Source organism: Fulvivirga imtechensis AK7 (assembly GCF_000331535.1).
GTDB lineage: Bacteria > Bacteroidota > Bacteroidia > Cytophagales > Cyclobacteriaceae > Fulvivirga > Fulvivirga imtechensis.
Map to the genome: position 1 here is coordinate 1 of NZ_AMZN01000111.1, position 57671 is coordinate 57671.

The following is a 57671-nucleotide window of genomic DNA, read 5'->3' on the forward strand; positions in this document are numbered from 1 at the left end:
GTAAGGACTAGTAAAGCTTTCCTGGCTATGAAACTAACACAAGCCACAAGCCACAATCAGAAAACAACCAGTACCCAGTAGCCAGCACCAGTAACCAGTACCCAGTAACCAGTACCCAGTACCCAGTAACCAGTACCCAGTACCCAGCACCCAGTAGCCAGCAACCAGTGACCAGTACAAATCACAAGAAACCAGAAATAAAAATGAAAAACTGACAAAAGTCATTGCATGTACTATATTGGTGGATTACTTTTCAGTTTTATCAGCGTTTCGGATGATGTAAATCATTGAATACTTGATGGGCGTCACATTATTTTGCGATATGGTCGTATGTTTTATGGTGATTGGGAATGGCTTCTTTTAAAATTATACTTGGCGTACTTTTCGGTATTTTGGTATCTGCAATTGTCATTTTGGGCTTTATTTCATACCGAACTAACCAGGCAGTATCTGATACTGCCGACATGATAGAAAATACGAATGCAGTCCTTTATATCGCAGAAAATATTTCATCACTTTCAAAAAGCCTTCAATTGGAGAGCAATGGGATCTTCGTTAATATGGATCCTGAATTTATACAGCCCTACAAAACGGCCAGGAATCAATTGCTGCTTGAACTGGAAAAGCTAAGAGATCTTATTGAATACGATACTGATCAGCGGCACAGACTCGACTCCCTTGAAAACATGCTGGAGGACCTGGTAGTGTTTAGCGACTCTGCACTGGCTTTTTATTCAGAATACGAGCAAGACCCGGATGCTGAAGCGCGCGTATCCATGCCAATTTTGGAGAGGGTAAAGCGCACCAATTATTTTCGGTCAAACATTCGAGCTGTTTTAAACGCTATTAAAGCCGAGGAAAAACAGCAACTCAGCATACGGCAGACTGCCAATGATAGAAGTATAGAAGCATTTGACAGGACTTTTAAAGAGTTGCTTTTCGGAATGCTGATCCTTTTGGTAGCGACATTCTTTATCGTCAGGTATCAATTTAACAAGCGCATCAAGGCACAGCAAGAGCTTAAAATGGCCAATGAACTGTTTACCAGGCTTTTCCACGAAAGTCCGATTGGCCTTGTAATTTGTGATTTGGATACCGGCAGAATTAACGACTGCAATAAAGCCTATGCCAGTCTCATTAACTATAACCGAAGGGATGTGCTGGGAAAAACGGCCCTGGAATTAAATATCATCCAGGACGAATCTCATCGTACAGCAATTGTTGAAGCAGTTGTAGAAAATGAAGTGATGAGGGATGTGGAAATGAAGATAATACCAAAGGATAAAGAACCGATATGGGTATCTGTTTCGAGTCAGCTTACCAATGTTCGTGGAAAACAGTGCCTGTTGTCAGCTACTTTAGATATGACAAGCCACAAAAGGGCAGAAGAAGGCATAAAAAAGGCGCTTGCTGCAGAAGTCGAACTCAACAAAATGAAATCGAATTTCGTCTCTATGGCTTCTCATGAATTCAGAACCCCACTGACCACCATACTCTCCTCAGTGTTTTTACTGGAGAACTACTTGTCTGATGAAAGGCAGGAGAAGGTAACGAAACACCTGGCCAGGGTCAAGTCATCGGTAAACATGCTCACTTCAATTTTGGATGATTTTCTATCTGTGACGAAAATAGAAGAAGGTAAAGTAAAAGCAAAGATAGAAAAACTGAATCTGAAAGAGTATTTGGAAGACCTATGCCGTAATATGAAAAATTTTGCCAAATCAGGGCAGAATATCATTTATGACCATAAAGGCATGATTGATGCCTATATCGATCCTCTGCTATTGGGAAGTATTGTCAACAACCTCCTTTCTAACGCCATCAAATATTCGCCAGAAAACTCAGACATCTATGTATCGTCAGTGCTGAACGCATACATGCATCTGGCAATAAAAGATTCCGGAATTGGTATTCCTGAAGAAGACAAGCAGCATTTATTTGATCGTTTCTTCCGTGCCTCAAATGCAGGTAATGTGCAGGGTACAGGGCTGGGATTGCATATTACGAAGCATTATGTAGACATGCTAAAAGGGAAGATAGAGGTAAATAGTGAACTTGGTAGAGGCAGTGAGGTAAATTTAACATTTCAGAATGCCGCCCCTGATACATGATCATCAGTAATCAGTAGGCAACCGGTCATTTTCTTTCATTTAAATATAAATCATTCGAAACCGATGACAAAGGTCATTGTTCTGCGAACTGTGATTCGGTAACTTGGCTATAATAAAGTTGGACAAGAAGGGAAGTAGCATCAAGAAGGGAAGTAGCATCAAGAAGGGAAGTAGCATGGAATGGACAAGAAATATATTAATTCAGGATAGAGAGCATGCGGGGAAATTTCTCAGCAAGCGTTTGATCCACTTCGCAAATGCCACAAATGCTGTGGTGGTGGGGATACCTCATGGGGGTGTATGTGTAGCATCAGCTATAGCTGATGCTTTGAATCTTCCACTGGAAGTAATGCCCTGTCGTAAAATAAAGCATCCGGTAGATAAGTCACGGAATATAGGTTCGGTTAGCGCCAACGAGGCTTGTGTACATGATTGTCCTTATGATGTGCCTCAAGATTACATTTACCACCAGATGGCGCTTATCAGGCATGCAATAGACCACGAAAATAGATTTTACTATCAGGAGATTGAGCCGACAATGCTTACGGGCAAAACAGTAATACTTGTGGACGATATATTGCAGTCAAGTGATACTATGATGGCCTGTCTGCGAAGTATCAAAAAAGAAAACCCGTTGCGGGTAATAGTAGCAGTGCCCATAGTAGGTGTGGAGGCAGGCCGGAGAGTAAAATCGGAAGCCGATGATATTGTATTCCTCCAAATGGAACACTCAATCGGTTCAGGAAAAGAATACTTCTTCAATTTCCCGCGGGTAGACGATATAAAGGTTCGTGAAATACTCAACAAATCCAGAGCGCTAAAGACGGTTTAGATGCGGGTGTCTGGGGACTGGTTTCTGGTTTCTGGTTTCTGGCATGTTGCTTTTACTGGCTTGACCATTGATATTTTGCTTACAGCTTGAACCTCAAAGCTTACAGCTAAATAGGTCGGTAAACATGAATGGTTTCATGTACGCAAACTACTCTCCTCTTGGGAGGAGAAACAGAGGTGGGTAAAACTGATGTTTGATATATTTTGCTTAAATCTCAAAGCTTTGCAGCTACCCATGCTTCCGACTTCGGTCTTCTGACTTCTGACTTCTGACTTCTTTTAGGGTCCTTTGCACGGAAAGCTTTAGTAAAGCAGCATTCGTAACTCACGACTCAAGATTGATATTTTGCTTACAGCTTGAACCTCAAAGCTTACAGCTAAATAGGTCGGTAAACATGAATGGTTTCATATACGCAAACTACTCTTCTCTTGGGAAGAGAAACAGAGGTGGGTAAAAACTGATGTTTGATATATTTTGCTTGAACCTCAAAGCTTGCAGCTACCCATGCTTCCGACTTCGGTCTTCCGACTTCTGACTTCTGACTTCCGTCTTCTTTTAGGGTCCTTTGCACGGAAAGCTTTACTAGTCCTTATAGGCTTAGTAAAGCAGCATTAGCAACTCACGACTCAAGATTGATATTTTGCTTACAGCTTGAAGCTCAAAGCATACAGCTAAATAGGTCGGTTTTCATATACGCAAACTATTCTCCTCTTGGGAGGAGAAACAGAGGTGGGTAAAAACTGATGTTTGATATATTTTGCTTGAACCTCAAAGCTTTGCAGCTACCCGTGCTTCCGACTTCGGTCTTCTGACTTCCGTCTTCTTTTTGGTTACTTCCTTGCAAGGAAAGCTTTACTAGTCCTTATAGGCTTAGTAAAGCAGCGTTCGTAACTCACGACTCAAGATTGATATTTTGCTTAAATCTCAAAGCTTTGCAGCTACCCATGCTTCCGACTTCGGTCTTCTGACTTCTGACTTCTGACTTCCGTCTTCTTTTAGGGTCCTTTGCACGGAAAGCTTTACTAGTCCTTATAGGCTTAGTAAAGCAGCATACTCACGACTCTACTTGTCTACTGCTGCGAACTGTTTTCATTTGCAAGGATAACAAACTGTGTTGGTTTTAGTTTGATCTTTATAAAATGCCTGTCATCAGTTTCGTTTTTCAGCACATGTATTTTCCCTGTATGGCCATAGCGGAACCTGAATGCACTTCCTTCGGGGTTAAGATCTTTGCTCACTGTAATATATTCCTCATCTTCATGAACTAAGGAGCCATTATAGACAATGAGCATTTCTTCATCATACAGTATCCTCGAAAATGCCAGCATACAATTTTGGTGGACCGGCATGTGAAATGTCTCCCCATCTTCAGAGTATTCCCGCATATACATTCTGCCAAATTTTAATGCCGCATTTTTTTTACGGAGGTTGGCAATGATCGATATTTCCCGATAAATAACCCCGTCTTTGTTCAAAGCATTTTTTGAAGGATCATGTAGGTCGAACATAGCTTCTCGTACATTATGATCTTCTATTCCTGCCCCCTGGAAGCCTTGCTCTGTGCCATAGTAAATACATGGCGTACCCAGGGCGCAGAGCAGAAAACCTATCCCCGCAATGACCTGTGCCTCCGTTGCATCATATCCAAATCTCCTTTTCAGGGGCTGGTTAACCTGGTCATGATTATCAATAAAGGTAACGAGGAATTCCCCGAATTCACCGCGTGAAAGTGCGCTTTTGCGAAGGGATTCATATCTTTCGATTAATTTTTCCGGAGTGGATTTTCCTAAAATAACATCAGCCAGTACGTAGTATAGCGGGAAGTCGAGCACTGAGTTCAGTCCATAGTAGATGGCGGTGTCTTCCACTTTTACGGCTGTTTTTGGGCCTATGTAGTTGTTGTAGATCCCCTCCGGGCCAACCAGCTCACCAAAAAGGAAGAAATTACGCTTCCCCAGCTTATAGGCGTACTCTCTAATGTGTGAGCAAAACTGACTTATGCTTTTTTCTCCCATATGCTTGACAGCATCAAGTCGAAAGCCGTCAATATCTGTTTCTCTGATCCAATAGCAGTGTATCCTCGTCAGTAAGTGCTGTACATACAACCCCTCCGGTGAGCTATCATTTTTAAAGGCCTTCAAATCATTAAAATCTCCTTCGCGTGTTTCAGGGTAGCTGTCAAAGTTCCTTATCTGGCCTTTGCGCCAGTACAGGTCGGGATTACGAAGCTCTGCAGGTTGTGGCTTATCTTCACTATGCCATTTCCCGAAAGGAAAAGTCCAGCCGTTGTAATAATAGTATGGGTAGTTCCCTGGGTAACTCCAGTTGTTACCTGAGTGGTGCAAGACGACATCCAGAAATACCCTCATGTCCAACGAGTGTGCCGCGTCTACCAGTGCGGCAAGATCATCCGTAGTGCCGAATCTTTTATCAATGGAAGTGTAATCCTGTATGTCGTATCCATGGTAAGAGGATGCATTATTTTCGAATACCGGGCTAAGCCATATAGCGGTGCATCCGAGTTGCTGAATATAGTCCAGATGATCTTTTATGCCTTTTAAGGTGCCTCCGCATATTTTCTGAAGTTCTTCCCTAGTGCCGAATCCCGTTGTCTTACCTTCTGCCCGTACAGGGCTTCGTACCTGGTCATCATGAAACCGATCAACAAGTAAAAAATAGATGAACTCTTCACGCCACTCCCGATAGCAGTTCCTCCAGTACGTTTTTCCCGGCTTCGGGGAGAGATCAAGATCATTGATGGATAATGGAGGTGAGGTCATAATCTTTTAGCGCAACCATTTTTGTTTTTCGTTGTCCCTGAATAAAGCCTGACAACCACTCTTCAGTTAGGGACTGAATTTAATAACGACAATTGTTATGCCGAGGTACCTAACAACTGATAAATAAATCACTGACTTTCAGTGTATCGAAAAGCTTGATGATGACGCCCCGGAGCCATCTCACCAAGACACTTTATCCATGAGCCAATATATCAAATGCAGATGATCAGAGTGATAATAGAAGTTGTTGAACGCGAAGATATTGGTCATAATTTATCCTGGTATAAAAGATTTCGAAAGCATTAGAGTGAATAACAATCTCCATGGCAGATGATGGGCGTCATAGTAATCTCTTTCAGGTGGGTATAATTTGACATCTGTTAAGCTGAACTCTAAACTTTAGTGCCATGAGTCCCTGATAGCGATCGGTATATGTGCGAAAAGAATAGTAGTCAGTTGGAAAAAGTATTAAAAAGAGAGTCTTGAGTCGGGGTAAAAAATTGCCACGCCAGCTAATTGGAGGCAAGCTTCGTATCAGCACTCCTATAGTAGGCAAAAAGGATGTGAGTAATAATTGAGAGTCTCCGGACTTCCGACTACAAATACTTAACACTAATATCTAAATTACTAAATACTATGCACATGAGTCGAATAATTTTTGCTTTGCTTCTGGTGGTTTGCCTGGTTGGCAGCCATCACCTTCAGGCCCAGATTGTAACACCAGACCTGAGTCCGTTCGCCACTGTTACTCAAAAGATAGGCTTTAATGAGGTGAGGATAGAGTACTCGCGCCCGAGTGTAAGAGGCCGGATTATATTTGGTGAACTTGTGCCGTATGGAGAGGTTTGGCGTATGGGAGCCAATGCTTCAACCAAGCTCTACATCAGGGAGCAACTGACTATCCAGGATCAGTACAAGCTTCCTCCGGGGGTTTATGGTATGTATGCTATACCTGATAAGGAGGAGTGGACAATAATTCTCAGTCGCGAACCCTGGTTGTGGGGGGCCTTTGGTTATTCAGAGTCGTATGATGAAGTGAGATTTAAGGTGAAACCACAAACACTAAAAGAACAGATAGAGACCTTTACCATCCAGTTTGCAAACGTCTGTATGAACTGCGCGGAAATACAGCTTCTCTGGGATTTTACAAAAGTAGCTTTCAGCATCAGTACCAATGCTGATGAAAAGGTGGTGGCATCAATAAAATCTTTTACTAATAACCCTGAAAGCAAGCTGGCGGGAGAGTATTACCTGGCAGCCAAATACTACCTGGATACCAATAAAGACCTGGATCAGGCCCTGATTTGGATCGACAAAGCGCTGCAATACGGTCCTGGCGCCTACTGGGTTACTCACACCAAGGCGGAGATATTGGCCAAAAAAGGTGATTACCCGGAAGCTATTAAAACAGCCAAACTTTCAAAAGAACAAGCGGAAGCCAAAGACGATCAGGATTATGTTAGGATAAATGAGAAAGAAATAGAAAAGTGGGAGAAACTGAAAAAAATGAAAAGGCAATAATTTTCCGAGGTTGGCGGGACGCCAGGTCGTTGTACAGAAACTGCCGGTAAGCAACTGTGACATTAATCATAAAAGTCAGCAGGCGTTGATCATTCTTTCATCATCAAAATAGCGCCACCTTTATAAAAAAGCTAAAACTGTGGCAACGAAAAATCAACAAAAACCGGAAATTCCAGGATCAGCGAAGGGGGCGTGGGTTATTCTGACATTGCTGGTCGTGTTCATTACCATCATATCGTTAGTCAGGTTTTTTCCTTCTCCCAAAGAGATCACGTGGCAAACTTTTGAAAAAGAGATGTTGGAAAGGAATGCCGTTGAAAAAATTGTGGTGATCAATAAGGAGATTGCACGTGTTTATATAAAAGCGGAATTTGCTAACGATTCTGTGTTTAGCGATGATTTGAAATCTCCCTTGGGAGTAAACACCGGGCCTCACTATTCTTTTAACATCGGTTCTGTGGAAGCCTTTGAGCGAAAGTTGGAGGAAGCCCAAAGTGATTTACCTCCATATGAGCGGGTAAGCGTACGATACGAGGAAAAGCGGCATTGGAATGAACTCATTTCATGGTTGATCCCTCTTGCACTTTTGTTTTTTCTTTTTCGCCTGTTTACCCGCGTACAGGGTGGCGGAACAGGCGGTACTTCTATTTTTAGTTTCGGAAGGTCAACAGCCAGGCTGCAGGAAAATGAGAACAAGAGTAATATTACTTTTGATCATGTAGCGGGTTTGGAGGAAGCCAAACAAGAGGTAAAGGAAATTGTGGACTTCTTAAAGAATCCTCAACATTACACTAAACTTGGCGCCAAGATCCCGAAAGGCGTTATGATCGTTGGGCCTCCGGGAACGGGCAAGACCCTCCTTGCAAAAGCGGTGGCCGGAGAGGCTCAGGTGCCATTCTTTTCCTTATCGGGTGCTGAATTCATAGAGATGTTTGTGGGTGTAGGGGCTTCACGTGTACGCGACCTTTTTAAAAGGGCGAAAGAGAAGGCGCCATGTATTGTATTTATTGATGAGATCGATGCCGTGGGAAGAACAAGGGGAAAGAATACATTTTATTCCGGAGCCAATGATGAGCGTGAAAGTACACTCGATCAGTTGCTTACCGAAATGGACGGATTTGGGTCCAATACAGGAGTAATTGTACTTGCAGCTACCAACAGGGCGGATATACTTGATCCGGCCCTGCTACGTCCGGGCAGGTTTGACCGGCATATTTACCTGGAACTGCCCAACCTTTCCGAGCGTAAGGCGATTTTCACGGTACACCTGAAGCCCCTGGTTCTGGAAGAGAATATCGACCTGGATTTTCTCGCCTCGCAGACTCCTGGTTTTTCAGGTGCTGATATAGCCAATATTTGTAACGAAGCGGCCCTGATAGCAGCACGTAAGAAGAAGGACAGGGTTGAAAAACAAGACTTTCTTGATGCTATGGACAGGATCATAGCCGGCTTGGAGAAGAAGAGCAAGATCATTTCTGCTGAAGAGAAGCAGATTATAGCCTATCATGAAGCGGGGCATGCGATCGTTAGCTGGTTATTACCGCAAATCGATCCGCTAATGAAAGTTTCGATCATTCCACGGGGGAAATCATTGGGTGCCGCATGGTATTTACCCGAGGAGCGGCAGATCATGAGGTATTCCCATTTTGCCGAGAGACTTGCCGCAGCCCTTGCCGGCCGTGCCGCTGAAGAACTCGTTTTCGGTGAGGTATCGTCAGGCGCAGTTGACGACCTGGAAAAGGTCACCAAAGAGGCTTATGCTATTGTTGCATACTTTGGTTTTAACAAAAAGATAGGCAACATTAGCTTTTATGATTCCACTGGTCGCTCCGAGAGTAGTTTCCAAAAACCCTATAGCGAAGAAACAGCCAAAATGATAGACGAAGAAGTTCGGAAGTTGGTAGATGAAAGCTATGAACAGGCCAAAACAGTGCTTTCACAACACAAGAAGGAATTGGTGACCATCGCCGAACTGCTGCTAAAGAAAGAGGTGATCTATAAAGAGGAACTGGAGAAAATATTAGGCGTCCGCAACCAGGAACAGGAATTAAAACTAGTCGTAGTATAGCTGGTAGCTGGTAGCTGGTAGCTGGTAGCTGGTAGCTGGTAGCTGGTCACTGGTTGTTGGTCACTGGTCATTGGTCATTGGTTTCTTGTAAGGAAAGCTTTACTAGTCCTTATAGGCTTAGTAAAGCAACATTTGTAACAATACTCAATGCTCAGGGGCTCAGGACTAAATATTCAGGACTCTACTTGCCTACTGCCTACCCAATGTTTCTAGTGTTGAGTTAAGTGTACTGTGCCGTATAAGTTGCAGTTATTTTTGTTCCAGGCAACGCAAAAAATATGAGCATAGCCATAGCTACGTAAGTATTTTTTAAGGCAGCATGGGACAAAAAGAACAAAGCTTGGTATGGCTAAAGTATGCTTAACTTAACACTAGTTACTGGGCTACTTCTGGTGAAAAATCCGAGAACTGAGAATTACGAACTGAGAAACTGAGAACACAAATCCCGGTATATAATGATGTGTATCATCGACTTGTGGCTCATGCTCATGTAACTTACGGATATAACAAAAAAACTAACAACAATGACTACTGGAAAAGCATTATTAGGCGTATTGGCAGGGATTGCCGCAGGCGCTGTGCTGGGACTATTATTTGCTCCCGAAAAAGGATCTGACACGAGGAAAACGCTACTGAAAAAGGGTGAAGGCCTTGCAAGCGACCTGAACCATAAGATCGATGAGAAATTTCAGGAACTTATCGGTGCTGTTACCGGCAAGACCAAAAAACCTGTAGCGGAAAATGAAGTTGTTAAAAAAGAAAAAGTGAGTTAGTAATGTTGAAGCAAGAAACCCCAATCGATTATAAGGTGCTGGAGGTTTCGAGCAGGGCGTTTAGACCACATGGTGCTATTCCTGCAAAATACACATGTGAGGGGGACGATGTTAACCCACCGTTAGATATCAAAGACATACCATCAGCGGCAAAAAGCCTTGTATTGATGGTTGAAGACCCCGATGCTCCGCGCGGAACCTGGCTGCACTGGCTTGTATGGAACATTCCGGTTACGCACCGGATAAGAGAGGATGATGTACCCGGGGATCAGGGATTAAATGATTTTGAGAGGGTTAATTATGGCGGACCATGTCCCCCGAGCGGCACACACCGGTATTTTTTTAAAGTGTATGCACTGGATTGCTTACTTGACCTTCCAAGAGGATCTACCAGGAAGGAAGTTGATGAAGCCATGAGTAGTCATATCATAGCCTACGGAGATATAGTAGGGATATATAAAAAAAGGAATTTATAAAAATAAGTCTCTAAGAAAAAGCCAATGTCCGCGCTTGCCCCAAAAATGCTCTTTCCCGGGCACTCCTCTTTTGGGCTTCATCCCGCTGTTTGGCGGGAACGTTTCTTAAAAAGTCACTACTTATAACTAAGCAATGGAATACCTGGCGTTTGACGGTTCAAAACCGTCAGACGCCTATAGGTGTACTTCCCAAAACATATGACTCCTATCTCCCGCCCACCGCAATTTTATCCACTGCCGGTTGCATGGATCGTACTCATATCCGTACTGACGGTTTTGAACCGTACAGACAGGGTCATCATCTCTGATGAGATCATGTAGGTGCCCGGTGAAGTGCTGAAAAACTGACGATGGGTGCATAATAAGTCTGGCGTCAGACGGATCCAAACCGTCAGACGCCTAAACATTAGCACCGGCTAGTCAATACATTGGTGATGATTTCTCTCATACCACATGAAAGACCCAGGTCATTTATTTCTGTAAGGTACTCCGTTAACTTAGTCCTTCAACTTAACCACTACAACTATGAGAACAATAAAATCCGAGGTGGGATGGGGGCGGTCGCGGGTGCGTGGACCACACATTCGATATCTGGTTGCTGCTATATTAATTGCTTTTATGATGGCGATATTAATAGGATCAGCTATTATGATGTTCATAAGTGTGTTTTTCTATTGATCATCAGTCCGATCTTGTAGAGCGATCCCCCATTTTTGATATCTTCGGCAACTTAGCTTTAAAACTTAGATCATGAAAGTACCCCGTGTGAAGCTACCGGGAGCCAGGGGGCAGGAAGAGATCACTCACGTCAGTTTGTGGATAGATACCTATGACGATATATTTTCAGGCTTTGACCCCAGGTCTTTTTCGGAGCGCGCGCTTTCTGACGATTTTATCATGCAGGTAAGGAAGGTTTCCAAAGAGATCAGAACGAAGATATCAGTGCTGAAGTTGCTGGTCCCGGCAGGCACGCAGCATACGGAACATGAAAGAATGATCAGAAAACGTCTTCAGAATTACTTTTACAATATGTATCAGCAGTTGTATGAAGAATACCGGTCAGTGAAGGTAAGAGGAGTATACTTCACTATTTCCGGTCTTAGTCTGATGATCATCGCCAGCTACCTGTCTTACCTGAATTTGGCCGATTTTTATACCAGTCTGTTGCTTGTATTATCCGAGCCTGGCGGGTGGTTCCTTTTCTGGACAGGCCTCGATCACCTGGTCACTTTCTCAAGAAGCCAGAAGAATGAAATGGACTTTTATACCAGGATGTCTAACGTGCATGTGGAGTTTGGCGCTTACGGAAGTGGTAGCCAGTAAGGTAGGGCTACGATCATCTACAATTGATGACAGGGGTCATGGAACACCTTTTGTTTGTGCTATAACTTCATTACCAAAGCCATAAAGCCATGTTTAGAATTGTACCAGTAGCGGGTTTAATTGTTGTACTAATATGCTCTCCTGCAGAGTCGCAGCATCTGGATGGTGGCTTTGGATACGGTTATTTCGGGGCTGCATGGAATATATCACCTGACATTCAGCAAGATATTGAGAACCGGGCGTTTCTGGGTCCCGGGTTCAGCTTTGATCTGCCGGGCAGACTCCTTGGAGGTGGAGGATACGGCCTGTTCTATAACAGGATGCTGCTTGGCGGCAGTGGTTTTGCTTATCGGATATCAGGCGCCACCAATCGGGGAGAGGCCACACTTTCTCAGGGAGGTGGTTTTGTTAATATAGGGTATATCACCCTGTTAAAAGATAACATATTTGGCTTTCCATATGTTGGGATAGGTGGGTATAGTATAAATTTGAGACTTAAAAATTATACCTCTGATGAATCATTTGAACTGGGAAACCAATTGGTAGAGCCGGGAGGATACATGGATCTAACTACACGAGGGATAAGTATCGAAGCCGGGTATTCTTTGAAATTCCTGACCTTTTCATTGGCGGGTCCGGGCAGTCGTGGAGGTTTTATGATTGGCGTACAGGTAGGAACCTTCATTTCAGCCTTCAACAGCGGCTGGAATGAGGAAAATACTGGCGATGAAATAGCAATGCTTTCGAAACCAGGTACGTTTGCTCCTTACCTGCGGGTCACGATTGGCGGTGGAGGTTTTCACTATGAGGGATCAGATTAATTTTTTTTAACAAAAAGAACCATATCATGGCTGAGCAAAAAGACCTGGATTATACTTACACCACCATTGATGAGATCTTTCGCTTGAGTATCGGAGAAATGGGAGATTTCAGCGGTGCGAAATACGATGGTAACTTCTCTATGTCACTGGAAGCAGCTCAGCAGGCGAAACATCGTTTTATGGCCGAAAGTCTGAAAATCAATGGCGGCAGCCGTATTTTGGATATGGGTTGCGGCTGGGGGCCCTTTATGCACTATGCCATACGGGAATATCGCGCAACCTGTGTTGGGCTCACACTGTCCCGGGGACAGGCCGCAGCCTGCCGGAAAAATGGGCTGGATGTATATGTCAGGGACTGCCGGTATGTTAAACCGGAAGATTTCGGAATGTTTGACGCTATAGCCAGCGTGGGCGCCTTTGAACATTTTTGTTCAGTTGAGGACTGGAAAGCAGGCAGGCAGGAAGAGGTTTATCGCAACTTTTTTGAAACTGTATACCACCTGTTACCAAAGGCGGGAAGGTTGTATCTGCAAACGATGACTTTCGGCAAAAATATGATCGATTATGACGATATCGATATTAATGCCGAAAAGGGATCTGCTGAATATGTCTGTGCACTTATGGTAAAAGAGTTTCCGGGCTCATGGCTGCCGTATGGGCTGGAGATGGTAGAAAGGAATGCTCAACCTTACTTCCGGCTGGTCTCCCAAAGCAACGGCAGGCTTGATTATATTGAAACTATAGGACAGTGGAGAAAGAGGTTCAGGAGGTTTCATCCCAGAAAATACTGGCTGTATTTGTCATTACTCCCAAAATACGCCACAGATGAAGAGTTTCGTCATCGTGTGGCTATATTCAGGACCAGCCCCAACCGGATATGTTTTGAAAGAGAGATCATGGACCATTACCGGCTGGTATTTGAGAAAGTTTAGATATGAGATGTTGCATATACAGAGGTGGCCGTTAAGACATAAAGCAAAGTAGTGTCTGAGACTCACCATTCATCGTCATTGGTAACGAAGTACGGCTCCTCTCCGCAGATGTGCACTTAGAGGAGATTGTTTCGATTCTTTCCCCGAGGCGAGTCCGATACGAGCCCGGGACAGGTGATAACACGAGTTTTCTTTGAGACACTAAGTACCTTTATACTCCCAAAATAATGATAGATCAAGCAATATACAAAATTGGTTTTGCAGCAGGACTGGCTGCTTTCACTGCTACTTTGTCCTATGTAGTTGCACAAATTTTACAGCTAGCTGGCGTACTGAGGTTCCCACTTGATGAAATACTTATCTATGGCACTTCTTTATGCATAGTTATTCCCTTTGTGCTGGAGATGCTGGCGCTCCATTACATCACGCCAGATGAGAAAAAATTCTGGAGCCATGCTGCGGTTATATTTTCAGTTGTATATGCTGTGTTTGTTACAGCGAATTATGTCGTGCAACTGGCAACGGTAATTCCAATGAAACTCAAAGGAGAGCTGGAAGAATTTACAGTTCTTGAACAGACGCCACATTCCATGTTCTGGAACTACGATGCCATAGGTTATATTTTCATGGGTTTGGCCATGCTCATAGCGCTACCTGCATTTGAGAAGCATGGTTTTCAGAGATGGGTGAGGATCTCCTTTTTGGCGAATGCCATTATGACCCCCTTTATTTCCATTGTGTATTTTTATCCTACATTTTCAGAAACACTGTTATTTTTAGGCTTTCCCTGGGGAGTCACGGCTCCATTAGCCATGCTCATGCTGGCACTGATGTTAAGGAAGGAGAAGCAGCGTAGAATCCGATCGAAAATTATTACCACATTGTCTGAATCAATGGCGGAAAAGCTATGATAGTAATTTTCCCAAGGGATACAGGAAGTTTTCTTACAGACACTACTTAACGTGAGTTTGATATAGTAAACCGATTAAATTGTATTTGTATCCAAAAAATAACCTAAAAACCGCTTTTGTGATCATTCTGTCTGTCCCAAACCTGCCTAACTTGCCTCAGGGGGGCACGAAGAATCTTACTAAGTTCAAGGATACTACAACAACTTAGGAAGATCCTTCCTCACGTACCAATGAACAAGTTTTCATTACATGCTGATAGTCAGATGATAGTATCATATTGCTCAGTTTGTAACTTTTGTGTCTATTTTGACTTTCATAGCATATGTCTTACTTTTTTGTTCCCGAAAGCTTTAAAGCTCGGGATAACAAAAAAAGTCAAGGCTGTGAGCAAATAGCTAAATTTCAATGCCTGCGATGACAAATCACCACCTAGTGTTTGTAAGAAAACTCTAAGAGGCTTTAAGAAAACGTTAAGGTCAAGGCTTGTGAAGTGCCAAAAAGCGGAGCGTACTTGGGTACGTGAGCATTTTTGGGAGGAGCATAACGCAGACATTGGCGTTTTCTTAGAGACACTACCTAAAGTCAGGTGGCGATACGGATCTTGTCAAGCAAAGTATTGAGTAATTTTGCTTCGTTGTGATCCAGATTTTCCAGTAAATGACTGAAATCCCGCACTTTTTCATCGGTGTTGGTCAGCAGGTTCAGGCCATTTTTTGAAATAGTCACCTCAACAGCTCTTCTGTCGTGGTCAGAATTTTCACGGTCGACCAAACCCTTGACACTGAGTCTTTGCACTATCCGGGAGGCATCACTCATTTTGTCGAGCATCCTTTCCTTGATCAGGTTAATGGAGCAGGAGTTAGGGTACTGCCCTCGTAAGATCCTGAGTACATTATACTGCTGACGAGTGATATCTATTGATTTAAAAAAGATATTCATCTCGTTGATGACATGATTATGCGTATAAATAAGATTGATTAGCGCTTTGTGGTGCTCGCTCTGAAATTGTTTCTGTTTGATATCCTCTGATATTCCCATATTGCCTTCATAATTGATTTTCGGAGAATGAAGGTAATCACTTTTAGTTAAAATATCATTTGCTATTAATATAATTTAGAAACTCATTTTTCGTCTGGTTTTCTTTGAATTTTCCACTGAAATAAGCCGTTCCTGTCTTGCTGTTAGTGTCGCCCACACCTCTTGAGGCTACACACAGGTGGGTGGCATCTACAACAACTCCCACATCCTCAGTTTTTAATGCCTTTTGCAGGTCTTTGGATATTTGCACCGTAAGGCGCTCCTGTACCTGAGGGCGTTTGGCATAATATTGTACAATTCTATTGATCTTGGACAGTCCAATTACTTTTCCTGATGAAATGTAAGCAACATGTACTTTGCCAAAGATGGGCACAAAGTGGTGTTCACAGTGAGAGTAAAAGGTGATGTCCTTCTCCACCAGCATCTGATCATACTTATACTTATTTTCAAATAGTCTTGCGTGAGGTTTATTGGCAGGGTTTAACCCACTGAATATTTCCTTTACGAACATTTTGGCCACCCGTTTAGGGGTTCCGCTAAGTGAGTCGTCTTTAAGATCAAGCCCCATAATATTCATGATCTCACGAAAATGACCTTCTATTTTCTTCATTTTCTCCTCATCGCTCATGGCGAAAGCATCTGGCCTCAAAGGAGTGTCGTATGAAGAGGCTACATGGTCGTCACCCAAATCGTCAGTAATATCATCTTCATGCCGGGTATTCAACAAAATTTCTTTCGGTTTCATAGAGTCTGATTTTAAGGTCTAAACTACCATCCAGTTTGCCTCTTAGAATGTTGTATATGACTATGGCTATATTCTCAGCGGTAGGATTTAATTCTTTAAAATATTCGGTATCCAGGTTAAGATTTTTATGGTCAAACTTTTTAATGACATGCGCTTTAATAAGGTCACTCAGTTTTTTCATGTCATATACATAGCCGGTTTCGGGATCTACCTCACCGGTGATCTTAACGAATAGCTCATAGTTGTGTCCATGAAAATGAGGGTTGCTGCACTTGCCAAATACCTGGGTATTTTTATCATCATCCCACTCTGAATTATACAATCTGTGTGCTGCGTTAAAATGCTCTTTTCTATATACGGCTACCTTCAAAATTAGATTAATATTTTTTGCAAAAAAAACACCTTTGGCTGACACTAATGTTTAAACATTGGGTTTAAAAAATAGTTCTTTAATGTCAAACAAGCGGCAAAGTTACAAATTTATAAAGCTTAAAAGTACCTTTCGGATAAGAAATGAAAATCAAACACCTCAAGATCGAGCATTAATGTTAATTCGTGGGTGCTGAAACGAGCACCTACGGATTGATTGGTCGGAACTTCAAAGACATAGCCCAACCTGAAATTGTCATTGATGTTTAATTGTGCCAATAGTCCGTAAGTCTGGAAATTCCTGGATATGATGCCGGCAGTATACTTGTCTCTAAGCACTATGCTGGCATTGTAATCTACCGACAGTGGTGCATCTGATACGCCCTTAAGCAATATTGAAGGTTTGAGTGCAAGATCTACACTAATATGGTAAATATACCCTGCTGCCAAATAAAAGTGTCGCCGGTACACCTGTGTTTCTATATTGCCGAATTCTTCTTTGCTGTTTACCAGGCGGGGTATGGATAGCCCCAGGTAATAATCAGAGCCTTTTAATGCTACTCCTGCGCCAAAATTAAACTTGGTAAAATTTTGATTACTGGCAAATGCAGGATCATTGGCATCTCTGATCAACAGTTCGTCATTGTTTTCCTTAAGATTAATGATCCCTGTTTGAAGCCCGAAAGAAAATATATTTTCTCCGAATGCTATTTTGTAACTTCCGGTGATATTGAATTGCATGTTGGTTGTTGATCCCAATTGGTCCCTTACCAACATAAAACCGCCTCCAACCTTATTTTCAAAGAAAGATGAATGAGCGCTTAAAGCAGTAGTAGCAGGGGCTCCTTCCAGGCTGGTCCATTGAGACCTGTGGCCCAGGGAAGCATTGAGAACGTTATTAATACCAGTATATGCCGGATTAATGACCAACGGATTGTTAAGGTACTGTGCGTACAAAGGATCTTGTTGGGCTTGTGATACATTTATTCCACAGACCAAAAGAAAGAAAAGTGGTAGTAGTATTCTCATATTTATTTTTTGATCACTAAATATCCTTCATAATCGCCTTGCGGTGATTTTATTTTGTAGTAATAGGTGCCTGCAGGTAAATCGTTAAGCAAGGTATTGGGTGTATGGCCTGCATAGTCTGTAAGCGTCTTCACCAGGTCACCCCACCGGTTGTACAATGCAATCTTATTCGGACTTGTCAGGTTCACAATTTCCCACCAGTCGTTAAGTCCATCTCCGTTGGGGGAGACGGCATTGTATATGGTCAAAGGCCCTGATGGTTCATCTACCTGAATATTAATAGTATTCTGGTCACAGGCCCCGGAAGGGTCACAGGCTTGCAGTACGAGCTGATCCTGACCTGAGAAACCAGTGGAACCATAGTTAATGGTCAATATGCAGTCTGAGATATCAGTAGCAGCCCCGGAGGTGATGCTGACAACGGTAATGGTCAACTCACTATATGTATTGTCCGGATCTGATATCAGGTCACACAGGTCAATCGTCACAATATTCCCCACCTGGGTAGATTGAGGCGTGGTATCCACGACCGGGGGTTCGTTCGCTATTACGTTCATGTTTCGGATGTACGGACTGCTGTCCGCATTGCCATCGTTTATGATAAATTCGATCTGACGTTGCCCCGAAGCAGCATTATTGTTTTCAAAAGTGATGGATTGAAGCGCTGTTGTATAATTCTCAATAGTGGCTGTTCCCGATAGCGCTAATATACCGGTTTGTGTGTCGTAGCTTCCCGTAATACCATTTTGATCAGTAAAATGAAGTACATCTCCCGCAACAAAATCTGTAATCCTTACCTCACCAGCTTCCAGGTCAGTATCATCTACATCCGAGATCGTGATTAGATTGTCGATGATGACAGGGCTTTCTTCTACATAATAGTCGGTGGCGGTCGTGCCGTTGTTAGAAGAAATGACCGGTGCGTCATTTACAGGCACCACGGCTACAGTGGCTGTACCAGTGTTGCTGGGATCGGTGCCGTCATTCACTTCAAAAGTGACTGTTCTTGTAGCCGGATCAGGGTTTTGAGAAGTATTGCGGTACGCGATACTTCGCAAAGCGGCTTCATATTGTGCCAGGGTAGCCGAGCCGGAAAGTGTCAGCACACCTGTGGCGGCATCATAGTTCCCGGTAATACCGTTCTGATCAGTAAAATCCAACACATCTTCTGTATCAACGAAATTTGCTGTAATGGCTATCGTAGCCCCGCTTAGCGTAGTATTGTCTACATCGGAAATGATAACTCCCGGATCAATGACCACACCCGGGTCGTCATCCTCGGTATAGGTTACATTGCTACCTGTTGCTGTCAGCACCGGAGCGTCATTTACCGGTATTACATTGACCGTCATGGACGTGGCGGATGTCGGATTTGTAGCATCGAAATCAATGGCTGTCAACTCGATGGTACGTGGTGCCGGTGAAGGATTTTCGCTGGTGTTTTCGTAAGTGATGGATTGTAATACTAGTTCATAAACCGCCAGTTTAGCATAACCGCTAAGGCTTAAAACGCCAGTGGAAGCGTTGAATGATCCTGTTACTCCGCCTTGTGGGGTGAAAGTTAGTACATCTTCACCGTTGATATAGTTGGCTGTAATGGCTACTTCTGCACTGATAATATCATCGTCACCATCATCGGATATGGCAAAGCCTGCATCCAGGATCAGGGGGGCATCATTTTCAGTGAAACTTAGTGCTGATCCCACATTGGTGACAATCTCGGGCGGTTGGTTTTGGTTTTCAAAGTAGGTAATCCTTCCACTAAAACTTCCAATAAAGGCATCAAGATCTCCGTCACCATCTATATCTGCAAAGGCCGGTGCTGCATCTGAAGATACATTTACGGCAGCCAGCGGGTTGTTGGCAGAAGTCATGCTAATATCAAATGATTCCGCTCCTGTATTAGGAAAAAAGAGAATGGTTCCGGTATTACGCCCAACGAACAGATCGGCATGGCCATTATGATCAATATCTACAAACTCAGGGGTCGGAGAGTATGAAAGGTCAGTTTCTGTTAAGGTTGAAAATGGGTTGTTTAAATCATCCAGGGTAAATACAGGGCTATTCACCGTGCCTGTATTTTTATAATATTTAAGGTTACCACCCGGATATCCCGTATGTGCACCGATAGCATCCAGATCTCCATCCCGGTCTACATCAGCAAAAGTTGTTTTATAATTATATACAATACCTTCAAGATCAGGAGTCAGTAACGATGAATTGGCAGACCCAAGCTCCATGGAAGATGCATTACCGGTGTTCTCGTAAAAAAGAATATCATAGTCTATATCCAAAAAATAATCCTGATCGTCATCACCATCTATGTCTACAAAAGAGGGGTTCTGAAAATTGACATTTGAGAGCCCTTCAACCGGGTTTTCTGTCGAGTTTTTTTCCTGGAAAGTGCCATTTGTATTTTCAAAGAATCTTACAAAACCGGTATTATAGCCGCTGTATTTTCCTCCTATGAAAGCATCCAGATCGCCATCATTGTCTATGTCAACAAAGGCTGGTGTAGAATGGTAACCCACATCAACACCCTGAAAGGGGTTTAGTGGTCCGAATCTTTCAACAAATTGAGGAGCGGATGCAGTACCAATGTTCTCGAAGTATTGGATGTGGTCAGAACTACCACCACCTACTATGGCATCAAAATCCCCATCATTGTCAAAGTCGCCAAATTCCGGGGAGGCAAATGAAGGTGCTGTGAGACCATCAAAGGGATTACCCGTACCGGTTATTTCTGCAGGAAAACTGGGAGACTCTGCAGTACCATCATTTCTAAAGAAACGAATATCACCATTGATGTCTCCAACAAACATATCTTTGTCTCCATCGCCATCAATATCCACGAGTACCGGTGCAGCATGGTCTAACGTGCCGCCAAATTCCGGGTTTACTATCGAAATGAGGTTTGAAGCCCCTTCTTCGGCTGTGAATTGAGCAACGGGAAGTGAGCCGTCATTTCTCCAGAATTTAATGGTTTCCCTATATGTGGCATAGATTGTATTTCTTGCACCTCCTACAAATACATCCAGATCACCGTCATTGTCAATGTCTACGAAGGCAGGATGACCATAGAAGCTATCAGAAAAAACATTGTCCATAGGATGTTCACCCGAAGGCAGAGTGAATACAGGGGCGGAGGCTGTACCTGTATTTTCATAATAGTTAATGTTGGCATAAGGGGTATAAGGGTATTGATCATATTCGCCAATAATCAGATCATAATCTCCATCTCCGTCCAGGTCGGCAAAAGTTGGTGTGGCATTATAACCTACATCAATTCCATTGGCTGGATTATCAGTTGAAAACTGTTGTACAAAATAAGGTTTTTCTGCTGAGCCTTCGTTTTTCAGGAAAATAATAGTACCTGAGGTTAGACCGATAAATACATCGAGATCCCCATCATTATCAATATCTACAATTGCCGGATGCTCTCGGGTTAGGCGACTGACTGGAGGAGGAGGAAAAGGATTTTTAGCAGGAGCCTCGACAAAAGGTCCCAACTCCTGCCCCTGAGCCGGAGCTGCATGCAGCGCCATTACAAGGGCCCCGGAAGCAATAGCCATTTTGATCTGCCATTTCAAAGAAGCCAGCCGTTGCTTTAGTTTCTCTATCCTCTCAAGGATCAGGCGTTGTTTTTTTTGAGAATATTGGAAATAAAGTCCGGTTTGGATACTTTTCCGGTATCTGGAGCGATACTTCTTATACTTGGTTAATGTATGCCGATAAAGGGATTGGAGATGATTGCCCATATATCTCTGTAAGTGGTTGATTTTAAAAACGAAAGGTACAAAAAATGATCTGAATTCTAAATGCAGTAATCATCAAATGGGGGAATTTCCCCTTTTCTAATTAGATAAAATGAAGTATTCATATTAATTATTTTGTTTTGAGCGTTACTTTGTCTGGTAAGGTGATTAAAAGGTTACCGTACGGAGCGAAATTTACTTGTGTGAAATGATAATAATGCTAAGCCGGAATAGTCGTTGGCAAAAGCATTAGGCAAAAAGGGTATGAGTAATATTCCAGTGATACGCTTCGGACTTCGAGTTATCTCAATACTCTCATATCTCTAAAACTATACATATGAACATTGTTTTTAAGAACATATATGAACAGAAGGATGAGGCGTTAAAGCAAAAAGTGATCTCTTTTTGGGCAGCCCTTAACGCTATTCCTCCACAGGTAGATATAAATGCCCGGGCCAATGAACTGGTGTTTATGGCACTGGATAATGACCAGGTAATAGGGGTGACTACAGCGCAAAGAGCAAAGATAAAACAGTTGAATGATAACTACTTTTATGCCTTCCGTACGTTGATACACCCTGATTACAGGATACCCGGACTGGTAGACAAACTCGCAGTCCTGACCAGAGATTACTTCGGTGCCTTATACCAGGAGCAAAAAACGGATTGTATTGGACTGATCACGCTGGTAGAAAATGAACAGATGAAACAGCAAAGAAGGGAAGCCGTATATCCTAGTACAGGTTTTGTTTTTATAGGCAGATCCAAAGCAGGACATCACCTTAGAGTTTGCTATTTTCCGGGAGCAAAAATATAGCGCTTAGCGCTGAGAGCAGAGCGCGCCAAGGTCAAAGCGAAGGCATAGGAGGGAGAATTAAGCGTCAGGCGAACATCTCACATCTCACATCTCAAACCTGAACCATAAGTTTTTTCAGGGAGCGTATGGACAAATTGTTGTTCCATTCTATCTGATCCATATCCAACTGGTAGTTGGGAAAGGCTTTTAGAAATCTACTTAAAGCAATGGTCGCCTGCTTTTTAGCCAGCCAATCACCCAGGCAGAAGTGGATGCCGCTACCAAAGGCGATGTGGCGGTTAGGCGTACGCTGGGGGAGGAATCGATCCGCCTGCTCGAATTGTCTGGCATCCCGGTTAGCGCTGGCCAGGCATAAAGTAGCAACCTCGCCCTTTTTCATAGCATGACCCTCAAATTCAAGATCTTCGCCAACAATCCTACCCAGCAAATGTACCGGGCCGTCATACCGCAGCAATTCCTCAATGGCTGTAGGCAGCGCTTGCATATGGCCGGTTAACCACTGACGCTGTTCGGGATTTTTGTGCAGGTTGAGCAAACTTGTGCTAACGAAACCAATAGTGGTTTCTTCTCCAGCTATAAATAAAAATATGCAGAGAGACACGAGCTGAGAGGCAGATAATGGCGGGCTTTCTTTTTGGTTGTTCACTACAATTTTGCTGATTAGGTCTTTGCCGGGGTGAAGTGTTTTGGCTGCTATAATTGAAGAGAAGTAGCTTATAAAATGATTGGCTGCATCTGTCATTACAACAAAATCCTTGTAGGTATTATATGGATCAACTGCTTTGATCATATCACGCCCCGCATCCCGCAGGTGTACATAGTCTTCTGGCGGTATGCCCATGATCTGCGCGATAGTCATAGCCGGTAAATGACTCGCAAAATCATTAACAGCATCGAAATTTTTACGGCCCCTTAGGCTTTTTAATAATGAGCTTACGTTTTCATCGATTATCTTTTCCACCACCCGGTCATCCCAGGCGGCCATAACGAGTTTTCTTATTTTAGTATGTTCCGGGGGGTTGATCAAAAGGATAAATGTGTTTATGGCGTCAGCAATGGCAGAGAAATCCTGATCTTTTTGGTTAAAATAAGTGATGCCTTTGTTCAGCCATTCTTTCTTGTTGCCCACAAGAAACTGGCTGTCTTTCAATATTTGCCTGATCTCAGGATAACCGGTGATCAACCATTCACCAGTATGCGCTTTAAATACCGGGGCATTTTCTCTCAGCTCCTTATACAGAGGATACGGGTTGGCAATATTTTTACTATCAAGTGGATTCCAGTGCATGGGCTAAGCAAAGTTTTCCTGGTGTAGTTTTATAGCTAATGAGCGGATCGTTGGATAATCCCAGAAGTAAAGCGGTGTAAAGCGGATGCGATAGTGGCGCTCTATCTGTTCGAGCAGGTATACGGAACTTATCGAGTCAAGTCCCAATTGATGAAACGTGCTGTCAATGTCTATTTTGTCAACTTCAATACCTGTCTCCTGGTGTACCAGGCATTTGAAATAATGCAGCATATCATCAATGGTTACTTCTCTCATGGCTATTACTCTTCTGTTTTAGCAACAGCCCAAAAATCGCCTTCAGGGGAGGTGAGGGCCATTCTATGTTCGGCTTTCTCATGGTTTAGCAGTCCCGGTCTTTTGAAACCCGGTATTACTTTGATATCGTAGATCTCCTCTACACTATTTTCGTATTTTAAATAACCGACAATACCTGCTGTAGGCATATGTAGTATTACAATACCACAGAAAAGAGACCGTTTTGCAATGGGAAGATCGTTGAATGTCGAACTATTTTCCCTAAGCCTTGACAGCGCTACAAAAAGATAGTCTCCATGCCGTGTCATGCCACGAACAAACCCATCAAATTTTTTAATAACCTCATACCTGCCACTTTGAGTATTTACTTTGATAAGTTCACCGGTGGCTGAAAGTAAGGCAAACAACTGATCATTATATATCCTTGGGGAATGAGGCATTGCTAATCCTCTGGCAATGACTTCGTTGCTTTCCACATCAATGATGATACCTCCGTTGCTCTTGTTTTTGCGCCAGCCTTCCGGTGTGTCAGACTCGCCTAATGCAGTGACATACCCGGGTTTGTCATTAACCATGGCCAACCCGTTAAGGTGGCACTTGTCCAGTGGAGACAGATCCGAGATGAAAGCAGGTTTCCACTTTGGCTTAAAGCTATATTCTTCGTCAACTACGGCAAGGCATGAAAACAGGGTGTTCACTGCCCATATTTCATTGCCGACCCATTCCAGATCGTGAATATCGAGTGCGCCTGTGTAATAAACTGAGCGTGGCAGAAATAAAGCATCATAAGTATTCGTTTGTTTGGGATAATTGGGAGCCATCTGTGGCGCATTACCCAATATTAAAACCTCATTAGTTGTAGCCACCGCCATCTTATTTCCTTTGAATGCAAGCCCCATCGGCTTTTGAAAATTTCTCGGTAGTTGGATAAGGCTATTGTCATTGATGGCGCTGATCATGATGACCTTACCCGCCTGATAGGTGCTAATGACAATTGTACAGCCCAATTGATTGAGCAGTTCTGGTAAGTTGGGAGAATGTGAGCAGCTAAACGGTGGTAGCGTTTTGTTCATTGGTCAATTCCTATGAAGACATTACAAGTGTTAAAAAAACTGATGTAATTTAATGAGTCGTATTCAGTATTATTCCATATCTTATCATTATTTTGATAAAAAACCTAATCTGATGATAAAAGAAACCACAATAGCATTGCTGTTGGGGGTGTTGGTGCTGTCCTGCGAAAGCAATACTTATGAGCCGGAAAGACAATTTGAAGACATCCAACAGCAATTATTATCTCAATTTATTCTAGCCGAAGACAGTACGGTAATAGAGCTGCCCGAGGGACAGTTTATCTTCAATAACAGCCTGATCCTGGATGGAAAGAAGCATGTTACGATCCGGGGAAAGGGCATGGACCGGACTGTCCTCTCATTTAAGGGGCAGCAGGAAGGCGCTGAGGGCATTCGGGTGGCAAATTGCACGGCTATAACTATTGAGGACCTCGCCATAGAAGATGCTGCCGGTGACAATATAAAAATAACGGATACGGATGGGGTTACTATCAGGCGTGTAAGATCTGCCTGGACAGGGAAGGTGTCGGAAAAGAATGGCGCTTATGGCCTTTACCCTGTTATCTGTAAAAATGTGCTGATCGAGGATTGTGAAGTACTGGGAGCCAGTGATGCCGGCATATATGTAGGGCAGTCTGAAGATGTGATCATCAGGAACAATAAAACCTGGTGGAATGTGGCAGGTATAGAAAGTGAAAATTCAGAAAATGTGGAGATCTATGGCAATACGGCATATAATAATACGGGAGGTATATTGGTTTTTGATCTTCCCGGGCTGACAAGATATGGCAAGAACATCAGGGTCTATAATAATGAGGTGTATGAAAATAACCTGGCCAACTTTGCTCCTCCGGGAAATATTGTGGGCGTGGTGCCAAAGGGTACAGGTATGATCGTATTAGCCACGGAAGGTGTAGAGGTCTACAACAATAAAATCAGGGATAACAAGACTATTGGTGTGGCTATCATTAGTTATGAGTTGGTAGCGGCCATATCTGCAGAGGGAGAGGCATCAGAGGGCGAAGGTTCTGCTCAAACCGTGAACAACAACTATAAAGAAGATAAAAATTACAACCCCTTTCCCAGAAGGATATACGTTCATGACAACGAGATCAGCTCTTCTTACATACTTCCTGCACTTAATAATGACTTCGGGAAACTTTTCTTGTTCAACTTCGGGTTCTCATTACCCGACATCGCCTGGGATGGTATTCGCGCTCCTGAATATTTTGCAGAAGATGGTACGGTTAACCCTGAATACATGATATGCATTCAGGAGGGAGAAGGTGTGAAAACTACGGATCTGGATGCTGCCAATGACTTTGATAAGTTAGAGACGAATCCGGATATCTTTAAATGTAAGCCTTAGGGATGAAGCAGGTACTTGTTTTGTTGATAGTGGGCTCCTTGCTTTCATGTGGCGCTAAACATGAGCAGGAAAAGAGTCTTTCACCAGATGCAAAATCTGTTGTCTGGCAAATGCCCGATACTGCCACTTATGCCAGAGTAGGGAAGACTAAGTTATCTGACTACGGCTTCTTCAAAGGGAAGCTTGCCAATTTGGAGCCAACTGATCGTGTATTTCCCTATGACATCAATACCCCGTTATTTACGGACTACGCACTAAAGAAAAGGTTCATATATCTTCCTGAAGGTACGGAGATCACATATAATGAGGAGGACGTACTGGAATTCCCTGTGGGTGCCGTACTCATCAAAAACTTCTACTATTCCCATGAGCAATTGGAGGCTGGCACAGGTAAAATTTTAGAGACACGGCTGCTGATCCATGAGGAAAGTGGATGGAAGGCATTGCCATACCTTTGGGATCCTGAACAGACCGAGGCATATCTCGAGATTACCGGCCGGCAAATGTCCGTAAAGCTGGCTTCAGGGATTGGTGTTGCCTATGCTGTGCCCAATATGCAGCAGTGTAAGAGCTGTCATGATATTGGTGGTAAGATCGTGCCCATAGGTCCGTCAGCTCGACAACTGAATAAGGTACACGAAGAAGGTATCGAAAATCAACTGGCTCAGCTTGTAGCCATGGGATGGCTGAAAGAAGCTCCCGCTCAGGATCAATGGCCGCTGCTGGTCAATTGGGAAGATGGTTCAGCATCTCTGAAAGACCGGGCCCGTGCTTACCTGGAGATTAACTGCGCCCATTGTCACCGGAAGGATGGTCCGGCCAAAAACTCCGGGCTAGACCTGACACGGAATGCTGCTGCAAGTACTATGGGAGTGTTTAAAGCTCCGGTGGCGGCAGGAAAAGGTAGCGGAGGCCTGAAATACGACATCGTGCCGGGAAAACCCGATAAGTCAATACTGATTTACCGCATGGAATCTAACGACCCTGCTATTATGATGCCGGAACTTGGGCGTTCTATTGTACATAAAGAAGGTGTGGAACTGATCAAAGAGTGGGTGAGGGGGATGGAATAACCTGTTTGTTTTTAGTTCTTAGTTCTCAGTTCCCAGTTTTACGATTTTGGTTTTAATTTATTCGTGCCACCACTATTGGAACTATGAAGAGAGTGGTGGCACGAATACCATATCTTTAGCCAGCAACTATACAGGACCTGAGCAGCCACCAGAAGTGACCAACCACCAGTAACCCCCGCCATCCACCGCATTTCCAACGTTTGCATTTACATCTGAGACGGTGGATACAGCCAAAAGGTTGAAAAAAACCGTATCACTTATCAGTAAATTTATTTCTTATTCATGCTCATTATGATAACTTTGGTTGCTTAAAAAATGGAGGTGCTGTGAATTTTGAAGCTATAAGAGATCAACTCGAAATATATAAAGCGGAAGGAAAGAAGATGTTTACCACCTCATCTTTTCAATCGCATAGCATTGTACTCTTACATATTATTAGCAGAGTTGATAAAACCATTCCCGTAATATTTATCAACACAGGCTATCACTTCCCGGAGACGGTAGAGTTTAAAGACAGGGTAGCGGCCGAGTTTGGACTCAAAACGGTTGACTTGCGCTCCAATACGCCCAAGTTTATGCAAAGAGGGCCTGACGGCAGACTGTTATTTACATCTGATCCTGACCACTGTTGCTATTTGAATAAGACTCAGCCTGTAGACGCCCTGCTCATGCAGAACGATATCTGGATCAATGGTGTACGAGCCGACCAGAGCGCTGTGCGAAAGAGCATGAAGGTAGAACAGAAGGCTCCGCATGGTGCCATACGATTTCATCCCATGCTGGATTGGAATGCGAAAATGATCTATGAATATCAAAAAGAATATAATTTACCGAAGCACCCACTGGAAAACTCCGGCTACCTGAGTATTGGCTGTGAGCCTTGTACCCGCAAGGTGGATCCTGAAATGATGGAAAGGGAAGCACGCTGGTATGGAATGAACAAAACCGAGTGTGGATTACATACAGATCTGGTAAGTAAATAAAGCTATGAGAATATTAATTACAGGTGGTGCCGGATATATTGGTACCGAGTTGGTAAGCATGCTTTCGCAAAGGGAAGATGTTGAGCAGATCATCATTTATGACAATTTAAGTCGCTCCAACTTTAATCTTTTCCTGGGACATACCTTTAAAAATAGTGAGCGTATTACCTTTATTAAGGGCGAGTTACTCGACTCCAGGTACCTGAAAAAGGTGCTGGATGGTGTAGATGTGGTATATCACCTGGCGGCCAAAGTAACTACTCCTTTTGCTAATACGGATCCCCATTTCTATGAGCAGGTCAACCACTGGGGAACGGCCGAGCTGGTATATGCCATAGAGGAGAGTGATGTAAAGAAGTTCATCTTTACCAGCAGTACCGGTGTATATGGCTCATCAAAGTCATCGGTTGATGAACATACCGTGCCGAATCCCAGAACTTTCTACGGGATATCTAAAATGCGGGCTGAGGAGCATGTAGGCAGACTGAAGGATAAAATGGATACCTACATTTTCCGCTGTGGAAATGTATACGGCTACAACAGAAGCATGCGTTTTGATGCTGTGATCAATAAATTTGTTTTTGAGGCTAACTTCTATAAACGTATTACTATTCATGGCGATGGCAAGCAGCATCGATCTTTCATTCATATAGACCATGTTGCACAGGCGCTGTCGCATGTAATTGATGGGGAACTGGCCTCCGGTACTTACAACCTGGTGAATAGAGACCTGCAAGTGCTTGATATTGTCGACACTTTGAAGGAATTGATCCCGGAGTTGGAGTTTATTTTTGTAAATCAGCATTTGAAGTTGAGAGAACTCCGTGTAAAGCCCAATGCAGCGTTGAACAAAGCATTGTCTCTCACTAATCCCGGATCGCTGACTGATGAATTACAACATTTCAGGAGCAGGTTTTCATTTTAAAAATATAGTTTTATCACATATATCCTTAACCAGAGTATTGTGATGTATGTTAGGAAACAAATATTTTAAGCATAAGCTGCCATTTGTATGGAAATCCCCTTGCTCCAGGATATTATTGTTATACTCGGCCTCTCGGTCGTTGTTATTCTGATTTTTCAGAGGTTGAAGCTGCCCACGATCCTCGGTTTTCTGATCACCGGTATAGTGGCGGGCCCCCACGGCTTGAGCCTGGTAGAGGCATCGCATGAGGTAGAGATCCTCTCCGAAATAGGAGTGATCTTACTTCTTTTTATCATTGGGCTGGAGTTTTCGCTCAAGAGTTTATCGGCAATTAAAAAGGCGGTTTTCCTGGGCGGTGGCTTCCAGGTATTTATGACGATAGCCGTAGCAGCACTTATCGCTTTATCGATGGAGTACTCACTCCCCCGGGCTGTTTTTATAGGCTTCCTCTTCTCCCTGAGTAGTACTGCCATTGTACTAAATTTATTGCAGAACAGACGCGAGATCAATAGCCCACATGGAAAAATAGCCCTGGCCATACTGATCTTTCAGGATGTGATAGTGGTACCCATGATGCTGCTTGCCCCTATCCTTGCCGGGCAGACAGAGGATGTAGCTATGACATTGCTCTCACTGGCATTAAAGACCCTGTTGGTAGTTGGTCTGGTGATCCTTGCCGCGAGGTATGTATTTCCCAGGCTGTTGTTTGAAGTGGCAAAAACACGAAGCAGGGAGCTTTTTATTCTTACCATCGTTGTTTCCTGTTTTTCAGTGGCATGGCTTACCTCCAGCATAGGCCTTTCACTGGCATTGGGTGCTTTCATTGCCGGACTGATCATTTCGGAGTCGGAATATAGCCACCAGGCTACCAGCCAGGTACTGCCTTTCAGAGAGATATTCACCAGCTTCTTCTTCGTCTCTATCGGTATGTTGCTGGATGTAGCTTTCTTTTACGAGCATTTGATAGCTGTGCTGGGGTTTACACTGCTTGTTTTTGTTGTTAAAGGATTGATAGCCACTTTTGCCGGATTTATATTAAAATACCCTCCCAGAGTCGCTATTCTTACCGGACTGTCGTTATTTCAGGTGGGGGAGTTTGCTTTTATATTGTCGAAAGTAGGTATAGAGACAGGTCTGGTGAGTCCGGTGACGAATCAATATTTTTTGGCTATTTCCATACTCTCCATGGGGCTTACGCCATTGGTGATGATGGCTTCAGGCAACATCATTAACCTGTTTTCATCCACGCAACTCTCGAAAGGACTGGCTAAGTTCACTTATTGGAATGAGAAAGACACCGAAAGGGAGAATGTTCAGGCCCTGGCTGACCATGTAATCATTGTTGGGTACGGTATAAACGGCAGGAACGTAGCTTTGGCAGCGAAAAAAGCTAATATTCCTTACGTGATTATCGAAATGAATGCGGAAACCGTAAAAGTAGAGAAAGCGAAGGGCGAGCCTATTCTGTTTGGTGATGCCATTAATCCCTTTATACTGGAGCATGTCAATGTTTGGAGCGCCCGGGTGGCAGTAATAGCCATATCCGATCCAGCCGCAACCAAAAAGATAGTGTCCGCGATCAGGAGCATTTGCAAAACCGTTTATATCATTGTCAGGACCAGGTATATCAATGAAATGGAGCCCAACTTGCATGTTGGCGCTGATGACGTGATTGCCGAGGAATTTGAGACATCTGTGGAGATATTTACGAGGGTGTTAAGCAAGTATTTGGTTCCCGAGGAGGAGATTGAACAGTTTGTAGAAACGGTTAGGAATGACAACTACCAGATGCTAAGGCCCAAGTCTGCGACCGGCATGTCCAGTTTACATATACCTAACCTGCGCATCAGCTCCCTCACAGTTAAGAGGTCCGGTAACGAAATAGTGGGCAGGTCATTGGAAGAATCTCAGGTCAGGCAAAAATATGGAGTTACCATTTTGGCCATCCAGCGTGACGGTGATTTCCTGGTAGACATCAGCAAGGAAACCAAAGTGTTGCAGGATGATATCATTTATATCATGGGTAATCCATCAGCCATTACAGCATTTAATAAGAATGTGAGGATTTAATGCCTGCATCAAGCCCCCGATTTGCATACCAATAAAATAATTCCTTTATTTATTTAGTGTTTTCTTACAAGCATTATTTATTTAACTTAAGATAGTTAATTCAGATGACAGGAAGCGTAGGATTTGCAGGTCAGGGTAGAGATTCTTACCGTCAAAACCGTAAGCTCATGAACCAACGAGCTTCAATGAAGGATAATCCTTATTCCTCAGTCAATAAGTCAGAAAGGATAGGGACCTCTAATTATGATGAATTGATAGCCTGGAAGAGGAGAAAGTTACACAGAGCGAAAAGAAGAGCTTCTGTTATTTTATTAATACTGATCTCTGTTGTTCTGTTAATGTCTTTCCTCTTGAATTTTTTAATTTAAGCTTTGGCTGGGATGAATGCTTTTGGCTATTGCGTATTTAGTCGTGAGTATTGAGTACAAATGCTGCTTTACTAAGCCTATAAGGACTAGTAAAGCTTTCCGTGCAAAGGACCCTAAAAGAAGACGGAAGCCGGAAGTCAGAAGACCGAAGTCGGAAGCATGGGTAGTTGCAAGCTTTGAGATTTAAGCAAAATATATCAAACATCAGTTTTTACCCACCTCTGTTTCTCCTCCCAAGAGGAGAGTAGTTTGCGTATATGAAACCATTCATGTTTACCGATCTATTTAGCTGCATGCTTTGAGCTTCAAGCTGTAAGCAAAATATCAATCTTGAGTCGTGAGTTACGAATGCTGCTTTACTAAGCCTATAAGGACTAGTAAAGCTTTCCGTGCAAAGGACCCTAAAAGAAGTCGGAAGACGGAAGCCGGAAGTCAGAAGACCGAAGTCGGAAGCACGGGTAGCTGCAAAGCTTTGAGATTTAAGCAAAATATATCAAACATCAGTTTTTACCCACCTCTGTTCCTCCCAGAAGGAGAGTAGTTTGCGTATATGAACATATAAGAAAAGAAACCAGCCACCAGTCACCAGAAACCAGAAACTAGAAACTCTTAACAACCCTACCCCCCAAAGCAACAAGCTCGGCTTTTGCTTTTTCAAAACCGGCAGGGTCAATGGGTTTTGTGGCATCTTCAATCAGATAGGTGTCAAATTTCTCAAGCAATGCATCCTTGGCTGTGAAAAACACACAATAATCTGCTGCCAGGCCGCAGACATATACACTTTTTACATTTCTTTCCCTGAGGTAGCCTGCCAGCCCTGTTGATTTTTTGTGGCCGTTATCGTAAAATCCGCTGTAGCTGTCTATTTCCCGGTCCATGCCTTTTCGGAATATAGCTTCTACTCTGTTTAGATTAAGGCCAACGTGAAATTCAGCGCCATGTGAGGACTGCATACAATGGTCTGGCCATAGTACCTGGTCCAGGCCATGGAGTGTTGTGGTATCGAAGGTTTTTTTACCCGGGTGGTTGGATGCAAAACTCTTATGATCGGCCGGGTGCCAGTCTTGAGTAGCTACCACCAGATCGAAAGATTTTTGCAGTTCATTGACAATGGGTATGATCTTATCACCATCAGGTACGGCCAAATTGCCACCCGGAATGAAATCATTTTGAATATCGACAATGATCAATGTTCTCATGTGTATAGAATATATTTACGATTTTTGATTTTTTGAATTAAGTTCCGTATTTATTGCCCAGACGGCCTTTTTTGCCTACTGCTTCTGCCAACTACCGATTCATTCATAGTATTACTTTTTGTAGTATTTCTTCATTTCATCTCGTTTGTGGCGCAGTTTTTCGCTTAAACCGACTTTGTAGATATGGGGGTAATAGAATCGCTTATGCTCGTCAGGTAGCATGTTCAGTCTTTCCTGACAATAGGCAGCTATCTCCTTCAAAGAAGGGGTGAAAACAATCTTTCCCTGATCCATCACCTTGTGAAGGAGAGGTTCGGAAGTAAGACCTTTTATCTCCAGCGACTTATCAGGCTCCACGGGATGATACATGATGTCGGGAACATTTTCATCAGCCAGCGTGATAACATCTGCACCGAAAAAATTACCTTCACCATTGATCATGCGATAAACCTGTTTTTTGTCGGGTAAAGTGATCTTTTTGAGATTTTCTGAAAGCTTGATCCTTGGCTTCCGGTGGGCATAAGCCAGTTTGTAGACGCCATCCAGAGCCGCATCGGGCGGACCAGTTACCAGGCTGGTACCTACTCCGAAAATATCGATTGGCGCCTGCTGATCCAGTAAGCTTTTAATTACCCATTCATCCAGTTGATTGGAGGCGGTGATCTTCACCTCGTGTAGACCGGCTTCATCCAGCATCTTGCGGGTTTTCTTCGACAGGTACGCCAGGTCACCGCTATCCAGGCGCACGCCCAGCAACTGCTGCGAATGCTCGTGCATTTCCTTGGCCACTGTGATAGCATTTGGTATCCCGGATTTAAGCGTATCATAGGTATCTACAAGTAGTATGCAGTTTTCAGGGCGGTGAATGGCAAAGTCACGGAAGGCAGCCAGCTCATCGTCATAGCTTTGAATAAAGGAATGTGCCATGGTGCCCACGGCAGGAATACCGAAGTCTAAAGCGGCTTTTACGTTGCTGGTAGAGTCAAAACCACCCACTATAGCCGCCCTCGTAGCATGGTAGCCACCGGTGCCTTGCGCGCGCCTTAGCCCAAAATCGCTGAGCGTTCGATCGCCTGCTACAGTCCTCATACGAGCTGCTTTAGTAGCAATGAGCGATTGGAAATTAAGTATATTGAGCAGCAAAGTCTCCACTATTTGCGCTTCCATCATATTGCCTTGCAGCCTGAGCACCGGCTCATTCGGGAAAACTACCTCACCCTCTCGGGCTGCATAGATGGTACCCCTGAACCTAAAGCTTTCCAGGCTGTTGACGAATTGTTCATTTAACCCGATGCCCTTCAGGTAGTCTATGTCAGCCCTGGTAAAATGCAGATCCTCCAGGATATCGAGGAACGTGCCCAGTCCTGCAAAAACGGTGTAACCACCTTCATAAGGCAGTTTTCTGAAAAAGTAATCAAAAACTGCTTCGTCATTATTTTTCCCCGTAAGGAAATACACCTGTGCCATTGTGAGCTGGTAGAGGTCTGTGTAAGTACCTGTAATGGTAAGATCTTTCATAGTGTATGTGTTACGATCGACAATGATAGAGGTTTGACCAGGTTATGATGCTTGTCATTTTATTTGATGTTATTTATAGAGACATTACTTCCGCACCCGCATCAAAATACTACTAAACCCATACTTAACAAAATAACGGTGTTAACATTAAAGAGTTAACTGTTTTTGAGAGGAGCCGTAGCGACCAGGCATTGTTAATCGGCCTTGGTAGCTTCGGCAGGAATTCCCGGTATTTAGTGTCTTTTAGAAAACGCCAATATCCGTGTTACGCTCGTTCCAAAATGCTTTCGTGCTTCAGTACGTTCCGCTTTTTGGAACTTCGTCCCGCTGTTTGGGCGGGAACGTTTTCTTAAAGCCACTTAGAGGTTTCTTACAAACGCTATTTAATATTATATTAATGGAAACGACCGATCGCAAAAAGCCCACTTACGAGCAGCTTGAAGAATCAGTGAAGTTGCTGACAGATAAACTAAAGAGTATGGTGGGTTATCATGAAGATGTTAGCCTGAAAGAAAATATTTTTCAGGAGGTTTTAGATGCAGTCCCTGCCTTTATTTTCTGGAAAGACAGCCACAATAATTTACTGGGATTTAACCGGGCGTATCAGGAGGCGGTGAATATTCCACGCGAAGACTTGTTGTCAAAAACAGGATTTGAGCTGTTTCCTGATGCCGAAAAATACTGGGTTGACGATAAGGAGGTGCTTGAATCAGGAAAACCAAAGCTGAACATTGAGGAAACGGTGGTAATACCTCCCGACAAGACCATTTGGTTTAAAACTGATAAAGTACCACTCAAAGACCGGAATGAAAAGACTATTGGTGTTATTGGAGTGTCTATTGATATTACCCAGGTTAAGGAATATCAACATCGACTCGAGCAATTACTTGAGGAGAATAAAAAAAACAACAGGGAGCTGGAGCAGGCTAAGCAGCAGGCGGAGCGAGCGAACCAGGCGAAAAGTGAATTTCTGGCGAATATGAGCCATGAGCTCCGCACACCATTGAACGCCATCCTGGGGTTTTCGGAAGTGTTAATGGAACGGGTAAAGGAGGCGATATCAGTGAGCTACATACGTACGATACATTCGAGTGGAAAGACATTACTGCGTTTGATCAACGATTTGCTGGTGCTTTCTAAGATCGAAGCCGGATATGTGGCTATTGTTCCGGAGCCGGTAGACCTCGCAAGGCTTTTTGAGGATGTAAAACAAACATTGGACCCTTCGGTAAAAGTAAAGGATGTAGAACTGTTGTTTAAACTACCTGACGACCTGCCGAAAACCCTGATGCTGGACTACTTAAGAACCAAGCAGGTGCTCGTCAACCTCGTCACCAATGCCATCAAATTCACCCCTACAGGGACAGTTACGGTGGAAACGAAGATAGATAACCTGGATAAGTATACCCATACTGCCGATGTGAGAATTTCAGTGGCAGATACAGGTATTGGGATAAGTAAGGAAGATATTGAGATGATTTTTGAGAAGTTCATGCAAATAAGATCGTCACAGGTTAAAAACTACGAAGGAATGGGACTCGGCCTGACTATTACAAAGCGACTCGTAGAGCTTATGGGTGGCGCCATTACAGTGAAGAGTGACCCCGGTAAGGGCAGCGCCTTTACAGTAAAGCTTCCGAAGGTTGGGTATGAGGAAGCAGCGGTACGTTATGAGGATACTAAGGTGGATTGGGCAAAAACTGCAGTAAAGTTCTTTTTTCCTACCGTACTGGTTGTTGATGACTTGAAGACCAACCTGGAACTGGTAGAAGTTTTTCTTGCAGAATATGATATTCACCTGTTAAAAGCTGCCTCAGGAAAGGAAGGACTGCGCCTGATGGAACAAAATACGGTTGATCTGGTGTTGATGGATTTAAGAATGCCGGAAATGGACGGGTACGCGGTAGTAAGGCAGATAAGAAAAAATGTAAGCACAAAAGTACCTGTTATTGCTTTTACTGCATCTGCCATGACGCACGAAGAGAAGCGGATATTGGAATCGTTTGATGATATTCTGAAGAAACCGGTGAGCAAATCAGAGCTGCTCCTTAAGCTTATGTATTACCTGCCGTTCGAAGTAAGGGATCTTAGCTCCCCGGAACCGGCATTACAAGAACAGCAGAGCCATCCTGCTCAGGTTGAGCAGCAAGTCATTTTAACCAAGTCAATGAAACAGCTTATTGAGTTATCCCATCAAGCCGGGCAGATGAGTAATGTCCTGGATATTGATAGCATTTCTGATTTTGTCAATAGCCTGGAGATGTACGCGGAGAAGGAAGAATTGCAATTTTTTCTTGAAGAATATATTCGGGAGGTGACTGGTGCTATTGATCATTTCAATGTGGAGCGGCTGAAGTGGTTGTTGCAGCATTTTCCCACAGAAATTTCGCCTAAACTGAATGATAAAAAGTAATTTACAGAGAGAGCAGGAAACGATGAGGTACACCGTACTTGTTGTAGATGATGAGCCAAGAAATCTACAGTTGGTAGCTTCTATTCTTAGTCCTGCCTACCGGATAATGCTTGCGGACGACCCGGCTGAAGCACTGAAAGTATGTTTTGCGAAACAACCGGACCTCATTTTATTGGATATTGTTATGAAAACGATGTCAGGGTATGAGTTGGCACAGCAGCTTAAAAGCGATAAACGGACACAGACGATACCTATTGTTTTTCTGACAGTGAAGGCCAGCGAAGACGATATAGATAAAGCTTTTCAGGTGGGAGCTGTGGACTATATAAGCAAGCCTTTTAAAGCAAAAGAGTTGCTGGCACGTGTGAAGACCCAAATCACTTTGCAGGTCGCAGAAAAGCGGCTCAGACAGGTGATCAACCTGGTTCCTCACAGGCTGTTCGCCCGTGACAGTGCAGGTAGGATTGTACTTGCCAATGAAGCGGCAGCAGCATTTTATGCTAAAAACATAGATGAGTTGCTCAACACCAGAGAACCTGCTTTACCCGAGGGATACCAATATGTGGTTATTGATAACGGACAATGCCCTCCTGAAGAGCCCATTCATCGTATGTATACCTGTGAGGAACAACTTATTCAGCCCGAAGGAAAGAAACAGTACTTTCAGACCAGCAAGATCCCTTTTTGCTTCTCCGAATCCGGATTGCCTGCCGTGCTCGAAATTGCCATTGACATTACAAAAGAGAAGGAAAAGCAGGCGAAGATCCGGCAACTGAACCAGGAGTTGCTAAAGCATAGCCAGTATAAAGACAAGCTGCTTTCTGTAATAGCCCATGACCTTATTACGCCTTTGTTCAACATGGATATGAGCCTTGGCATGTTGCAGTCACAAATAGATACACTGCCGGCCGATAAAGTGAGAGACAAAATTTCGAAGACAAAAGACAACGCCTCCGCTACATTGAAATTATTAACCAATCTTCTCGAATGGACTAAAACGCAGTTTGAAGCAGTGTCGTACAACCCCGTTGCCCTGAATCTTTTTGATGAGGTGCAAAAGGTTTTAACTTTTCTGCAGAGCCAGTTGTATAATAAAAATATCAATGTAGAGCTTGCCATCTCCCAGGAGCAACAGATCATGGCAGATACGGATATGCTTCAAACGATTTTGAGGAACCTTATCGCCAATGCCATAAAATACTCGAAAGAGGAAGGGGTGGTGGTTGTCAGTACAAAAGAGCGGGATAGCGGGATCTGTATTTCAATCGCTGATGATGGGGTGGGAATGAGTGCAGAACACCTTCAAAAGATCAGGCAGGGCAATATGGAGCATATCACCACATATGGTACTAAAGGCGAACGGGGGTCGGGCATAGGCCTCAACCTGGCTCGGGAATTTATCCAGTGGCACGGAGGGGAACTGGAGGTAGAAAGCGAAGAAGGAAAAGGCAGTACTTTTACATTCACCATTCCAACCAACCATCATTCGTAAATCGTCAATCGTAAATCCAAAATATGATAAGGATTTTCTCTCTTGATGAGAGGCGTCATTTATCAGTGGGGTGCAAGGTCCTAATTTGTCATCAATTTATTGACGGAGAAAACAGACTTTGCTATGGTACTAAAATACCCCCTCTACGCTATATTGCTAATATCTTTGACGTCTTGTTACTACAACAAGAACATGATCTACCTACAGGATGAAAGCTTTTCAGGTCAGAGAGCCAAGCTCGTTCAGAATCAAAAAAAGCCTTACAGGATACAGCCCAATGACATCATTTCCGTAAAGGTAAAAAGCGCCAGCAACACCGAACTATCAGATATTTTTAATGTAAGTCCATACATGGGGCCGGTGTTTATAGCCCCCGGTAATTTATACCTGGAAGGATATTCAGTGAATGATGAGGGACAAATTACGCTACCAGTAATAGGCACCGTGACAGTAAAGGGATTGACACTGGAAGAGGTACAGCAGATGATACAGGGCAATGCCCAGCAATATCTTAATAACGCTACTGTAATTGTAAAGCTGCTCAGCTTCAAAATTACCGTATTGGGCGAAGTTAAGAACCCAGGGTATCATTATGTTTTCAACAACCAGGTAACCATACTGGAGGCCTTAGGACTGGCAGGGGATCTGACACAGTTCGGCAACAGGAAAAATATTAAACTGATCCGGCAGCATCCGGAGGGAAACCAGGTAGTACTGGTAGACCTTACGGACCCGAAGATATTGCAGTCAGAGTATTTTTATCTGATGCCCAATGACGTGCTTTATGTAGAGCCGCTCAAGGCAACGGTAAAGCGTACCAATCTCGATCTCCTTAGTTTACTTTTTTCCGCTGCCACTACCACCATCTTGATTTTGAGTTACATAGAGTGATTAATTATGAATGACAAGATCAATATCAAAGGAATTGTACTCTACCTGTTGTCGAAGTGGCATTACTTCGTTTTTGCGGCCATATTTCTGCTGCCTGGCGCCTACTTATACACCAAGTACGCTACAAAGGTCTACCTGGTGAAAGCTTCAATACTGCTGAAGAGCGAACGCAAAAACGATCTGGGAGGTAAGGAATTTTTGAGAGGAATGGGGCTATTCACTTCGGATACCGAACTGGAAGACGAGATAGGGATATTAAAATCCTACGGCATGGTGAGCAACGCAATAAGATCGCTGGATTTCGGTATTTCTTACTTTTCAAAGGAATCATTTAGGGCTGAAGAGAAATATGGAGATTTTCCCTTTATAGTGGAGCTTGACTCCACCATCAGTCAGATGATCGATGTACCTGTTTATATAGAACCGCTGCCGGGTGGCAGTTACCGTATTGAGGCTGTCGGCCGGGATGTCGATGTCTATAACTTCCTTACCAACCGAACGGAAGATACCTTTGATGAAATCAACCTCAGGGAGGTCGTGGAGGCCGGAAAACCTTTTAGAACACACAGCCTGGCCTTTACTATCAGACCTAATGAGCTTTATGCTCCAAAAGAAAATACAAGGTATTATTTTGTTATACACGACTTAAGCGAGGTTATCGAAACTTACCAAACGGAGCTGGAAGTGTACCCAATTTCAAGGGAATCGAATATTGTGGAGCTAAGTATGCGTGGAAGCGTACCTCATAAAACGGCCCGTTTCCTTGATCAATTGCTTCATATATACCTTCAAAACGAACTGCACAAGAAAAACCAGTTGGGAGTGAAGACCATCCAGTTTATTGATAGCCAGCTTAGCGGTGTTTCGGATTCTTTGAAAAGGGTAGAGGGGTGGTTGGAAAATTTTCGTGCGAAGAGCAATATCCAGGATATTAGTTATACCGCGGAAAACCTGAGTAAAAACCTGGACCGGCTTGAATCGGAAAAGGCTGACCTGCAGGTGAAGCTCAAGTACTACACTTACATATCGGAATCCCTGGCGGAGGGCAGGTTTGGTGATGTAGTGGCCCCGTCTACTTTTGGACTGGAGGACCCTTTGCTAAGTAGTCTTCTCATAGAGCTTTCGAAGCTGAACCAGGAGCGTGCAGGGCTAAACTATAATGCCAAAGAGCAGAATCCTGTAACCGAAGTGGTGGACCGCAGGATCAGGAATACAAAAAATACTTTGCAGGAAAATGTACAGAATATCATTAATGTCACCACTATTGCCCTGAATGATCTGGATCAGCGGATATTAAGAATAAGGAGAGAATTCAGCCGGTTGCCAGCCAATGAAAGAGAGCTCGTAAATATTCAGCGCAAGTTCGATTTTAGCGATAATGTATACAATTACCTGCTGGAGAAGCGGGCTGAGGCAGGCATTGCCATTGCCTCCAATACTGTAGAAAAAACCATTGTGGACCGGGCAAAAGTAATTGGCAACAGACCTGTATTGCCAAATAATAAACTGGTTTACCTGATTGCTTTATTTCTAACACTGGCACTTCCGATCGGATTTGTAGTGTTGAAAGACTTTTGGAATGATCACCTGGTATCGAGAGAAGATATAGTGAAAGCTACAGAGATACCTTTTATAGGCACCATTATCCATGGTAGCAAACAGGAAAAAGAGCAGGTGGTTTCCGAAAAAAGAACACCCCTTACAGAATCCTTTCAATCTTTGAGAGTTAACCTGCAGTACCTGACACTGGGAAAGGAAAAGAATGTTATAGGATTTACCTCTTCATTAGAGAGTGAGGGAAAAACGTTCTGTGCGGTTAATCTGGCATCTACCATAGCGCAATCCGGCAAGAAAACTATCCTGATCGATGCTGATATGAGGAGGTCCGGTATGTCACCTTATTTTAACATCAAAAATACTCGTGGACTTTCCAACTATCTTGTCAAGAGCTGTAGCCTTGAGGAGATCATTCATGCCACCCAGATCAAGGGTTTTCACATTATTAATTCCGGTCCTACTCCACCTAACCCCCTCAACCTGATCGGCCTGCCACAGATGGACCAATTGATAGAGGATCTCAGACAGTTGTACGACACTGTTATTATAGATGCTCCGCCCATCGGCTACGTAGCTGAGTATATTATTCTAATGCGCCATACCGATGCCAATATTTACGTAGTAAGGTCAAGCTACACCAGCAGGTACCACCTGTCTAAAATCAATAACCTCTATAAGGAACAGAAGATCAGGAATGTAAGCATTCTGTTAAATGACGTCAGAACCGGGCTCAACGGATATAGCTATACCTATGGCGCAGCATACCAGTCATAAGGCCAGGTTTGAAATGCTCCTGCAATGGATCCCGGAACGTTTTCATAAGTATTTTCAAAATGTTTCCTGGCTGCTCTTTGAAAAGGTCTTTACCCTTTTCGTGGCCATGGTGGTGGGTATCTATATCGCCAGGTACCTGCAGCCTGAGCAATACGGCCTTTTAAATTATGCCATCAGCTTTGTAGGTATATTTTCTGCATTCGCAACGCTGGGGCTAGACCAGATCATCGTACGTGAGCTGGCTAAAGATATGGATCAGAAGCACGATCTGTTGGGAACCAGCTTCATACTAAAGCTGGCAGGGTCGTTGGTGCTGCTTGCGGTCCTTTCCGGGGTGCTGATATTCATGCAGAATGAAAGGTTTACAGCTATTCTTATCGTCATCATTGCCACTGCCGAGATCTTTAAGGCATTCGAAATTGTAAATTGTTTCTTTCAGGCCAAAGTACTCTCCAAGTATGTGGTTAAAGTCCAGTTGCTTGTAAATATGGGGAGCAGCCTGGCCAAGATCGTGATGGTCTATTATCAGGCGCCACTGATCTGGTTTGCCTGGGTTATCCTCGTTGCTGCCGTGATGAATGCCCTTGGATATGCTTACATCTACAAGAAGAAAGAGGGCACGCTACTAAAATGGAGCTTCAATAAAACGCTGGCAATAAGCCTTCTTAATGAAGCCTGGCCGCTTACGTTGTATGGCATTGCCCTGCACACCCAGGCCCGGATTGATCAGGTGATGCTGGGTAAGATGCTGAATAACTATGAGGTTGGGCAGTACTCTGTAGCGCTGAAGATCATAGAGATATTCGGGTTTATCCCTATGGTGGTCATGAATACTTTTACCCCGGCCATTACCAAGGCGAAAAAGATGAGCAACGAGCTCTACGACAGCCGGCTGCTAAACTTTTACCGGTTAATGTTCCTGCTGTTCATTATTGTGGCTATTCCCCTGTATTTTCTGGCAGATGGGATCATTGTCTTCCTTTACGGAGCTGAATATCAGGCGGCAGGAGTGCTTCTTTCCTTATTTGCGATCAGGTTGTTTTTTACAAACATGGGTGTGGGTAAGTCAGTCTTTATCGTTAATGAGAGCTTATTTAAATATTCTTTGGTAGCCACTATTATTGGGGCATCTATCAACATAGCCGTCAATTACTGGCTGATACCTATCTATGCCTCTACAGGCGCGATTATAGCTACTATTGTTTCTTTTACCATAAGCATTTTCGTGCTCGATCTCTTTTTTGCCGATACAAGGAGAAACCAGAAGCTCATTTTTAAGGGCATTTTCTCGTTCTGGAAGTTAAATCATGTTACGTGACGAATGGCCTATGATAGCGTTAAAACCACAACCAGATTTTGATTTCCGTTGCCCTCGCTGCCATGCTCAGATACAGGCAACAGTGGAGGAAGTAAAAATAGGCGGTATGCACTCTTATATCGACTGCACATGCAGGCATTGCGGGTTTCCTTTTTACCAGATGCTGCCTGTCGGACATCATGTGGAGGTGCCTTTTACAGTAGCAGTAGACGATGGGGAGATTTATCATGGCCATAAGGATTATAAATGGCTGGAAGAAGTGGTGAAGCAGTCATTTCCACTCGCAGGGCAGGAAGTATCTATCGAGAAGCGAATTTTCAAAGCACACAATGATGTAGTCATTTTAAATACACTCGACTTTTTATACGGACATTCACTACTCAAGCTCTACAATGCCCAGCACCACCTGGACCGCAATCCTTCAACGGGGCTTGTCCTCATTATATCTAAAGCGTTCGAATGGATGATCCCGGCCGGATGTGCGGAAGCATGGATAGTAGATCTTAAACTGGGGGAGCTGAGAAAAGGCTACACCGCTATTGCGGAATTTGTGTCTGCGCAGCTTCAGAGGTTTGACAGAGTCTATCTAAGCTATGCCTACTCGCACCCTGATTTTACCAGAGTAGACATAGCCCGCTATACGGGGGTAGAGCCCTTCCGCATCGAAAATTTCACCCACACTACACCGCGTATAACCTTTGTGCTCCGTGAGGATCGCTGGTGGCATCCACACCGGGCCGATTACTGGTTTTACAGGGCTTGCCGAAAATCAGGCTGGCTGAAGGTGGGAGGGAAGTTGCTCTCAATGCGGCAGAAGCAGTTGGTAGAAAGTACGATCAGGTATGTTAAAAACGAGCTTACCGAAGCAGAATTTTTTATTGTCGGGTTTGGAACCACAGGTAACTTTAATGGGAATACTCATGACAGGCGTGTGAACAGCCTCAACGGAGATATTGAAAGAGAGTGGTGTAAAATATACAGCAAAAGTCATGTGGTAGTGGGTTTTCATGGCTCCAATATGCTGTTACCCACTGCTTTTGCAGCAGGCTGTGTCGAAATACTTCCTGAAGACCGGTTCGGAAATATGGTTCAGGATATATCAGTGCGCTATCACGACAGGCAGCAACTGTTTTTCTACCGGTTTGCCGACCAGTACACGCAGCCTTCCCGAGTTGCCGGTAAGATCGTGGCAATGATCAGAGACTATGAGAGTTATCATCGGAATATGTGTAAGCATGTGTACACCTCCACCTGATGATAGAGATCAAGTGCCTTTAATGATGAGCATCATGGATAAATTAAATACAGGAAGTGAATTTTAATGAAAATTACCGACTATGGCTATAGCTTCTTCAGGGATGAAATTCCGCACACCCGTTTTGATGGTGATTTTCAACCGGCCTGACACTACCCGGCAGGTTTTTGAAGCCATACGTCAGGTGAAGCCTCCCCGGCTATACATTGCGGCAGACGGTCCCAGACCCCACGTACTATCTGATGCTGCAAAGTGTAAGGAAACCAGGAAAATAATCGATGAGGTAGATTGGGAGTGTGAGGTTAAAACGCTGTTTCGAGAGACTAATCTCAATTGTGGCGTGGCTCCCTCATCTGCTTTTACCTGGTTTTTTGAACATGAGGAGGAAGGTATCATCCTTGAAGACGACTGTCTGCCATCTCAAAGCTTTTTTTGGTACTGTCAGGACCTTCTGGAGCGATACCGGGATGATTTGCGGGTGATGCATATTGGAGGTAATAATTTTCTCCATGGTTGGCAGCACGATCAGGACTACTCCTACTATTTCTCCAGGAGCGGTTATGTCTGGGGTTGGGCCACATGGCGTAGAGCCTGGAAGCTGTTTGACTTTGATATTTCCCTTTACCAAAAGCTAAGGGCCAAAGGATATTTTGACGGCTTTTTTATGAATCCGCTGGAACGGTTTTACCGGCTAAGGAAGTTTGACCTTACGGTAGCCAGAAGAGGTACGGTAGACTGGTGGGACTATCAGTGGGAATTCGCCCGCTTTATCCATTCCGGTCTGGCGATTGTGCCACAAAAAAACCTGATCAGGAATCTGGGCTTCGGAACAGACGCAACACACACTACCAATGGCAAAAGTAAAAATGCTGATATGGTGGCTCTGGACCTGGAGATGCCGCTGAAGCATCCGCCATTTGTGGTGAGGGATGTTGTTTCTGACAGGAGGTCCTTCCAAAATCTGATCAAAGAAATAGTCCGTTCGAAAATAAAAGTTTAACAGATGAAAAGCACAGCTTCTGAAGTATCTCTTAAGGCACCCGTCCTTTTTTTAGTTTTTAACCGGCCGGAGGTTACCTGGCAGGTGTTCGAAGCCATCAGGCTGGCAAAGCCCCGGCAACTTTTTGTAGCAGCAGATGGTCCGCGAAATGACAAACCCGGAGAAGCGGAGACATGCAGGAAGGTCAGGGAAATAGCTACTGATGTGGATTGGGAGTGCGAGGTGAGTACCCTGTTTCAAAAAGAGAACCGGGGCTGTGGTGAGGCAGTCTCTGAGGCTATCACTTGGTTTTTTTCGCATGTGAAGGAGGGAATTATATTAGAAGATGATTGCCTTCCTGCGCTGGATTTCTTCCGTTTCTGCTCCGAAATGCTCAGGTGTTACAGACATGACACACGCATAATGCAGGTAGGTGGAAATAACCTGTTGCCGCTGAAGCATCGTGACCATGAGTACTCTTACTTCTTTTCCAATCATAACTACATCTGGGGCTGGGCTACCTGGAAACGGGCCTGGGACCTCTTTAGTTATGATATGAAGTACTATGAAAAAGTGGGTGAAAAAAGATATCATGACCAGTATTTTCAGTCATTTGACGAGCAGGATTATTTCCAATATGTATTTGACAGGACGTATTCCGGAGCAGACTATCTCACATCATGGGACTACCAGTGGCAGTATACCAGAATGCTCAATGCCGGCCTTACGGTGGTGCCATCTAAAAATCTGGTGGTCAACCTGGGGTTTGGTAAGGATGCTACACACACCGTAAGTAATAATGCGATCATCAACAGCATGAAGCTGGAGCCAATGGATTTCCCATTGAGGCATCCTGAGTTTGTAATGGTGGACCGGCACATGGATAGTGCAATATTCAAGCGCCTTTTTACTACCCGCTGGTCACGCACAAAGCAAAGGATTAAAAGAATAGTACCCAAAGGATGGCTGGAAGGTGGGAAGAAATATTTTAATCTGCTATACTGATGATGTATAAAAAGGATATCATTAACGCACTGTTTGTTGCCAGCTTTCCTGTGTTTGGCATAGGGTCCTATATTTCAGCTTCAAAAAGCCCTTCCATGGGATACCTTATCTCGGCCATGCCATATGCGCTTATTGTGCTTTTTTATCTGACCGACCTCATTTATCGTAGGGAATTGCGCATCAGAGTGAATGCCTGGTACCTGTTGATGGCGCTGTTCCTGATGTCAACAGTAGCATCTCTATTTATCGCACTTGGGAAAAACCTTCCCGATACTACAAGATCACTCACCCTGGCCAGATCGATACTCATTTTGATGCCTTTTCAGGCGTTTGTGGTGGTTCATCTATACAATGAAAAGGAGCGCGAACTCGTCAGGCTGACTTTTATTAGCCTGAGCTTGCTGTTACTGGTCAATCTGGCAGGCTATTTTGTCCTGGGGCTTAGCAACTATCTGCACGGTATCGAAGGGCGGGTTAGTTTTCCTTTTGTTGATGGGATATACAGTGGGGCGTGCCTGGTAGCCGTGCTGAGCATTATGCTCTTGTATTACTTCCCTTTTGCACGAAAACACATTGGGTGGTTAACCGGATGGATCTTGTATTTCTCATTGAACCTTGTTCTTCTTTTTATGATCAATTCCAGACTGACCACTCTTATCTTTATTGTGGTAATGCTTCTCATCCTCTTGAAGGCTGTCAGTAGCGTAAAAAGTGTCTATTGGGTGTCAGTTTTTACCTTACCTATTCTTCTCAATACCGGGCTGCTCATCTATAAATTATTGAATTTACCGGTGTTCGCTGCCATACTACAGCGAGTGGACCTTATTGATGTCAGTACATTTAATGGCAGGGCGTTTCTCTGGCAGGACGCATTCAACTGGCTGCTTTACGACCAGCGTGGCCTGTTGCTGGGCAATGGTTATCGCGGACACTACTTTCTGGATATCACTTCCAATGTAGCACAGTTATGGAATGAACAGGAAGCATATCATTTGCATCTGCACAGTACTTCACTGGAAATTTTAGTCAGTCAGGGGTTGGTCATGCTGATCATTTTTTTACTCCTTTTTTATAAGGCATTAAAACATTACAGGCAGGCGCTCGGAGGAAACCAGGAAATGGGAGCGCTTCTGGCCGTCTTGATATTCCTGCTGTTCATCATGCAGGTGGATACATTTCTGTACCTGGATAGCCTGGGGGCAGTCATTTTTAGCTGGTTGCTATCATTCATGGTAGTTGATAAGCCCGGTAATGATCAGGAAGCCATAGCGAAAATAAACAAATGGACTTAATATTTTTCAGCAGATGATATCGATAGTTATTCCCGTACATAACAGAAAGAAGTTTACAAGAAACTGCCTGCTTTCTTTGGAGCGGCAAACAGTGCATGAGCATAATATAATTGTAGTTGATGATGGTTCTACCGATGGTACAGGCGAGATGCTGGAGCATGAATTTCCGGAAGTGACGGTAATTACCGGGAATGGAAACCTGTTCTGGACGGCAGCCGTCAATTTGGGTATCAGGCATGCACTGGTTGCCGGTGCAGACTATGTAATGACACTGAACAACGATACTATCGCTGCCGTAGATTTTATGGAAAAGATGTTATATAGGTCGGCAGAAGAGCCTGATGCGCTGCTCGGAGCGCTGGACATAGATTTTGGGACATTAAAACCCTACTATGGCGGTGAGGTTACACATCAGGTATGGAATACCTCCAGGTATCTTCTGCAAGAACTGGAAGAAAAAGACTGGAAAGGGCTTCATGAAGTTTCTCTTTTTCCGGGGCGCGGACTGCTCATACCCAGAGTTGTTTTTGAAGCCATAGGTCTCTTTGAAGAGGAGAAACTACCCCATTACATGGCCGATTATGACTTCACGGTATTGGCCAGGCGCAATGGCTTTAAAGTTTACTGTAATTATGATGCCCACTTGTTCACCTACCCTGAGGAGGGTGGTGATCATAAGATCAGAAAAAAAAAGAGCCTTAGAAACTATTACAATCACCTGTTTAGTATTAAAGGTGGTGGCAACCTGCGCAACTTCACGATCTATACCCTGAGAAACTCCCCGGCAGGGTTAGTGCCGATGCACCTGATAAAAGGCTATGTGCAGCGTGTTTTTGGCTATTTAATTCATTGAAATGAAGCTGCTGATCTCTGCATACGCCTGCATTCCCGACCGGGGTTCCGAACCCGGTCATGGCTGGCATTGGACTTTTGGTAATGCCGTGCTGGGGAATGAGGTATGGTGTTTTACCACAAAAGAAGGAGAGGAGGCGATCAGAATAGCATTGAAGCGTAATCCCTCACTAAAAATACATGTAGAGTTCGTTGAGGTGCCAGGTTGGATCAACTATTTATACCGTTTTCAACCTTTCGTATACCTGCATTACCTGGTGTGGCAGCATAAAGCAGCCAAAAAAGCCGCTGTGCTCGATAAAGAAATTGATTTTGACCTCCTTCACCATGTGACTCTGGGTAGTTTGCAACTGGGGTCGGGGCTGTGGAGACTGAAAAAGCCTTTTGTGTTCGGCCCGGTCGGAGGAAATAACTTTGCGCCTGTTGCGTTTAAAAAATATTTTGCCGGAGGTTGGCATATGGAGATTTTCAGGAGGTGGACCAGCAATTTGCTTACCGTTTTTAATCCTGATTTTACAAAAACCATACAACGGGCGGACTTGATACTGGCTACGAACAACGATACCTTGAAAAAGGCCAAAGAGGCGGGAGGGCGGAAGATCAACCTATTTCTGGATTCGGCTCTGCCTCACCATTTTTTTTCGGAAAAAGCGCCTTTTGACCATCACCATGCTGATGTTTTAAGAATACTTTGGGTTGGGCGAATATTTGCACGTAAGGGTCTTCCGCTGGTACTGGAGGCATTGAAGGAAGTGAAGACAAGGCATATCCCCTTCCACCTGACCATCCTCGGTGATGGCAAGCTGGGACATAGGGTGAGCCAGTGGTTGCTTGACTATGGTATTCAGGAGCATGTGACCTGGCGAGGGCATGTCTCGTGGCACGAAGTAAAGACAGCCTACCAGGAGCATGATGTGTTTATGTTTTGTAGTCTGCGTGATTCCTTTGGGTCGCAGTTCCTCGAGGCTATGGCTTTCGGTCTGCCCATAATCACCCTCAATCATCAGGGAGCAGGTGATCACATCCCTTCAGCGGCTGCAGTAAAAGTTTCGGTAACAACTCCCCAATCCACAGTGAAAGAACTTGCGGAGGCAGTAGAGTACATGTACAAACACCCGCAACATCGGTATAAAATGGGGCAGAATGGTTATGCTTTTGCCAGACAACATCAGTGGGATAGAAAAATCGGTCAGGTGAATAGGTATTATGAGGAGATTTTAGAGAGGAAGAGAAAAACCACCTCAAAAGCCCTAAATTAAAATCAAAAGTCATTCTGAGGCAACCAACAACTTCAGTTGATTTTGTTGATAATGACAAGTTAACCGAACGGCCTTGAGGAAATGGCGTTAAGAATTTCAATGCCACACGTACACTTTATAAATCACACTGTTTGAGCCCCGTTGTTTCAAACGGGGCGAGTTTGTGATTTGTTATCACAAGCACTGAAATTTAGCCATTTGCTCACGGCCCTTGCTCCGCCATAGCGACTACGCGAAGGATCGTAGCCAAAAATAGCCCGGTGTCTGAACGGTTCAAAACCGTCTGACACCTAGCACAAGCAGTCATCGGCTTAAAACCTCTATGGTTTGCCAAAACTGGGAATCAAAAAATCGCTTTCTGAAGAGCTGGCCAGAGTTCATAGCCAGGAAAGCTTTACCAGTCCTTCCAGGCTTAGTAAAGAAGGCTTTGGTCTTCGGCCTTCCGACCTAAATTTCTCATATCTAAGCTGAAATAATCTGCAAAACCAGTTCCTTCGTCAGTGGGCGTCCATTGGCTTTGGATTTTATCAGTTCAAACGGGTACCGAAAATCACAACCTGACTTCCAGTCGCTGCAACCGTAAGCGGTTTTTCCTTTTATCAGAGTTCCCTTTTTGCACTTAGGACACAGCGGTTTACCGCTCTTTCCTGGCACTGGCGACTGCGATTTTGTTTTATTCTCAAATTCCAACTGAAAATCATTCGTTAGCTTCACTATCCCTTCCACTTTTTCCCCCTCAAGTACAAAACCCTTCAGTTTCGTAGTGGCCTTCTTTTCCAACAGCCTTTTTACTTGCTGATGAGTCAGCTTCTTGTTCATAAACTCGAAAGGTACACGCATATCGCAGCCGGCTTTCCACTCACTGCAGCCGTAGCTGTTTTTCCCTTTGATGATGCTACCCGAAGTGCATTTAGGGCATTTCATCATTGGCTTTCATCAGGTCGCGCAGCTCTTCATCGTCTACCTGTTTGCCGGCAGTTTCCATGGCCCGTAGTAAAGATGCTTCCGTATAGTTTTTTGGCGGCTTGGTCGTTTTTTCAATGAAGGATGGCTCATGCGGACCACGCTCCCCTTTCTCAAATGAAGGTAAAATTCCTTCGTCATCTTCGTTGGTTTCCTCATCGTCATCAGAGGTATCTTTCTTACTCTCCTTGGGGAAGAGTACCCGCCATCCTTCCTCCAGGATCTCCTTACCTCTTGCTACGAATTTCACGGTTTCAACTTCAGCATTTACCTGTGTTTTAGCTACTTTGCAATCAGGATAAAATGTCGCTATAAAGCGTCTGACTATAATATCATATACTTTGTGTTCATCGGAGCCTAACGGCTTTTGCTCACCAGTCGGAATGATAGCATGGTGATCGGTCACTTTGTTATCATTGAATACCTTGGTCGATTTCCGGATCTTTTTGCCCAGGATAGGTTCGGTAAAAGCAGAATAATCAGCAAGCCCCTGAAGTATGCCGGGTATTTTAGGATACATGTCATTAGGCAGAAATGTGGTATCAATACGTGGATAGGTCACCACCTTTTTTTCATAAAGGGCCTGTACCAATTTAAGGGTTACTTCTGCTGTAAATCCAAACTTGGTATTACAGTATACCTGAAGGCTGGTGAGGTCAAAGAGTTTAGGTGCATATTCTTTACCTTCTTTCTTTTCAATATCCGTAATTACCAGGTCTTTTCCGGTGACTTTGTTGAGGAGCTCTTCACCCTCTCTTTTGAGAAGAATTTACCGGTGGTATTGTTGAATTTTGTCTCTCTGTAGATGGTCTGAAGCTCCCAGTAAGTTTTGGGTACGAAATTTTCTATTTCGTAATGCCGGTTGACCAGCATGGCCAATGTTGGGGTTTGCACCCGGCCAATGGACAATACCTGCTTGTAACCACCATATTTGAGGGTGTATAGCCGGGTGGCGTTCATCCCTAACAACCAATCACCAATAGCGCGGGAGCTGCCTGCATAAAAAAGGTTGTCAAACTGTTGCGCAGGCCTTAGTTTCTCAAAACCCGCTTTAATGGCTTCAGTAGTCAAGGATGAGATCCAGAGGCGCTGTACTTCACCCTGGTATTTTGCTTCCTTGATCACCCAACGCTGGATCAATTCCCCCTCTTGCCCTGCATCGCCACAGTTGATGACCAACGAGGCTTTGTCCAGTAAACTTCTAATTACTTTAAACTGCTTCTTCACCCCGCTATCGTTCATTAGTTTGGTTTCAAAGCGCTCCGGAAGCATCGGGAGGGTGTTTAGATCCCACCGCTTCCAATGAGGCTGATAGTCTTCAGGGGAATTCAATGTGCAGAAATGCCCGAAAGTCCAGGTCACCTGATAGCCATTGCCCTCAAAATACCCCTCTTTCCGGGCACCGGCTCCAATTACCTGCGCTATTTCTCTGGCTACACTTGGCTTTTCAGCAATACAGACCTTCATGTGTGTTCATTTTGATTTTCAATCGCCAGGAGTCTGACCTGCCGGCGAAAATACAAAATCTATTTGATAGAGCCTCGGGCTGGTGGCGGGTTGACAGGTTACTGGTACTGGTCGCTTCTATGTTGCTGGTCGCTTGTGAACTGGTTGACTGGTCATTGGTTAGCAAACAATAAACTGTAGGCAAAACGAAGCTGGAAGCAGGATAGCTGCAAGCTTTGAGCTTCAAGCTATAAGCAAAATGTCAATCGTCAAACCAGTAAAAGCACCACTTAACCATTAACAATTAACAATTAACAATTAACAATTAACAATTAACAATTAACAATTAACAATTAACAATTAACAATTAACAATTAACAATTAACCATTAACACCAAATAAAAACTATGTATTAATCTGGAATGCCAATTAGCGAATACGTATCTTTATCAACAGGCATAACCAAAAAACTAAATATATTATACACTTCTATACGGGTAAACCGGCATTGTATGGCGGTAAAGAATAAAAACAAAGCAGCGGAATTTTTCATCGCTGCTATAGGTGCGTCAGCAGGAGGGTTGGAGGCGCTGCAAAACCTGATCTCTGGAATTCCAAAGAACACCGAAAATCTTGCAATTATTGTAGCCCAGCATCTGGGCACTGAAAGCATGTTGCCTGAGCTACTCGCCAGTAAAACGGATTTCGATGTAACAGAGATCAAAAATGATCATGATATACAGTCGCGCGTGATATACGTTGCCTCGCCCAACCAGGAAATTGTATCCAGGGAGGGCAGGCTTTATTTGAGTAGAGCACCCATCATGGCTGGTCCCAAACCATCTCTTAATTTATTATTTTCTTCTCTGGCCAAAGATCATCAAAACAGGGTGATTGGAGTGATCCTTTCCGGAACCGGAGCAGATGGCGCTAACGGAATGAAAGAGGTAGCGATGGCAGGAGGTGTTACAATAGTACAGGACCCGGACACTGCTAAATTCAGAGGCATGCCGGAGGCGGCCATTGAAGCCACTCCTGTTGACTGGGTACTTGCACCGGAGGAGATAGGCATGAAACTGGCCGATATAGTAGCTGATCCTAAACAGCACGTTGACTTGAAAATTGGAGAGGAAGCTTTTTACAAGATCATAGAAGTTCTGGAGCAGGTTACAGGAACGGATTTCAACAATTACAAACAGGAAACGCTGTTCAGAAGAATGGAAAAACGGCTATCTGAGCTCAAACTTCCCACATTAAGTGAGTATTACGACTACCTTAAAAATCACAGTGAAGAAGCTGAGATCCTCTTTAGGAAAGTACTGATAGGAGTCACCGGCTTCTTCCGCGACCCGGCAGTATTCGAATCACTGGAGCGATATGTTGAAAAACTATTGGTTAAAAAAAAGCAGGGAGAGCCACTGCGTGTATGGGTGCCAGGTTGCGCCACCGGGGAGGAAGCTTATTCCGTGGCGATGATCATTGATGCCAAATTAAGAAAAAAGAAACTCAATATACCGGTGCAGATCTTCGCCACCGATATCAATGATGGCTCTCTCATCATAGCGCGTAAAGGAGTATACGATAAAAAATCAATTGAAAAGGCGCCACCACGGTATGTAGAAAGATATTTGACACGGTTGAGTGGTGACATGTATGAAATAAACAAAGGCATACGGTCAATGATCTTGTTTTCCCGTCATGATCTCAGCCACCACCCTCCCTTTTTACGGCTCGACCTGATCGTGTGTCGCAACCTCCTGATATATTTTAACAAACGCCTTCAAGAGCAGATTTTTCGCTTATTCTACACGGCTCTCAATTCCAATGCATATCTGGTACTGGGCAAGTCAGAGTCCGTGGGCAAGTTGACAGACCTGTTTGGAACGGTTCAGTCGGATGCAAAAATATATCAGCGCACAGCGGGAAGTACCATTCGAAGACTCCGCTATGGAAGGCTTCCCATACAGCAGTTGCCAAAACTGCGGAGAGAGATCACCATTCCGGAAATAGTGAAGGAAACACTGTACAGTGTTTTTAAATATCCCTATGTGGTGGTCAATGATAGTTTCGATATACAGGAGATCAGTGGTGATGTGAGCTTGTATATGGGACTGAAACCCGGACAGATGAATGCCAACATGATAAAGCTGGCTCATAAGGACCTCCGGATAGAACTAAAGTCTCTTGCACTGAACTGTACTAAAGAAGGACGGGAGGTACAAAGCCAGGTGCGTAAGTTCAACAGTCATGGCCATGATCATTATGTCAGGTTCACTATGCGGCCTTTGCTTTACCAGCCAACTACCGATCAGTTTTATATGATAGTATTCGAGGCTGTGAAGCAGGGTAAAAGTAAAGAGAAGAAGGTAGAGCCGGCTAAAAAGGAGCAAACCAGGATCAGGGAGCTTGAGGAAGAGCTGGAAAATACCAGGGCAGATCTACAGGATTTTATTGAGCGGCTGGAAGAATCAAATATACAACTGCAATCCCTGAATGAAGAACTACAGTCTTCGAATGAAGAGCTCAGAATATCCAATGAAGAACTGGAAACTGCCAATGAAGAGCTACAGTCTTCCAACGAGGAGATACTTACTACCTATCAGGAATTAAAGGCAGCCCATGAAACCCTCACAAAGCAGGAGCAACTGCTGCGGGAGTCAAGGGCCAACACTCAGGCGCTCATCAATAATAGCCTGCAGGGGTTTATACTTTTAGACAGAAATTACCATGTCATAACCTTCAATGAAATGGCGAAAAAGGTTATGAAACTATTTTTCCAGGCCAACCTGAGAAAGGGGGAGGGGCTGAATGAATCCGGGAATGACCACTATGGGATCTTTTCAAACGGCTTCCGGGAATCACTGACCCACAAGACAGTACAAAAGGAATATGAGCTGGTGGATAAGAAAGGAGTTTCTCATGTCTTTAATTTCAATTTTACGCCTGTATTGGATGAACAAGGCAAAATAGAATCCGTTTCTGTAGGCATGCTGGACATCACTGATTGGAGGAAAGCGAAGCAGGACGTGCGCAAATTATCCTGGGTGGCCAGATATACCAACAACGGTGTGATGATCACCGATCACGAGGGGAGGATACAATGGGTAAACGAGGGTTTTCAACGACTAACGGGATGGTCATTTGAGCAGGTGGAAAATAAGCTGTGCACTAAGGTTGTTCCCGATGGTGAGCTCAGGGCCGATGCGGTGAAAAAGATCGAAACCACACTGACAAAAAAGCGAGCTGTAACAGAGGTGCTTCTTAAATATACCAAAGATGAAAAGCAGGTGTGGGTAAGTCTCGATATGACGCCTATTTTTGAGAAGAAAAAATTAACACATTTTATTGGTGTACTCACTGATATCACAGGTATTATCAGGGCAGAAGAGCTGAAAAAGAACCAGGAAGCACTGGAGCAACGGCAACACCTGATAGATGGCATAGCCAGCAACTTCCCTGATGGTATAGTAGGACTTATCAACAGTGATCTCAGGTATGTATACGTTGGTGGTAGTGAGTTAAAGCGGCTGGGGCGGCAAAGGAAGGATATGCTTGACACGATGGTATTAGATCAGGTTTTTGCTGATACCGGTAAGCTGGTAAATCCACAGCTTAAAAAAGTTTTTGAAGGGGAAAGTATTTATCTTGATGTGCCGGCCGGTGAAGAGGTGTACGGCCTGCATGCGGTACCTGTTGCTGAAGGGAATAATATCGCTCATGCGCTGGTGGTATTGCATAACATAACGCAGCGCAAGAGAGCAGAAACGGAGACGCTTAAAGCCTTGAAGCAGCAAAAGGAGTTAAATGACCTGAAATCCCGTTTTGTTACACTGGCTTCCCATGAATTTCGCACACCGCTGAGTACCATACTTTCCTCAGCATACCTGATAGAACAGTTTGAAGAAAAAAACGACCGGAAGAACACTCAGAAACATTTGCAACGGATTCAAGGCAATGTCAAAATCCTTACCGAGATACTCAACGAATTTCTTTCCCTCAGCAAAATCGAAGAGGGGACGGTACGTAATAACCCGGTGGAATTTGATGTGAAACAGTTTTGCTCAGAACTGATTGAGGGACTGACAAAGAAAGAAGGACAGGAAATTCTTTACAGGCATAAGGGAGGCATGGAAAATATCTATGTGGATAAGGGGCATTTGATCAATATCCTTAATAAGCTTCTTTCCAACGCCAGCAAATATTCATCTCAGGACAAAAGGATCTGGCTTACCTCCGAAAGTATAGAAGGCGCTGTTATCTTTTCGGTTCAGGATGAAGGTATAGGTATTCCTACTGAGGATCAGGAGCAGTTATTTGGTACATTTTTCAGGGGGAGAAATGCGAGCAATATTCAGGGTACGGGCCTTGGGCTACACCTCGTAAAAAGATACCTGGACATTATAGGAGGCGCCATTGATTTTGTCAGTATACCCGGAAAAGGAAGCACTTTTAATGTGACAATTCCCCAAATGCCTGAAATGATGAAAACGAAAGGCCATGCCGGCTCCGATGTAAATGCATAAGCTAAAGTCATCCTGCCTGTCCCGAACTTGCCTAACTTGCCTCGGGGAGGCAACTTTCAGTTGATTTTGGATAATGACATTACGCCACCATCATTAACCACAGAAGAAACTAAGGAAACGGAGATCCCAAACTACCACGTCATCCTGAGACAAAAATTTTCGTAGAGCAACGATGGAAATATTCAGGATCCCCTGATCCATGGCAGAAGCTGAAGCCCGGGACACTCCCCGGACTCCGTACATTGTTAAACTCACCCGGTTCAAATCCGGATTTGAACTTTCCCTCGCTATGATTTCAGAGTAAGGCCAGGGGTGCTTTAAACCCGAGTTATGCAATAGACTTCGTGATGAGCGACAAAAGTGGCTGTGAGATAAGTGCTCACGCAGAATTTTGCAACGGAGGTATAGCACCGCTATGGTGAGTAGCAAAATTTGAGTAATGCCTGTCCCGGCGAATGACGGGATCCTTAGATTACCGTCAGTTTTGACGCGGAATAGATTTCTATTGCATAACTCGGGTTAAAGTTTCAGGACATTCAACCTCTGCACTTGGCTTATGTCACCTTTAAATTTCCTAACATCACGTCATTCGGGAATTTTCTCAGCCCAATTCGGCCCTTCAAATCATTGTTAAAAAACGGTACACCGCGGAGAACCTATGATCGCTCCCCGCAGGTACCAATCATCCTAAACCAACTGTACTATTCCTTTTCCAGCACCCAGGCCTTACGAAAGTAAGGTTGCTGCCGGTAATCATTTCTTAAATTCCTCGCTTCTTCCTGATCCTGGGAGGAAGTAAGGTAGACATAGTTGTATCCACTCTCAGTATCTGTAAGAATTTCCGCCTGATAACCCTTTTTCGTTATAAACTCCTGGTACTTTACAGCATTTTCCATGAGTTCAAAGGCCCCTATTACAACATAGTACTGCTTGGGTCCTTCTTCGTCAATGGAGGTATCGTCTTCGGACGCCATCAAAGTATCTTCATCCTCAGGCTCCTCCACAGTGTCGGAAGAAGGCGAAGGCTCTTCAGCCTGCTTTTCAACGATTGACTTCTGCTTTTCCAAAAAGCTGAGGTCCTTCCTTTTCATCGTTTTGTATCTCTTACGCTTATTTTTATTATAGAGCACGGAAACTTTTGAGACCGGAGAATGCTTCTTTCCAAAGTTCATGCTGAGCTGAAGTTCGTGAGAGCTCGTATTTGTAATAGAGGAGTTTGCAGGAGGAAAT

The 57671-nt window shown here is 44.0% G+C and carries 41 protein-coding genes and 1 pseudogene (1 of these 42 running past the window's edge); 29 read left to right on the top strand and 13 right to left on the bottom strand.

Annotated features, from left to right (window positions below; genetic code table 11):
- Positions 1 to 350: 350 nt before the first annotated feature.
- Both C900_RS28990 and C900_RS25170 read left to right on the top strand, forming a co-directional pair.
- On the top strand, positions 351 to 2111 hold the full coding sequence (locus C900_RS28990) for a sensor histidine kinase (protein ID WP_009583210.1): 1761 nt from the start codon (positions 351 to 353) through the stop codon (positions 2109 to 2111).
- A 103-nt stretch (positions 2112 to 2214) separates the two neighbouring features.
- Complete coding sequence (locus tag C900_RS25170) at positions 2215 to 2943, top strand: phosphoribosyltransferase (RefSeq protein ID WP_157494213.1); 729 nt, start codon at positions 2215 to 2217, stop codon at positions 2941 to 2943.
- A 1070-nt stretch (positions 2944 to 4013) separates the two neighbouring features.
- Here the strand turns inward: C900_RS25170 and C900_RS25175 are convergent.
- A complete protein-coding gene (locus C900_RS25175; RefSeq protein WP_009583212.1) occupies positions 4014 to 5723 on the bottom strand; it encodes an alpha-amylase family glycosyl hydrolase in 1710 nt (569 codons plus the stop codon).
- Between the two features lie 642 nt (positions 5724 to 6365).
- On the opposite strand from C900_RS25175, the gene C900_RS25180 reads away from it, so the two are divergent.
- The 9 genes from C900_RS25180 (at position 6366) to C900_RS25215 (ending at position 14548) form a co-directional block, all read left to right on the top strand.
- On the top strand, positions 6366 to 7244 hold the full coding sequence (locus tag C900_RS25180) for a DUF2911 domain-containing protein (RefSeq protein ID WP_051053025.1): 879 nt from the start codon (positions 6366 to 6368) through the stop codon (positions 7242 to 7244).
- A gap of 139 nt (positions 7245 to 7383) precedes the next feature.
- The gene (ftsH, locus tag C900_RS25185; RefSeq protein ID WP_009583214.1) at positions 7384 to 9312 is read left to right on the top strand and encodes an ATP-dependent zinc metalloprotease FtsH; all 1929 of its coding nucleotides are present in this window, start codon (positions 7384 to 7386) and stop codon (positions 9310 to 9312) included.
- 524 nt (positions 9313 to 9836) lie between these two features.
- Complete coding sequence (locus tag C900_RS25190) at positions 9837 to 10085, top strand: YtxH domain-containing protein (RefSeq protein WP_009583215.1); 249 nt, start codon at positions 9837 to 9839, stop codon at positions 10083 to 10085.
- Between the two features lie 2 nt (positions 10086 to 10087).
- Positions 10088 to 10561 (top strand): YbhB/YbcL family Raf kinase inhibitor-like protein, encoded by a 474-nt coding sequence (locus C900_RS25195; RefSeq protein ID WP_040497544.1) that lies wholly within the window; start codon positions 10088 to 10090, stop codon positions 10559 to 10561.
- 525 nt (positions 10562 to 11086) lie between these two features.
- Positions 11087 to 11239 (top strand): hypothetical protein, encoded by a 153-nt coding sequence (locus C900_RS30130; protein WP_157494214.1) that lies wholly within the window; start codon positions 11087 to 11089, stop codon positions 11237 to 11239.
- A 72-nt stretch (positions 11240 to 11311) separates the two neighbouring features.
- On the top strand, positions 11312 to 11884 hold the full coding sequence (locus tag C900_RS25200) for a hypothetical protein (RefSeq protein ID WP_009583219.1): 573 nt from the start codon (positions 11312 to 11314) through the stop codon (positions 11882 to 11884).
- An 89-nt stretch (positions 11885 to 11973) separates the two neighbouring features.
- Positions 11974 to 12705: a hypothetical protein gene (locus C900_RS25205; protein ID WP_009583220.1), complete on the top strand. Its 732-nt coding sequence runs from the start codon at positions 11974 to 11976 to the stop codon at positions 12703 to 12705.
- A 26-nt stretch (positions 12706 to 12731) separates the two neighbouring features.
- The gene (locus tag C900_RS25210) at positions 12732 to 13637 is read left to right on the top strand and encodes a class I SAM-dependent methyltransferase (protein WP_009583221.1); all 906 of its coding nucleotides are present in this window, start codon (positions 12732 to 12734) and stop codon (positions 13635 to 13637) included.
- A gap of 227 nt (positions 13638 to 13864) precedes the next feature.
- Entirely contained in the window at positions 13865 to 14548 is a 684-nt protein-coding gene (locus tag C900_RS25215) for a hypothetical protein (RefSeq protein WP_009583222.1), read from the top strand.
- 582 nt (positions 14549 to 15130) lie between these two features.
- Here C900_RS25215 and C900_RS25220 read toward each other — a convergent pair.
- The 5 genes from C900_RS25220 to C900_RS25240 all read right to left on the bottom strand — a co-directional run bounded on the left by C900_RS25220 (position 15131) and on the right by C900_RS25240 (position 21487).
- Positions 15131 to 15586, bottom strand: coding sequence for a MarR family winged helix-turn-helix transcriptional regulator (locus C900_RS25220; protein WP_009583224.1), 456 nt, complete (start codon positions 15584 to 15586; stop codon positions 15131 to 15133).
- A 55-nt stretch (positions 15587 to 15641) separates the two neighbouring features.
- The gene (gene folE, locus C900_RS25225) at positions 15642 to 16331 is read right to left on the bottom strand and encodes a GTP cyclohydrolase I FolE (RefSeq protein WP_009583226.1); all 690 of its coding nucleotides are present in this window, start codon (positions 16329 to 16331) and stop codon (positions 15642 to 15644) included.
- Positions 16294 to 16701: a 6-pyruvoyl trahydropterin synthase family protein gene (locus C900_RS25230; protein ID WP_040497551.1), complete on the bottom strand. Its 408-nt coding sequence runs from the start codon at positions 16699 to 16701 to the stop codon at positions 16294 to 16296. Before C900_RS25230 ends, folE begins: the two co-directional genes overlap by 38 nt.
- 119 nt (positions 16702 to 16820) lie before the next feature.
- Positions 16821 to 17729, bottom strand: a complete 909-nt coding sequence (locus C900_RS25235) for a PorP/SprF family type IX secretion system membrane protein (RefSeq protein ID WP_009583230.1) — start codon at positions 17727 to 17729, stop codon at positions 16821 to 16823.
- A 2-nt stretch (positions 17730 to 17731) separates the two neighbouring features.
- Complete coding sequence (locus C900_RS25240; RefSeq protein WP_009583232.1) at positions 17732 to 21487, bottom strand: FG-GAP-like repeat-containing protein; 3756 nt, start codon at positions 21485 to 21487, stop codon at positions 17732 to 17734.
- A 334-nt stretch (positions 21488 to 21821) separates the two neighbouring features.
- Here C900_RS25240 and C900_RS25245 point away from each other — a divergent pair, with 334 nt between their 5' ends.
- Positions 21822 to 22301 carry a hypothetical protein gene (locus C900_RS25245; protein WP_009583234.1) on the top strand — a complete coding sequence of 160 codons (480 nt, stop codon included), beginning with the start codon at positions 21822 to 21824 and terminating at the stop codon, positions 22299 to 22301.
- A gap of 91 nt (positions 22302 to 22392) precedes the next feature.
- Here C900_RS25245 and C900_RS25250 read toward each other — a convergent pair whose 3' ends face one another.
- The 3 genes from C900_RS25250 to C900_RS25260 are packed head-to-tail and all read right to left on the bottom strand — an operon-like array spanning position 22393 to position 24917.
- Positions 22393 to 23589: a cytochrome P450 gene (locus tag C900_RS25250; RefSeq protein ID WP_009583236.1), complete on the bottom strand. Its 1197-nt coding sequence runs from the start codon at positions 23587 to 23589 to the stop codon at positions 22393 to 22395.
- Between the two features lie 3 nt (positions 23590 to 23592).
- On the bottom strand, positions 23593 to 23844 hold the full coding sequence (locus C900_RS25255; RefSeq protein WP_009583237.1) for an acyl carrier protein: 252 nt from the start codon (positions 23842 to 23844) through the stop codon (positions 23593 to 23595).
- 5 nt (positions 23845 to 23849) lie between these two features.
- Positions 23850 to 24917 (bottom strand): TIGR03032 family protein, encoded by a 1068-nt coding sequence (locus C900_RS25260; RefSeq protein WP_009583238.1) that lies wholly within the window; start codon positions 24915 to 24917, stop codon positions 23850 to 23852.
- A gap of 112 nt (positions 24918 to 25029) precedes the next feature.
- Here C900_RS25260 and C900_RS25265 point away from each other — a divergent pair, with 112 nt between their 5' ends.
- From C900_RS25265 to C900_RS25285, 5 genes are all read left to right on the top strand, one after another.
- Positions 25030 to 26286 carry a parallel beta-helix domain-containing protein gene (locus C900_RS25265; RefSeq protein WP_009583239.1) on the top strand — a complete coding sequence of 419 codons (1257 nt, stop codon included), beginning with the start codon at positions 25030 to 25032 and terminating at the stop codon, positions 26284 to 26286.
- Positions 26287 to 26288: 2 nt separating this feature from the next.
- Complete coding sequence (locus C900_RS25270; RefSeq protein ID WP_009583240.1) at positions 26289 to 27359, top strand: SO2930 family diheme c-type cytochrome; 1071 nt, start codon at positions 26289 to 26291, stop codon at positions 27357 to 27359.
- Positions 27360 to 27685: 326 nt separating this feature from the next.
- Positions 27686 to 28342 carry a phosphoadenylyl-sulfate reductase gene (locus tag C900_RS25275; RefSeq protein ID WP_009583241.1) on the top strand — a complete coding sequence of 219 codons (657 nt, stop codon included), beginning with the start codon at positions 27686 to 27688 and terminating at the stop codon, positions 28340 to 28342.
- Positions 28343 to 28346: 4 nt separating this feature from the next.
- Positions 28347 to 29267, top strand: a complete 921-nt coding sequence (locus tag C900_RS25280; protein ID WP_009583242.1) for an NAD-dependent epimerase/dehydratase family protein — start codon at positions 28347 to 28349, stop codon at positions 29265 to 29267.
- An 87-nt stretch (positions 29268 to 29354) separates the two neighbouring features.
- The gene (locus tag C900_RS25285; RefSeq protein ID WP_009583243.1) at positions 29355 to 31337 is read left to right on the top strand and encodes a monovalent cation:proton antiporter family protein; all 1983 of its coding nucleotides are present in this window, start codon (positions 29355 to 29357) and stop codon (positions 31335 to 31337) included.
- Between the two features lie 967 nt (positions 31338 to 32304).
- Here the strand turns inward: C900_RS25285 and pncA are convergent.
- Both pncA and C900_RS25295 read right to left on the bottom strand, forming a co-directional pair.
- Entirely contained in the window at positions 32305 to 32904 is a 600-nt protein-coding gene (gene pncA / locus C900_RS25290; protein ID WP_009583245.1) for a bifunctional nicotinamidase/pyrazinamidase, read from the bottom strand.
- A 111-nt stretch (positions 32905 to 33015) separates the two neighbouring features.
- Positions 33016 to 34422, bottom strand: coding sequence for a nicotinate phosphoribosyltransferase (locus tag C900_RS25295; protein ID WP_009583246.1), 1407 nt, complete (start codon positions 34420 to 34422; stop codon positions 33016 to 33018).
- A 397-nt stretch (positions 34423 to 34819) separates the two neighbouring features.
- On the opposite strand from C900_RS25295, the gene C900_RS25300 reads away from it, so the two are divergent.
- The 11 genes from C900_RS25300 to C900_RS25350 all read left to right on the top strand — a co-directional run bounded on the left by C900_RS25300 (position 34820) and on the right by C900_RS25350 (position 49509).
- The gene (locus tag C900_RS25300; RefSeq protein WP_009583247.1) at positions 34820 to 36835 is read left to right on the top strand and encodes a PAS domain-containing sensor histidine kinase; all 2016 of its coding nucleotides are present in this window, start codon (positions 34820 to 34822) and stop codon (positions 36833 to 36835) included.
- Positions 36822 to 38327: a hybrid sensor histidine kinase/response regulator gene (locus C900_RS25305; protein WP_040497545.1), complete on the top strand. Its 1506-nt coding sequence runs from the start codon at positions 36822 to 36824 to the stop codon at positions 38325 to 38327. Before C900_RS25300 ends, C900_RS25305 begins: the two co-directional genes overlap by 14 nt.
- Before the next feature lie 123 nt (positions 38328 to 38450).
- The gene (locus C900_RS25310) at positions 38451 to 39218 is read left to right on the top strand and encodes a polysaccharide biosynthesis/export family protein (protein WP_157494216.1); all 768 of its coding nucleotides are present in this window, start codon (positions 38451 to 38453) and stop codon (positions 39216 to 39218) included.
- A gap of 6 nt (positions 39219 to 39224) precedes the next feature.
- Positions 39225 to 41549, top strand: a complete 2325-nt coding sequence (locus C900_RS25315; protein ID WP_009583250.1) for a polysaccharide biosynthesis tyrosine autokinase — start codon at positions 39225 to 39227, stop codon at positions 41547 to 41549.
- Positions 41488 to 42867 (top strand): flippase, encoded by a 1380-nt coding sequence (locus tag C900_RS25320; protein ID WP_083867586.1) that lies wholly within the window; start codon positions 41488 to 41490, stop codon positions 42865 to 42867. The genes C900_RS25315 and C900_RS25320 overlap by 62 nt, the downstream gene beginning before the upstream one ends.
- On the top strand, positions 42857 to 44122 hold the full coding sequence (locus tag C900_RS25325) for a hypothetical protein (RefSeq protein ID WP_040497546.1): 1266 nt from the start codon (positions 42857 to 42859) through the stop codon (positions 44120 to 44122). The genes C900_RS25320 and C900_RS25325 overlap by 11 nt, the downstream gene beginning before the upstream one ends.
- Before the next feature lie 82 nt (positions 44123 to 44204).
- Positions 44205 to 45122, top strand: a complete 918-nt coding sequence (locus tag C900_RS25330) for a hypothetical protein (protein ID WP_009583254.1) — start codon at positions 44205 to 44207, stop codon at positions 45120 to 45122.
- Between the two features lie 3 nt (positions 45123 to 45125).
- On the top strand, positions 45126 to 46106 hold the full coding sequence (locus C900_RS25335; RefSeq protein ID WP_009583255.1) for a hypothetical protein: 981 nt from the start codon (positions 45126 to 45128) through the stop codon (positions 46104 to 46106).
- A complete protein-coding gene (locus C900_RS25340) occupies positions 46106 to 47398 on the top strand; it encodes an O-antigen ligase family protein (RefSeq protein ID WP_040497547.1) in 1293 nt (430 codons plus the stop codon). The genes C900_RS25335 and C900_RS25340 overlap by 1 nt, the downstream gene beginning before the upstream one ends.
- A gap of 13 nt (positions 47399 to 47411) precedes the next feature.
- Positions 47412 to 48251, top strand: coding sequence for a glycosyltransferase family 2 protein (locus C900_RS25345; RefSeq protein WP_009583257.1), 840 nt, complete (start codon positions 47412 to 47414; stop codon positions 48249 to 48251).
- Between the two features lies 1 nt (position 48252).
- The gene (locus C900_RS25350; RefSeq protein WP_009583258.1) at positions 48253 to 49509 is read left to right on the top strand and encodes a glycosyltransferase family 4 protein; all 1257 of its coding nucleotides are present in this window, start codon (positions 48253 to 48255) and stop codon (positions 49507 to 49509) included.
- A 462-nt stretch (positions 49510 to 49971) separates the two neighbouring features.
- Here the strand turns inward: C900_RS25350 and C900_RS31085 are convergent.
- Positions 49972 to 51939, bottom strand: a pseudogene (locus C900_RS31085) (type IA DNA topoisomerase).
- Positions 51940 to 52430: 491 nt separating this feature from the next.
- On the opposite strand from C900_RS31085, the gene C900_RS25360 reads away from it, so the two are divergent.
- Positions 52431 to 56441 carry a CheR family methyltransferase gene (locus tag C900_RS25360; protein ID WP_009583264.1) on the top strand — a complete coding sequence of 1337 codons (4011 nt, stop codon included), beginning with the start codon at positions 52431 to 52433 and terminating at the stop codon, positions 56439 to 56441.
- Positions 56442 to 57142: 701 nt separating this feature from the next.
- On the opposite strand, the gene C900_RS25365 is transcribed toward C900_RS25360, so the two are convergent.
- On the bottom strand, positions 57143 to 57671 hold the final stretch of the coding sequence (locus C900_RS25365; protein WP_040497548.1) for a PorP/SprF family type IX secretion system membrane protein. The gene runs 815 nt beyond the window's last position; only the last 529 of its 1344 coding nucleotides appear in the window; the start codon falls outside the window, past its right edge; its stop codon occupies positions 57143 to 57145.

Coding starts and splice junctions, on each gene's coding strand:
- C900_RS25210 (WP_009583221.1), top strand. CDS start 12,732: ATGGCTGAGCAAAAAGACCTGGATTATACTTACACCACCATTGATGAG.
- C900_RS25265 (WP_009583239.1), top strand. CDS start 25,030: ATGATAAAAGAAACCACAATAGCATTGCTGTTGGGGGTGTTGGTGCTG.
- C900_RS25300 (WP_009583247.1), top strand. CDS start 34,820: ATGGAAACGACCGATCGCAAAAAGCCCACTTACGAGCAGCTTGAAGAA.
- C900_RS28990 (WP_009583210.1), top strand. CDS start 351: ATGGCTTCTTTTAAAATTATACTTGGCGTACTTTTCGGTATTTTGGTA.
- C900_RS25270 (WP_009583240.1), top strand. CDS start 26,289: ATGAAGCAGGTACTTGTTTTGTTGATAGTGGGCTCCTTGCTTTCATGT.
- C900_RS25350 (WP_009583258.1), top strand. CDS start 48,253: ATGAAGCTGCTGATCTCTGCATACGCCTGCATTCCCGACCGGGGTTCC.
- C900_RS25260 (WP_009583238.1), bottom strand. CDS start 24,917: ATGAACAAAACGCTACCACCGTTTAGCTGCTCACATTCTCCCAACTTA.
- C900_RS25320 (WP_083867586.1), top strand. CDS start 41,488: ATGACGTCAGAACCGGGCTCAACGGATATAGCTATACCTATGGCGCAG.
- C900_RS25240 (WP_009583232.1), bottom strand. CDS start 21,487: ATGGGCAATCATCTCCAATCCCTTTATCGGCATACATTAACCAAGTAT.
- C900_RS25310 (WP_157494216.1), top strand. CDS start 38,451: ATGGTACTAAAATACCCCCTCTACGCTATATTGCTAATATCTTTGACG.
- C900_RS25220 (WP_009583224.1), bottom strand. CDS start 15,586: ATGGGAATATCAGAGGATATCAAACAGAAACAATTTCAGAGCGAGCAC.
- C900_RS25315 (WP_009583250.1), top strand. CDS start 39,225: ATGAATGACAAGATCAATATCAAAGGAATTGTACTCTACCTGTTGTCG.
- C900_RS25325 (WP_040497546.1), top strand. CDS start 42,857: ATGTTACGTGACGAATGGCCTATGATAGCGTTAAAACCACAACCAGAT.
- C900_RS25335 (WP_009583255.1), top strand. CDS start 45,126: ATGAAAAGCACAGCTTCTGAAGTATCTCTTAAGGCACCCGTCCTTTTT.
- C900_RS25245 (WP_009583234.1), top strand. CDS start 21,822: ATGAACATTGTTTTTAAGAACATATATGAACAGAAGGATGAGGCGTTA.
- C900_RS25175 (WP_009583212.1), bottom strand. CDS start 5,723: ATGACCTCACCTCCATTATCCATCAATGATCTTGATCTCTCCCCGAAG.
- C900_RS25250 (WP_009583236.1), bottom strand. CDS start 23,589: ATGCACTGGAATCCACTTGATAGTAAAAATATTGCCAACCCGTATCCT.
- C900_RS25330 (WP_009583254.1), top strand. CDS start 44,205: ATGGCTATAGCTTCTTCAGGGATGAAATTCCGCACACCCGTTTTGATG.
- C900_RS25235 (WP_009583230.1), bottom strand. CDS start 17,729: ATGAGAATACTACTACCACTTTTCTTTCTTTTGGTCTGTGGAATAAAT.
- C900_RS25180 (WP_051053025.1), top strand. CDS start 6,366: ATGAGTCGAATAATTTTTGCTTTGCTTCTGGTGGTTTGCCTGGTTGGC.
- C900_RS25255 (WP_009583237.1), bottom strand. CDS start 23,844: ATGAGAGAAGTAACCATTGATGATATGCTGCATTATTTCAAATGCCTG.
- C900_RS25360 (WP_009583264.1), top strand. CDS start 52,431: ATGGCGGTAAAGAATAAAAACAAAGCAGCGGAATTTTTCATCGCTGCT.
- C900_RS25345 (WP_009583257.1), top strand. CDS start 47,412: ATGATATCGATAGTTATTCCCGTACATAACAGAAAGAAGTTTACAAGA.
- C900_RS25295 (WP_009583246.1), bottom strand. CDS start 34,422: ATGAAAGATCTTACCATTACAGGTACTTACACAGACCTCTACCAGCTC.
- pncA (WP_009583245.1), bottom strand. CDS start 32,904: ATGAGAACATTGATCATTGTCGATATTCAAAATGATTTCATTCCGGGT.
- C900_RS25195 (WP_040497544.1), top strand. CDS start 10,088: ATGTTGAAGCAAGAAACCCCAATCGATTATAAGGTGCTGGAGGTTTCG.
- C900_RS25305 (WP_040497545.1), top strand. CDS start 36,822: ATGATAAAAAGTAATTTACAGAGAGAGCAGGAAACGATGAGGTACACC.
- C900_RS25205 (WP_009583220.1), top strand. CDS start 11,974: ATGTTTAGAATTGTACCAGTAGCGGGTTTAATTGTTGTACTAATATGC.
- C900_RS25285 (WP_009583243.1), top strand. CDS start 29,355: ATGGAAATCCCCTTGCTCCAGGATATTATTGTTATACTCGGCCTCTCG.
- C900_RS25340 (WP_040497547.1), top strand. CDS start 46,106: ATGATGTATAAAAAGGATATCATTAACGCACTGTTTGTTGCCAGCTTT.
- C900_RS25200 (WP_009583219.1), top strand. CDS start 11,312: ATGAAAGTACCCCGTGTGAAGCTACCGGGAGCCAGGGGGCAGGAAGAG.
- folE (WP_009583226.1), bottom strand. CDS start 16,331: ATGAAACCGAAAGAAATTTTGTTGAATACCCGGCATGAAGATGATATT.
- C900_RS30130 (WP_157494214.1), top strand. CDS start 11,087: ATGAGAACAATAAAATCCGAGGTGGGATGGGGGCGGTCGCGGGTGCGT.
- C900_RS25215 (WP_009583222.1), top strand. CDS start 13,865: ATGATAGATCAAGCAATATACAAAATTGGTTTTGCAGCAGGACTGGCT.
- C900_RS25280 (WP_009583242.1), top strand. CDS start 28,347: ATGAGAATATTAATTACAGGTGGTGCCGGATATATTGGTACCGAGTTG.
- C900_RS25190 (WP_009583215.1), top strand. CDS start 9,837: ATGACTACTGGAAAAGCATTATTAGGCGTATTGGCAGGGATTGCCGCA.